General features: G+C 62.8%; 54 protein-coding genes, 1 tRNA gene and 1 pseudogene (1 of these 56 running past the window's edge). 28 read left to right on the top strand and 28 right to left on the bottom strand.

Features of this window, described 5'->3' with window-relative positions:
• Nucleotides 1-462, top strand: the final stretch of a protein-coding gene (locus NKJ01_RS25095; protein WP_352731904.1) for a LysR family transcriptional regulator. The gene continues 468 nt to the left of window position 1, outside the view; 462 of the gene's 930 nt are visible here — the last part of the coding sequence; the start codon falls outside the window, past its left edge; it ends in the stop codon at nucleotides 460-462.
• Between the two features lie 226 nt (nucleotides 463-688).
• Here the strand turns inward: NKJ01_RS25095 and NKJ01_RS25090 are convergent.
• Nucleotides 689-764, bottom strand: a tRNA-Ile gene (locus NKJ01_RS25090).
• Nucleotides 765-897: 133 nt separating this feature from the next.
• Here NKJ01_RS25090 and NKJ01_RS25085 point away from each other — a divergent pair.
• Nucleotides 898-1,608, top strand: coding sequence for an SIMPL domain-containing protein (locus tag NKJ01_RS25085; protein WP_352731902.1), 711 nt, complete (start codon nucleotides 898-900; stop codon nucleotides 1,606-1,608).
• A gap of 303 nt (nucleotides 1,609-1,911) precedes the next feature.
• On the opposite strand, the gene NKJ01_RS25080 is transcribed toward NKJ01_RS25085, so the two are convergent.
• Nucleotides 1,912-2,292, bottom strand: a complete 381-nt coding sequence (locus tag NKJ01_RS25080) for a hypothetical protein (RefSeq protein WP_352607940.1) — start codon at nucleotides 2,290-2,292, stop codon at nucleotides 1,912-1,914.
• A 278-nt stretch (nucleotides 2,293-2,570) separates the two neighbouring features.
• Nucleotides 2,571-3,017 (bottom strand): YcgN family cysteine cluster protein, encoded by a 447-nt coding sequence (locus NKJ01_RS25075; RefSeq protein WP_023761812.1) that lies wholly within the window; start codon nucleotides 3,015-3,017, stop codon nucleotides 2,571-2,573.
• Nucleotides 3,018-3,213: 196 nt separating this feature from the next.
• Between NKJ01_RS25075 and NKJ01_RS36495 the strand changes: the two genes are divergently transcribed.
• Complete coding sequence (locus NKJ01_RS36495; protein ID WP_502905910.1) at nucleotides 3,214-5,430, top strand: OmpA family protein; 2,217 nt, start codon at nucleotides 3,214-3,216, stop codon at nucleotides 5,428-5,430.
• Nucleotides 5,431-5,910: 480 nt separating this feature from the next.
• On the opposite strand, the gene NKJ01_RS25060 is transcribed toward NKJ01_RS36495, so the two are convergent.
• The gene (locus NKJ01_RS25060) at nucleotides 5,911-6,777 is read right to left on the bottom strand and encodes an SDR family oxidoreductase (protein WP_352731895.1); all 867 of its coding nucleotides are present in this window, start codon (nucleotides 6,775-6,777) and stop codon (nucleotides 5,911-5,913) included.
• Between the two features lie 167 nt (nucleotides 6,778-6,944).
• On the opposite strand from NKJ01_RS25060, the gene NKJ01_RS25055 reads away from it, so the two are divergent.
• Complete coding sequence (locus tag NKJ01_RS25055; RefSeq protein WP_352607932.1) at nucleotides 6,945-7,211, top strand: type II toxin-antitoxin system VapB family antitoxin; 267 nt, start codon at nucleotides 6,945-6,947, stop codon at nucleotides 7,209-7,211.
• Complete coding sequence (locus NKJ01_RS25050) at nucleotides 7,208-7,594, top strand: type II toxin-antitoxin system VapC family toxin (protein WP_352607930.1); 387 nt, start codon at nucleotides 7,208-7,210, stop codon at nucleotides 7,592-7,594. The genes NKJ01_RS25055 and NKJ01_RS25050 overlap by 4 nt, the downstream gene beginning before the upstream one ends.
• A 7-nt stretch (nucleotides 7,595-7,601) precedes the next feature.
• Here NKJ01_RS25050 and NKJ01_RS25045 read toward each other — a convergent pair whose 3' ends face one another.
• Nucleotides 7,602-8,237, bottom strand: coding sequence for a helix-turn-helix transcriptional regulator (locus NKJ01_RS25045; RefSeq protein ID WP_352731891.1), 636 nt, complete (start codon nucleotides 8,235-8,237; stop codon nucleotides 7,602-7,604).
• A gap of 8 nt (nucleotides 8,238-8,245) precedes the next feature.
• Nucleotides 8,246-9,118: a S1C family serine protease gene (locus NKJ01_RS25040; RefSeq protein ID WP_352731888.1), complete on the bottom strand. Its 873-nt coding sequence runs from the start codon at nucleotides 9,116-9,118 to the stop codon at nucleotides 8,246-8,248.
• Between the two features lie 226 nt (nucleotides 9,119-9,344).
• Between NKJ01_RS25040 and NKJ01_RS25035 the strand changes: the two genes are divergently transcribed.
• Nucleotides 9,345-10,310, top strand: a complete 966-nt coding sequence (locus NKJ01_RS25035; RefSeq protein WP_352731886.1) for a S1C family serine protease — start codon at nucleotides 9,345-9,347, stop codon at nucleotides 10,308-10,310.
• 9 nt (nucleotides 10,311-10,319) lie between these two features.
• On the opposite strand, the gene NKJ01_RS25030 is transcribed toward NKJ01_RS25035, so the two are convergent.
• Nucleotides 10,320-10,745 carry a VOC family protein gene (locus NKJ01_RS25030; RefSeq protein ID WP_023761821.1) on the bottom strand — a complete coding sequence of 142 codons (426 nt, stop codon included), beginning with the start codon at nucleotides 10,743-10,745 and terminating at the stop codon, nucleotides 10,320-10,322.
• A 66-nt stretch (nucleotides 10,746-10,811) separates the two neighbouring features.
• On the opposite strand from NKJ01_RS25030, the gene NKJ01_RS25025 reads away from it, so the two are divergent.
• Entirely contained in the window at nucleotides 10,812-11,438 is a 627-nt protein-coding gene (locus NKJ01_RS25025) for a TetR/AcrR family transcriptional regulator (protein WP_023761822.1), read from the top strand.
• On the opposite strand, the gene NKJ01_RS25020 is transcribed toward NKJ01_RS25025, so the two are convergent.
• Nucleotides 11,371-12,327: a LysR family transcriptional regulator gene (locus NKJ01_RS25020; RefSeq protein ID WP_352731883.1), complete on the bottom strand. Its 957-nt coding sequence runs from the start codon at nucleotides 12,325-12,327 to the stop codon at nucleotides 11,371-11,373. The two genes, NKJ01_RS25025 and NKJ01_RS25020, sit on opposite strands and share 68 nt — an antisense overlap.
• 112 nt (nucleotides 12,328-12,439) lie before the next feature.
• Here NKJ01_RS25020 and NKJ01_RS25015 point away from each other — a divergent pair, with 112 nt between their 5' ends.
• Nucleotides 12,440-13,075, top strand: a complete 636-nt coding sequence (locus NKJ01_RS25015) for an FMN-dependent NADH-azoreductase (RefSeq protein ID WP_352731881.1) — start codon at nucleotides 12,440-12,442, stop codon at nucleotides 13,073-13,075.
• A 58-nt stretch (nucleotides 13,076-13,133) separates the two neighbouring features.
• Here NKJ01_RS25015 and NKJ01_RS25010 read toward each other — a convergent pair whose 3' ends face one another.
• Both NKJ01_RS25010 and NKJ01_RS25005 read right to left on the bottom strand, forming a co-directional pair.
• Nucleotides 13,134-13,433, bottom strand: a complete 300-nt coding sequence (locus tag NKJ01_RS25010; RefSeq protein ID WP_352731879.1) for an AzlD family protein — start codon at nucleotides 13,431-13,433, stop codon at nucleotides 13,134-13,136.
• The gene (locus tag NKJ01_RS25005) at nucleotides 13,430-14,164 is read right to left on the bottom strand and encodes an AzlC family ABC transporter permease (protein ID WP_352731877.1); all 735 of its coding nucleotides are present in this window, start codon (nucleotides 14,162-14,164) and stop codon (nucleotides 13,430-13,432) included. Before NKJ01_RS25005 ends, NKJ01_RS25010 begins: the two co-directional genes overlap by 4 nt.
• Nucleotides 14,165-14,333: 169 nt before the next feature.
• Here NKJ01_RS25005 and NKJ01_RS25000 point away from each other — a divergent pair, with 169 nt between their 5' ends.
• On the top strand, nucleotides 14,334-14,792 hold the full coding sequence (locus NKJ01_RS25000) for an Lrp/AsnC family transcriptional regulator (RefSeq protein ID WP_224571096.1): 459 nt from the start codon (nucleotides 14,334-14,336) through the stop codon (nucleotides 14,790-14,792).
• A gap of 181 nt (nucleotides 14,793-14,973) precedes the next feature.
• Nucleotides 14,974-16,176: an MFS transporter gene (locus NKJ01_RS24995; protein ID WP_352731873.1), complete on the top strand. Its 1,203-nt coding sequence runs from the start codon at nucleotides 14,974-14,976 to the stop codon at nucleotides 16,174-16,176.
• 138 nt (nucleotides 16,177-16,314) lie between these two features.
• Here the strand turns inward: NKJ01_RS24995 and NKJ01_RS24990 are convergent, their stop codons facing one another.
• From NKJ01_RS24990 to NKJ01_RS24950, 9 genes are all read right to left on the bottom strand, one after another.
• The gene (locus NKJ01_RS24990) at nucleotides 16,315-16,755 is read right to left on the bottom strand and encodes a lipid-binding SYLF domain-containing protein (RefSeq protein WP_023761829.1); all 441 of its coding nucleotides are present in this window, start codon (nucleotides 16,753-16,755) and stop codon (nucleotides 16,315-16,317) included.
• Nucleotides 16,756-16,887: 132 nt separating this feature from the next.
• Nucleotides 16,888-17,370, bottom strand: coding sequence for a transcription elongation factor GreA (greA, locus tag NKJ01_RS24985; RefSeq protein ID WP_352731870.1), 483 nt, complete (start codon nucleotides 17,368-17,370; stop codon nucleotides 16,888-16,890).
• A 107-nt stretch (nucleotides 17,371-17,477) separates the two neighbouring features.
• Nucleotides 17,478-17,774, bottom strand: coding sequence for an HlyU family transcriptional regulator (locus tag NKJ01_RS24980; RefSeq protein WP_352731867.1), 297 nt, complete (start codon nucleotides 17,772-17,774; stop codon nucleotides 17,478-17,480).
• Between the two features lie 112 nt (nucleotides 17,775-17,886).
• Nucleotides 17,887-18,555, bottom strand: coding sequence for a PadR family transcriptional regulator (locus NKJ01_RS24975; RefSeq protein ID WP_352731864.1), 669 nt, complete (start codon nucleotides 18,553-18,555; stop codon nucleotides 17,887-17,889).
• Nucleotides 18,556-18,776: 221 nt separating this feature from the next.
• On the bottom strand, nucleotides 18,777-19,145 hold the full coding sequence (locus NKJ01_RS24970; protein ID WP_352731929.1) for a thiol-disulfide oxidoreductase DCC family protein: 369 nt from the start codon (nucleotides 19,143-19,145) through the stop codon (nucleotides 18,777-18,779).
• 134 nt (nucleotides 19,146-19,279) lie between these two features.
• Nucleotides 19,280-19,573, bottom strand: a complete 294-nt coding sequence (locus NKJ01_RS24965) for a GYD domain-containing protein (protein ID WP_023761834.1) — start codon at nucleotides 19,571-19,573, stop codon at nucleotides 19,280-19,282.
• Between the two features lie 204 nt (nucleotides 19,574-19,777).
• Entirely contained in the window at nucleotides 19,778-21,799 is a 2,022-nt protein-coding gene (rpoD, locus tag NKJ01_RS24960; protein ID WP_023761835.1) for an RNA polymerase sigma factor RpoD, read from the bottom strand.
• A 511-nt stretch (nucleotides 21,800-22,310) separates the two neighbouring features.
• On the bottom strand, nucleotides 22,311-24,245 hold the full coding sequence (dnaG, locus tag NKJ01_RS24955) for a DNA primase (RefSeq protein WP_352731860.1): 1,935 nt from the start codon (nucleotides 24,243-24,245) through the stop codon (nucleotides 22,311-22,313).
• Between the two features lie 140 nt (nucleotides 24,246-24,385).
• On the bottom strand, nucleotides 24,386-24,757 hold the full coding sequence (locus tag NKJ01_RS24950; protein ID WP_352731857.1) for an RcnB family protein: 372 nt from the start codon (nucleotides 24,755-24,757) through the stop codon (nucleotides 24,386-24,388).
• A gap of 397 nt (nucleotides 24,758-25,154) precedes the next feature.
• Between NKJ01_RS24950 and NKJ01_RS24945 the strand changes: the two genes are divergently transcribed.
• The 3 genes from NKJ01_RS24945 (at nucleotide 25,155) to NKJ01_RS24935 (ending at nucleotide 28,483) form a co-directional block, all read left to right on the top strand.
• The gene (locus NKJ01_RS24945) at nucleotides 25,155-26,819 is read left to right on the top strand and encodes a Na/Pi cotransporter family protein (RefSeq protein ID WP_023761837.1); all 1,665 of its coding nucleotides are present in this window, start codon (nucleotides 25,155-25,157) and stop codon (nucleotides 26,817-26,819) included.
• Between the two features lie 107 nt (nucleotides 26,820-26,926).
• A complete protein-coding gene (locus NKJ01_RS24940) occupies nucleotides 26,927-27,124 on the top strand; it encodes a DUF2061 domain-containing protein (RefSeq protein ID WP_352731854.1) in 198 nt (65 codons plus the stop codon).
• A gap of 174 nt (nucleotides 27,125-27,298) precedes the next feature.
• Complete coding sequence (locus tag NKJ01_RS24935) at nucleotides 27,299-28,483, top strand: MFS transporter (RefSeq protein WP_352731851.1); 1,185 nt, start codon at nucleotides 27,299-27,301, stop codon at nucleotides 28,481-28,483.
• 13 nt (nucleotides 28,484-28,496) lie between these two features.
• Here NKJ01_RS24935 and NKJ01_RS36490 read toward each other — a convergent pair.
• Nucleotides 28,497-28,679 (bottom strand): annotated as a pseudogene (locus NKJ01_RS36490) (hypothetical protein); the annotation flags it as partial.
• A gap of 176 nt (nucleotides 28,680-28,855) precedes the next feature.
• On the opposite strand from NKJ01_RS36490, the gene NKJ01_RS24930 reads away from it, so the two are divergent.
• The 3 genes from NKJ01_RS24930 to NKJ01_RS24920 all read left to right on the top strand — a co-directional run bounded on the left by NKJ01_RS24930 (nucleotide 28,856) and on the right by NKJ01_RS24920 (nucleotide 32,434).
• On the top strand, nucleotides 28,856-29,953 hold the full coding sequence (locus NKJ01_RS24930; protein WP_352731848.1) for a glycosyltransferase family 4 protein: 1,098 nt from the start codon (nucleotides 28,856-28,858) through the stop codon (nucleotides 29,951-29,953).
• A gap of 205 nt (nucleotides 29,954-30,158) precedes the next feature.
• Nucleotides 30,159-32,327 (top strand): amylo-alpha-1,6-glucosidase, encoded by a 2,169-nt coding sequence (locus tag NKJ01_RS24925; protein ID WP_352731845.1) that lies wholly within the window; start codon nucleotides 30,159-30,161, stop codon nucleotides 32,325-32,327.
• Complete coding sequence (locus NKJ01_RS24920; protein ID WP_023761843.1) at nucleotides 32,327-32,434, top strand: P1 family peptidase; 108 nt, start codon at nucleotides 32,327-32,329, stop codon at nucleotides 32,432-32,434. Before NKJ01_RS24925 ends, NKJ01_RS24920 begins: the two co-directional genes overlap by 1 nt.
• A gap of 11 nt (nucleotides 32,435-32,445) precedes the next feature.
• Here NKJ01_RS24920 and NKJ01_RS24915 read toward each other — a convergent pair whose 3' ends face one another.
• Nucleotides 32,446-34,521, bottom strand: a complete 2,076-nt coding sequence (locus tag NKJ01_RS24915) for a heavy metal translocating P-type ATPase (protein WP_352731842.1) — start codon at nucleotides 34,519-34,521, stop codon at nucleotides 32,446-32,448.
• On the opposite strand from NKJ01_RS24915, the gene NKJ01_RS24910 reads away from it, so the two are divergent.
• Nucleotides 34,520-34,930 (top strand): MerR family transcriptional regulator, encoded by a 411-nt coding sequence (locus tag NKJ01_RS24910; protein ID WP_352731839.1) that lies wholly within the window; start codon nucleotides 34,520-34,522, stop codon nucleotides 34,928-34,930. The genes NKJ01_RS24915 and NKJ01_RS24910 overlap by 2 nt on opposite strands.
• Before the next feature lie 452 nt (nucleotides 34,931-35,382).
• Here NKJ01_RS24910 and NKJ01_RS24905 read toward each other — a convergent pair whose 3' ends face one another.
• The gene (locus NKJ01_RS24905; RefSeq protein WP_352731836.1) at nucleotides 35,383-35,940 is read right to left on the bottom strand and encodes a GNAT family N-acetyltransferase; all 558 of its coding nucleotides are present in this window, start codon (nucleotides 35,938-35,940) and stop codon (nucleotides 35,383-35,385) included.
• A gap of 276 nt (nucleotides 35,941-36,216) precedes the next feature.
• A complete protein-coding gene (gene katG, locus NKJ01_RS24900; RefSeq protein ID WP_352731833.1) occupies nucleotides 36,217-38,412 on the bottom strand; it encodes a catalase/peroxidase HPI in 2,196 nt (731 codons plus the stop codon).
• Nucleotides 38,413-38,671: 259 nt separating this feature from the next.
• Here katG and NKJ01_RS24895 point away from each other — a divergent pair, with 259 nt between their 5' ends.
• The 6 genes from NKJ01_RS24895 to NKJ01_RS24870 all read left to right on the top strand — a co-directional run bounded on the left by NKJ01_RS24895 (nucleotide 38,672) and on the right by NKJ01_RS24870 (nucleotide 44,258).
• A complete protein-coding gene (locus NKJ01_RS24895; protein ID WP_352607886.1) occupies nucleotides 38,672-39,619 on the top strand; it encodes a hydrogen peroxide-inducible genes activator in 948 nt (315 codons plus the stop codon).
• Nucleotides 39,620-39,714: 95 nt separating this feature from the next.
• A complete protein-coding gene (locus NKJ01_RS24890) occupies nucleotides 39,715-40,692 on the top strand; it encodes a hypothetical protein (RefSeq protein ID WP_352731830.1) in 978 nt (325 codons plus the stop codon).
• 396 nt (nucleotides 40,693-41,088) lie between these two features.
• The gene (locus NKJ01_RS24885; RefSeq protein WP_352731827.1) at nucleotides 41,089-41,523 is read left to right on the top strand and encodes a CBS domain-containing protein; all 435 of its coding nucleotides are present in this window, start codon (nucleotides 41,089-41,091) and stop codon (nucleotides 41,521-41,523) included.
• Between the two features lie 162 nt (nucleotides 41,524-41,685).
• Nucleotides 41,686-42,555, top strand: coding sequence for a hypothetical protein (locus NKJ01_RS24880; RefSeq protein WP_352731824.1), 870 nt, complete (start codon nucleotides 41,686-41,688; stop codon nucleotides 42,553-42,555).
• A gap of 202 nt (nucleotides 42,556-42,757) precedes the next feature.
• Nucleotides 42,758-43,114, top strand: coding sequence for an SPW repeat protein (locus NKJ01_RS24875; RefSeq protein WP_352607876.1), 357 nt, complete (start codon nucleotides 42,758-42,760; stop codon nucleotides 43,112-43,114).
• Between the two features lie 226 nt (nucleotides 43,115-43,340).
• Nucleotides 43,341-44,258 (top strand): NADP-dependent oxidoreductase, encoded by a 918-nt coding sequence (locus tag NKJ01_RS24870; protein ID WP_352731821.1) that lies wholly within the window; start codon nucleotides 43,341-43,343, stop codon nucleotides 44,256-44,258.
• A 57-nt stretch (nucleotides 44,259-44,315) separates the two neighbouring features.
• Here NKJ01_RS24870 and NKJ01_RS24865 read toward each other — a convergent pair whose 3' ends face one another.
• Entirely contained in the window at nucleotides 44,316-44,609 is a 294-nt protein-coding gene (locus tag NKJ01_RS24865; protein WP_352607870.1) for a hypothetical protein, read from the bottom strand.
• A gap of 208 nt (nucleotides 44,610-44,817) precedes the next feature.
• Nucleotides 44,818-45,267 carry a GatB/YqeY domain-containing protein gene (locus NKJ01_RS24860; protein ID WP_352731818.1) on the bottom strand — a complete coding sequence of 150 codons (450 nt, stop codon included), beginning with the start codon at nucleotides 45,265-45,267 and terminating at the stop codon, nucleotides 44,818-44,820.
• Nucleotides 45,268-45,545: 278 nt separating this feature from the next.
• Between NKJ01_RS24860 and carA the strand changes: the two genes are divergently transcribed.
• Entirely contained in the window at nucleotides 45,546-46,763 is a 1,218-nt protein-coding gene (gene carA / locus NKJ01_RS24855; protein ID WP_352731815.1) for a glutamine-hydrolyzing carbamoyl-phosphate synthase small subunit, read from the top strand.
• Between the two features lie 59 nt (nucleotides 46,764-46,822).
• Here the strand turns inward: carA and NKJ01_RS24850 are convergent, their stop codons facing one another.
• Both NKJ01_RS24850 and ypfJ read right to left on the bottom strand, forming a co-directional pair.
• On the bottom strand, nucleotides 46,823-48,124 hold the full coding sequence (locus tag NKJ01_RS24850) for a TCR/Tet family MFS transporter (RefSeq protein ID WP_502905912.1): 1,302 nt from the start codon (nucleotides 48,122-48,124) through the stop codon (nucleotides 46,823-46,825).
• A gap of 119 nt (nucleotides 48,125-48,243) precedes the next feature.
• A complete protein-coding gene (ypfJ, locus tag NKJ01_RS24845) occupies nucleotides 48,244-49,158 on the bottom strand; it encodes a KPN_02809 family neutral zinc metallopeptidase (protein WP_352607861.1) in 915 nt (304 codons plus the stop codon).
• Between the two features lie 238 nt (nucleotides 49,159-49,396).
• Between ypfJ and NKJ01_RS24840 the strand changes: the two genes are divergently transcribed.
• Nucleotides 49,397-51,460: a hypothetical protein gene (locus NKJ01_RS24840; RefSeq protein ID WP_352731809.1), complete on the top strand. Its 2,064-nt coding sequence runs from the start codon at nucleotides 49,397-49,399 to the stop codon at nucleotides 51,458-51,460.
• 70 nt (nucleotides 51,461-51,530) lie between these two features.
• Here NKJ01_RS24840 and mntR read toward each other — a convergent pair whose 3' ends face one another.
• Nucleotides 51,531-51,986 carry a manganese-binding transcriptional regulator MntR gene (mntR, locus tag NKJ01_RS24835; RefSeq protein WP_023761861.1) on the bottom strand — a complete coding sequence of 152 codons (456 nt, stop codon included), beginning with the start codon at nucleotides 51,984-51,986 and terminating at the stop codon, nucleotides 51,531-51,533.
• A 236-nt stretch (nucleotides 51,987-52,222) separates the two neighbouring features.
• Between mntR and NKJ01_RS24830 the strand changes: the two genes are divergently transcribed.
• From NKJ01_RS24830 to NKJ01_RS24820, 3 genes are all read left to right on the top strand, one after another.
• Nucleotides 52,223-53,587: an Nramp family divalent metal transporter gene (locus NKJ01_RS24830; RefSeq protein ID WP_352731806.1), complete on the top strand. Its 1,365-nt coding sequence runs from the start codon at nucleotides 52,223-52,225 to the stop codon at nucleotides 53,585-53,587.
• Nucleotides 53,588-53,677: 90 nt separating this feature from the next.
• Entirely contained in the window at nucleotides 53,678-54,532 is an 855-nt protein-coding gene (locus NKJ01_RS24825; RefSeq protein WP_352731926.1) for a protein-L-isoaspartate O-methyltransferase family protein, read from the top strand.
• Nucleotides 54,533-54,642: 110 nt separating this feature from the next.
• Nucleotides 54,643-55,293: a dihydrofolate reductase family protein gene (locus tag NKJ01_RS24820; RefSeq protein ID WP_352731803.1), complete on the top strand. Its 651-nt coding sequence runs from the start codon at nucleotides 54,643-54,645 to the stop codon at nucleotides 55,291-55,293.
• Nucleotides 55,294-55,412 lie beyond the last annotated feature (119 nt).

The raw sequence follows: 55,412 nt of genomic DNA, 5'->3' as shown, positions 1-55,412 counted from the left end.
CGAGACTATCTGCTTCCCGTCGCATCGCCAGAAAATACCAAGCGTGTGTCGAGTTTGGACGCATCGGAACGTCTTGAGGGATTTCCCCTGCTCCATCTCAATTGCTACCGGACAGACCCTGTCGCCATCGGCTGGCCGGAGTGGATCAGCGCACACGGGTACAGGAAGACTGCTGCGGAACGGGGCATCCGCTATGCCCATGTCCTCCAAGCACTTGAGGCGGTATTTTCCGATGCCGGGATGCTGATCTGTGGCCTGGCTCTGGTTCAGAGCCAGTTGGAGAGCGGGATAATCTCTTTGCCGTTTGCAATATCCCAGGGGGCATGGACAGAGCATGCATATTACGCGGCTTTCCGCGAAAGCGCCGTTCGCCGGACGCAAGTTGCCGCATTCCGCTCTTGGCTCCTGGAAAAAAGCAGCGAAACAACTGGGCATCTGGAGAAACTGTTGGCGCGAGATTAATCGTTCAAGCCCGGTCTTCGGAGAGCATCCACAAATCTGATGTCCCGATGAGCCGACCCTGCCCGACAAGGCGCGGATGTCCGGTCGCCAGGCCGGCCAGGCAGGGAACGCTACGCTGGCCAGATCCACCGATCGAGAATGGGGGCCGCATCACCCGCCATTGCTTCTGACGGTAAGCCGGAAAGTTGGGGTTCTAAGCCGGAGTTCATAGTGGTGGCGGACTGAATGGTGGGCCCGGAGGGACTCGAACCCCCAACCAAGCGGTTATGAGCCGCCGGCTCTAACCATTGAGCTACAGGCCCCACGCCGGCTGGATAATGTTTTTCCTGTCGCCGCACAAGGCTTTCCCGACGGGCTTCCGCAGATCGCCCAAATCAACCCATAATCGCGCTCTACGCAACCTTTGCGAGCAGATCGCAGACCAAGGAGATTTTCATGACCAGACGCCTTTTGCCTCTCGCGCTCACCGCTGCAATCGCTTTTCCGGCGATGGCTGGAGCCACCGATTTGCCGACGCTGCCCCGCATCATCGTGTCGGGCGAAGGCGAGGCAACCGTAGCCCCCGATCTGGCGGTCCTGACGCTGAGCGTCATGCGAGAGGCCAAGACCGCGCGCGCCGCGCTCGACGCCAACAATGACGCCATGGCCGCCGTGATCGCGGCGATGAAGTCGGCCGGCATCAACGACCGCGACCTGCAGACCGCAGGCATCCAGATCAATCCGCGTTACAACTACACCAACAAGCCGGACGGCAGCCAAGAGGCCGAACTGGTCGCCTATCAGGTGACCAACACGCTTTCGGTGCGGGTGCGCGATGTCGACAAGACCGGCGAGATCCTCGACAAGGCGGTGTCGCTTGGCGTCAACCAGGGCGGCGGCATCGCCTTCACCAATGACAACCCGGCGGCAACAGTCACCGAAGCGCGCAAGAAGGCGGTCGCCAATGCGATGGCCAAGGCCAAGACGCTGGCCGGGGCCGCCGGCGTCAGCCTCGGCAAGGTGCTCGAGATCACCGACCAGAACATCGCGCCGACGCCGATGCCGATCAACGCCAAGGCCTTCGACGCCGCGGGTGCCGCGGCTCCGGTGCAGGCCGGCGAGAATTCCTACAATGTGCAGGTCACCGTCACCTTCGAACTGAAGTAAGCGGGCTCTGACGATCCATGGCTGAGGCTTGTCCAGCCACGGATCCGACCACCAGCCACCAACGCGCATGAAAAACCCCGCGGGATCGCCCCCGCGGGGTTTTTCGAGCCACACCCTTCCGGCGGAAAGGGGGCCTGTTAGTCCAGACCGACCTTCGCAGAAGGTCGTATCCCGGCTGATCCTCGCAGAGGATCATGCCGCCTGATCTTCGCAGAAGATCATGTTCTCAGGTTGATTGTCGCAGCAGGCTCATCCACGCAGAAGATCATGCTTCTATGAGTACGGATGAGTCCGGCCTCAGCCTTAGCGGTAGATAACCGGGCAACCGCGCTCGTTGGCGAACACGACCACGACGCGGTCGCCGTCCTGGCGGCCCATCACCTTCACCGTACGACGGCTGACGTCGACGATGCGGGCACGGTAGAGGCCCATGCGTTCGGCCTTGTCGAGGGCGCGGTCCGGCGAACAGCCACGATGCCAGCCGCCGCGGCGTTCATCACGCCAGTCGCCGCGGCGTTCATCATGGCGATAGCGATAGCCGTCGTCGCCGGTATAGACGCCGAAACGCGGGTCGTTGTTGTTGCCGAAGCCAAGATAGAGGCTGTCGGCATGAGCGGGAATAGCCGTCAGCGTGCCGAGACCGACCAGAGCCGAAAGGGCTGCCGTCTTGATGGTGGTGAACATTGTCTTCTCTCCTTTATTGCGGGCTTTCGCCCGTCCTCGTGAACCGATGGAGGGAGAATGCACTGGCCTGTCTGAACTCTTTGCGAACCTGACGTTCATCTCTGGTTCATGTGGCGGGAAAAAGGAAATTGCCGACCATTCGTCCCCATCCCGGTGAACGATAGGAACGCCGCCTGTTTCCGATCCAACCGATTGGCTGAGGGTCAGGCGTCCCCGGCGCGAACCCTGTGGTTCGTCGTCCCAGCGCGAGCCTCTGGCTCGTCGTCCCAGCGCGAGCCTTACGGCTCCTCGTCGAGCATGTAATCAAAATAGTCTTCCGGCTCGGCGAGATCGGTTTCGCTCGCCTTGACCCGGCCGCGCATCGACATGCCGGCTTCATGCACGGTCTCGGCGCTGCCCGACACCAGCCGGTGCCACCAGTAGAGATCGCGGCCCTCGGCCACCAGCCGGTATGCGCAAGTGCTGGGCAGCCAGCTGATGGTGCGGACATTCTGTGGCGTCAGCCCGACGCAGTCGGGGACGCGTGCCAGCCGGTTGGCGTAGTCCGAACAGCGACAGGTCTGGGCGTCGAACAGCCGGCAGCCGACGCTGGTCCAGTAAATCTCACCAGAATCCTCATCCTCAAGCTTCGACAGGCAGCATTTGCCGCAGCCGTCGCAGAGCGATTCCCACTCGGTCGGGCTCATCGCCTCCAGGGATTTGGTTTTCCAGAATGGCGTTTCCATCCCCGGCATGTGGCCCCAGCCGCCGGCAAGGTCAAGCATGGCAACGGGAGGAATGCGCCGGCGGCGGGTGAAAGACACGAAGTTGCCTTAAAAAGGGCGGCCAATCGCCCTGCGCGGCCTCTATTCACGCCAAACCGGAACCAATCGGCGCAAGATAGGTTTCGGCAAGGATGGGACCCCATAAGGAGAGTTTTCGATGAAACGCCAACCACGGATTCTGGCCGGTACCGCACTTGGCCTGCTGATGGCATCCACGCCTTTGGGCGCGTTCCCGCTTCAGGAAAGTGCCGCGTTCGGCCCTACCCAGCGCACGTCGGTCCCATTCAATTTGGCGCAAGCAGCATGCGCCGAGGGCGAATCAGCAGAAGCCTGCGCAAAGAAGCAGCAGGCGGAGCCGAAACAAAAGCCCGAGCGCAAGAGGCCCGAGCCTGAACAGCAGGCAGCGCCTGCCCAGCGCGAGCAGCCCGCCGAGGAGCAGCAGCCACGCAGGAAGAAGCGCGATCAGCAGCAGCAGATCCAGCAGGCGCCGACCGAACAGGCCGCTCCAGCCGAGGAACAGCAGCCGCGCAGAAAGAGGCGCGATCAGCAGCAGCAGATCCAGCAGGCGCCGGCCGAACAGGCCGCTCCAGCCGAGGAACAGCAGCCGCGCAGAAAGAGGCGCGATCAGCAGCAGCAGATCCAGCTGGCGCCGGCCGAACAGGCCGCTCCGGCCGAAGAACAGCAGCCGCGTAGGAAGAAGCGCGATCAGCAGCAGCAGACCCAGCAGGCGCCTGCCGAACAGGCCGCTCCGGCCGAGCAACCACAGCCGCGCAGGAAGAAGCGCGACCAGCAGCAGCAGACGGAGCAGGCGCCGGCTGAACAGCCTGCACAGCAGGCCGCCCCGGCAAACGACAACAATCCACAGCCCCTGCGCAAGAAGCACAAGCAGGACCAGCAGATCGAAGCCGCACCCGCCGAACAAGCGCCGGCCAGGAAGCAAGCGCCCGCCGGCGAGCCGGTTCCACAGGCCGAGCCGCTTCAGCCCGAGCAACAGGCGGCGCCGGCCGAGGGCAAACAGCCTCAGGAAAAGAAGAAGCGCGGCAAGAAGCCTGTCGGCGAACAGCCGGCAACGGCAGAGCAGCCGGCCACCGGAGAACAACCGTCGACGGCCGAACAACCCGCCAATGGCCGGCAGCCGGTGACTGGCAAACAGCCGGCCCTAGGTGAACAGCCGGCCCAAGGTGAAAATGCGACCCAGACTGGGGCCCCGGCCGACAAGAATGCAGCCCCCATCCTAGACAGCCAGAAGGATGTCCTGCGCAAGCGCAAGGGCAAGAATGGCCGGCAGGGAGGCGAGAATGCGAGTGAGCAGGCCAACCAGCCCACCCAGCAGAATGGTCAGCAGGCGCAGGCTCCAAAGCCTGCTCCGGTCGACCAGGGACCACCACCCACCGACGACAGGGCGGCCCAGCAGGCAATCCAGCCTGAAAAGATCGCTCCCGTGACGGAGGAAAAGGGCAAACGCGTCGAGCGCGCACCCGATGAGAACGTCCGCGACCGCCGGCGTCCGCAAGGCGTCGACGTCGTCAGGGAACTCGGCGACCGCGTCATCCTCCAGTTCAACAACCAGACGATCGTGGAAAGCAGTGACGCTCCACGTATGCATCGCGGTGCCAGGAACGTGTATTATGAGGACCTGTCGGGCGATCGCACCCGGGAAATTGTCGAGCGTGACAACGGTGTCCGGATCATCACCATCCGCAACCGCTACGGCGACATCATCCAGCGTTCGCGAATCGCTCCGGATGGGCACGAGTATGTGCTGAGCTATGTCGACGAGAGCCAGTATGAGGATGAGGGCGACTGGCGCGATCCGGGCGACGACCTGCCGCCGATGCGGCTCACCATTCCGCGCGAGGAGTACATTCTGGACTCCGAGAATGTAGAGGATCCCGACGACTACTACACCTTCCTCGAACAGCCGCCGGTGGAACGGGTGCAACGCCTCTACTCAATCGACGAGGTCAAGCGCTCGGCCCGTGTGCGCGACATCGCACGGCGCGTCGATCTCGATACGCTCAACTTCGATTTCGGTTCGGCCTCGATCTCCGACACCGAGGTGCAGAAGCTCGAGGGCGTCGCCACCGCCATGGAGAAACTGTTGAAGAAGAACCCGGCCGAGACCTTCCTGATCGAAGGCCACACCGACGCCGTGGGCACGCCGGAGGCAAACCTGGCTCTGTCCGATCGCCGCGCGGAAGCGGTGGCGCAGGCGCTGACCAACGCGTTCGGCATTCCGCCGGAAAACCTGACGACACAGGGCTATGGCGAGGAATATCTGAAGGTCAACACGGCGGGACCCAACCGCGAGAACCGACGCGTTGCGATCCGCCGTATCACCCCGCTGGTGGCGCCTGTCGCCAGCAACAATTAGGTCATGATTTCAAAGCCATGACCTGGTTTGTGGAATCGGCATGAGAAGCATCCATCCCCGGCTTCACCGGGGATGGATCAACAAGAAATGTTCCGGTATGCAACCGGGCTCATTGAATAGAAGGCGCACCTACCCCAGATTCAGGATTGGGCGTTCCCTGCCCCGTCCCGACTCCAGCGGGACGTATTGAGCCCCGCCGGACCCTCTCCGGCGGGGTTTTGTCATGCAAATCGCAAACCGGAGCGACCTGACCGAAATACGGCTCCGCAGCCCGCAGCGCCGACCGGAACTAGGCGGAGCTCGCTCAGCCCACGGACACGCCATCACGGATCAGCTGACAGCTCGTCAATCGACGCGCTTGTGGCTCCGCGCTTCTGAGTTCTGAAAACTGCTCTAACTCTTTGTTTTTGATGCAACTCCCAAGGAAAGCGCTATGCGCTTTTCCCGGGAAAGCCGTTTCACACTTTTCCTGGAATTGCTCTAATAGATCCCTCTTATCTCCGTGCTCGAATTAGCAAACACCTCGTCCGGCACAAAAAAGTCGCCGGCCAGAGGTCCCGTCGCATCTGGTGAATAGGCCGAGAAGTCGCTGACGCCCTCGGCGCGCAGCACCTCTTCGTCGATGTAGAAATTGCCCGTGGTCTGGCGCGCCGGCCGCATGAAGATGGCATGCGCGGCATCGGCCATGATGTCGGGCAAACGGCTCATCGCCGCCACTGTCGCGCCGCCGAGCAGATTGCGCACCGCCGCCGTGTCGATGGTCGAGATCGGCCACAGCGAATTGACCGCAATGCCGTCCCTGGCGAATTCGGCGCTCATCCCCAGCGTGCACATCGACATGCCGAACTTGGCCATCGTGTAGGCGACGTGGTTCTTGAACCATTTGGCCTTCATGTCGAGCGGCGGCGCCAGATTCAGGATATGAGGATTGCTGGCTAACTTCAGGTGTGGAATGCACATTTTGGACACGAGGAAGGTGCCGCGCGTGTTGATCTGATGCATCAGGTCATAGCGTTTCATGTCGGTTTCCAACGTGCCGGTGAGCTGGATGGCGCTGGCATTGTTGACGCAGATGTCGATGCCGCCGAACTTTTCGACGGTTCTGGCGACCGCGTCGGCAACCTGCGCCTCTTCACGGATATCGCACAGCACAGGCAGCGCCTTGCCTCCGGCCCGCTCGATCTCTTCAGCCGCCGTGTAGATCGTGCCCGGCAGCTTGGGATGCGGCTCGGCGGTCTTGGCGGCGATCGTCACATTGGCGCCGTCACGCGCGGCACGCAGCGCGATCGCCAGCCCGATGCCACGCGACCCGCCGGAGATGAACAGCGTCCTTCCCTTGAGCGACATTTTTCCTCCGCCTGCGTATTTTTCCTTGCGCAATCCTTGCCTGTGGCGGTCACGGATACAAGAGCTTGCGGCGGCATGCCATGGTGACGCTGCGGCCTACGGTCCAAACCTATTGGAATTGCTGAGCGTTCGATGTATATATTCTATACAGATAGGTAGAATATAGCATGGCACTGTCGATTAAGAACATGGAAGTCGAGCAAATGGCGCGCGAACTCGCTCGCCGCCGCCGCGTGTCGGTGACCGAGGCCATCCGCCAGAGTCTCGAGCGCGAAGTTGCGCGCGAGCGATTGGTGCCGCGCGATGAAACCAGCGACCTGTTTCAGCGGTTGATGGCTATCTCCGACAGTGCCGGAAAAATCCCCAAACGCGAAAATGCGATGACCGACGACGAAATCCTCGGTTACGACGAGTTCGGGATCCCGACGAAATGATCATCGATTCCTCGGCCCTGGTTGCTATCCTGCGAGCCGAGCCTGGTTACGAGCGTTTCGTGTTGGCGATCGCACAGGCCAAAAGGCGGCTGTTGGCGGCGCCAACGTTTCTTGAAACGACGATGGTGCTCGCCGGCGGCAGGCAGGATGAAATCCTTGATCGCCTAGACGACTTCCTGCGCACCGCCTCGATCGAGACCGTTGCCTTTACCGCCGACCATGCCGCGGTCGCACGCCAGGCCTTCCTGCGCTACGGCAAGGGCCGGCATCCGGCCGCGCTGAATTTTGGCGACTGCATCGCCTACGCCACGGCGCGTCTCGAAGCCATGCCGCTGCTGTTCAAGGGTGATGATTTCCGGCTAACCGACATCGAAGCGGTGTGATGTACAATTAGACCAGCACCAGCCCCTGCCGCATCGCGATGGCGATGGCATCTGTGCGGTTGGCGGCGCCAAGCTTGATCAGGATCGCGGCGACATGAAACTTCGCCGTGTGCACGGAGATGTTCAGCCGTCGTGCGATAACTTTGTTGGGCGCTCCCTCGGCCAGCAGCGCCAATACTTCCGCCTCGCGCGGCGACAGTGTTGGGCGGATCGCATGCTCGTCGGAGGCTTCATCCTCGAACGGCTCGCCGTCGCCCGGATGGAAGTCCTCAAGGCGCCCGCTTCTGCCGTCGCCCGATACGCGATAGCCGGCTGCAGCCAGTCGCGCCGCGGCAGCGATCAACAAATCGTCCGCGTCCACAGGCATGACGGCCAATATTTCGCCAGCGGGTCGCCCGCCATTGGCGCGTCCCGACAGCAGCACCCGTGGCGCGGACACCGGCACGGCGTCGCCGCTCCTGTCGTCGACTATGGCGACATCGGCTTTGCCATCACCGGCCACGACCGGCAGCAGGTCTTCGCTCGCGGCAAGCGAGGCAGCCAGGCGCTCGGCGCGCGACGCGTCACCAAGCGCAATCAGCACCACCAGCCGCCGCGAGACGGCACCGTCAGTCATGATCCGGTCGCTGGTGAGCGTGTCCATCACTCCTCTCAGGAAAGCGGCTTTTCGCCGACTGTCAGCGCGACATCGCGCTGTTCGCCGCCGCGTACGACGCCGAGCGTCACCGAAGCGCCGGCGCTGTCGGGCCCGAGCCTGCGGATCAGGTCGCGCGGACCATGCACGGCCTCGCCGTTCCACGCTACGATGATATCGCCAAGAGAGAGGCCGGCAGCCTTGGCCGGGCCATCCTCGTCGAGGCTCATCACCATCGCGCCATGCGCGTCGCGGTCGCGCACCGGATGCAGGCCGGCGCCCAGATAGCCACGCGCGACATGGCCCTTTTCGCGCAGCGTCGCGACCGCTCGCTCGATCGTCTCGTAAGGCATCACCAGCGCACGGTGACGCGGTCCGAACAAGAGCATGCCGATCAGTGCGCCCTTGGCGTCGAGCACCGGGCCACCCTCGAAGCGGCCGCCGGCACCGACCGCAAGATTGATGCGCCGGTCGATGCTGCCGCCGCGCATCGAGCGCCAGGCCGGACCGACCTCGCCGACCGAGCCCGACACGGCCAGAGCGGAACCGTCACTGTTGCCGATGGCGATGGCGACATTGCCGGGCCGAACCGCACCGGCCTTGGCCAAGGGCGCTGCGTTGACGGCAGCAGCCGGCTTCAGCAGGGCAACGCCGGTCGAAGGATCGCGGCCGACGAGCTCGGCCTTCACCGTCTCACCCGAGGCCAACACCAGCTCGATCTCCTCGCCTGCCTCGACAGCCTCTTCGGCGGTGACGAAGTAGCCGTCACGCCAGTGGAAGGCGCTTGCCGTCCGATGCTGATGCGTGGCGAAACTTGCCGTTGCCGGTGCCGCCTTGGCGGCGAGATCGGCGATGGCTTCCGAAAACGCACTCAGATTGAAATCGCTCATATTGGCCTCCTGGGTTTTCTCATGCCCCAGATATCGCTCGACAGCGCGCCCGAAGGTACTCGCCTGACGGCTAGTTGGCGGTTTGACTGGCCATCTGGTCAGGTCGCGGCCGGTCCAGCCGCTCCGCACATATAGTGCGTGTCGCCCAAAAGTGCTCAGCGGTTTTGGGACAACGGCACGCGCAGGAAAAAATCGTCCTTGCGCCCGACAACATGGAACCCCGCCGATGGCCCTCCTCGCCCCGAAATTCGAAACTGACGACAGATTAGCCGACGGCACGCTGCTCGACGCCTATTCGACGACGGTTGCCGACGCGGTCGACCGCATCGGCCCTGCCGTCTGCCGCATCGAGCGCATCAGCGGTCAGAGCGGCCATGGCTCGGGCTTCGTCATCGCGCAGGACGGGCTGGTCGTCACCAATTTTCACGTCGTGGGCGACGCAAGAACGGTGCGCGTCTCGATGCCGGACGGCGCCTCGCGAGAAGGCCACGTGCTCGGCCGCGACCCGGACACCGACATCGCGCTGGTGCGCGCCGACGGCAGCTTTGCCGATATCGCGCCGCTGGGTGATTCCAAACGGCTGCGGCGCGGCCAGATCGCCATTGCCATCGGCAACCCCCTGGGCTTCGAATGGACCGTCACCTCCGGCGTTGTCTCGGCGCTGGGGCGTTCGATGCGCGCCTCCACCGGCCGGCTGATCGACGATGTCATCCAGACCGATGCGGCGCTAAACCCCGGCAATTCCGGCGGACCGCTGGTTTCGTCGGTCGGCGAGGTCATCGGCGTCAACACCGCCATGATCCATGGCGCGCAAGGCATCGCCTTCGCGGTCGCTTCCAACACCGCCAACTTCGTCATTTCGGAGATCATTCGCTTCGGCCGCGTGCGCCGCGCCTTCATCGGCGTCTCGGCCGACACCACCAGTCTGCCACGCCGCGCCGCGCTTCTGTCGCAAGTGTCGAGCAAGACGGCGGTCCGGCTGCGCAGCGTCGAGAAGAACGGCCCGGCGGCAAAAGCGGGCTTCAAGGAAGGCGACATCATCGCCGCCATCGATGGCCGCCCGGTCACCGGGGTCGACGATTTGGTGCGTATGCTCGACGCCGATCGCATCGGCCGCGAAACGCTGTGCACCGTCGTGCGCCGCACCGGCGTCAGCCAGGTGACGGTGACGCCGGTGGCAAGGGCTGGCTAGGGCTGACGCTCAGGCTCCCGCCGCCCCTTCCGCATATTGCGCCAGAAATTCCTCGCTCGGCGCAATCGGCTTGATGACGTCGATCAGCACGCCATTGGGATCCCTGGTGATGAAGTGGCGCTGGCCGAAGGGTTCGTCGCGCAGAGAGCGCAGGATCGGCAGGCCGGCGGCAAGGATCCGCTCATAGACCGCGTCCGGGTCGCGGACCTCGAAATTGATCAACAGGCCCGATGTGCGGCCCCGCCCCTCCTCAGGGATCGTCTCGTGGTCGCCTTGGACAATGCCGAGATTGACACGTTTGCTCTCCACCGATTGCAGATGCACGTACCAGCCGCTTTCAAACAGCGGCTGGAAGCCGAAATGCTCGACATAAAAAGCCGTTGTGCCGGCGACGTCGCCGGTCATCAGCACCGGATAATAGCTCGTGGTCTTCATCTTTCCTTCTCCCGTCTATTAACATACAGTCTGCATGTAGATTGAATTAACATACAGGCTGCATGTATGCAACAGGACTCCGCACGTCGCTCCAACCGCGACCGCACCGAGGCGACGCGCGCCGATCTGATCGCCGCTGCGCGAAAGTTGTTCACCGAAAAATCCTATGCAGAGACCGGCACGCCCGAGATTGTCGCCGCCGCCGGCGTCACGCGCGGCGCGCTCTATCACCATTTCGCCGACAAGCAGGCGCTGTTTGCCGCCGTGGTCGAGCAGGAGGCGGCAGCTGTCGCCGAGGAGATCGAGCACGCCTCGCCGCCCTCGCTCAATGCGCGCGACGCGCTGATTGCCGGTTCGTGTGCCTATCTCGCCGCCATGCGTGCGCCCGGCCGCACACGGCTGCTGTTGCTCGATGGGCCGGCCGTGCTTGGCCGCGCCGCCATGGACGAGATCGACAACCGTCACGGCAACCGCTCGCTGCGCGAAGGTCTGGTTGCGGCAATGCGGGCGCAGACGATGACGAGATTGCCGGCGGAGGCACTGACGGCGCTCTTTGCCGCTGCCTTCGACCGCGCCGCGCTCGCCATCGAGGCCGGCGAATCAGCGCAGGATTATCACGCCGTGCTCATAGCGCTGATCGATGGGCTGTCTCCGGCCCGTCTTCAGGCACCTCGCCCGGCTCGAACTCGTTGAAGCAGCCGAGTTGGCGCTTGAACTGATCGATCAGCCAGGCCGCTGCCGGCTTCGGGCTGCGATCGTTGCGGTGCATGGCAAACAAGGGAGAACTCACCTCCCTGAAGGACTCAAGATCGATTTCGACCAGCCGGCCGCTCGCCAGATCGTCGGCGATCAGCCAGCGCGGCAGCCCGCCCCAGCCCAACCCCTCGCGCATCAGCGTATGCTTGGTGCGCATGTCCGTCAGCCGCCAGGTGCGGTAGGCGTAGACGCCAAAGTCACGTCCCTTGGTGCGCTCCGACTGGTCGGTGACGACCAGCTGGGTGTGTTCGCGCGCATCCTCGATCGCCACCGGTTTTGGCAGCAAGGCCAGCGGGTGGGTGGGCGCGGCTGCCAGAACGATCGACATGAAGCCGATACGCACAAGATGCACGTCGACCTCGCCCAGCAGGCCGCCAATGCCAAGGTCGGCCTGGCCGCTGACGACGTGATCGGGGATCAAGCCAAGCGTACCAATGTGCACGCGTAACATCACCGTCGGAAACTGCGCCTCGAATGCCTTCAGCACTCGAACCAGCACCGGTGAGGGCAGCGCCGCGTCGACCGACAGCGCAATTTCAGCCTCAAGCCCCTGGTGATGGCTGTCGACGCGCGAGCGCATGCGCTGCAGCACGCCGATCATACGACGCGCATCCTCCAGCATCGCCCGGCCGATCTCGGTCAGCTGCGGCTCGCGCGTCCCCTCGCGCTCGAACAGTTTCAACCCAAGCTGCGCCTCAAGATTGGCGATGCCGTAGCTGATGACGGATTGCGATCGGTTGAGCTTACGGCCGGCCGCCGAGAAGCTGCCGGTATCAGCGACTGTCACAAAGATCTGAAGTTGGTCGAGGGTTGGGTTGGGCTGCATTCTCTATATCTAACTTATGGATGGATCGTATAGAAAATATACCAGTTTATCGAATGGGTCGATAGCCCCATATCTGGCGGGACAAATCATTCCAACCGCTGGAGAGCCCAAAATGTCCATTCTTCTCGTCACTTCGAGCCCGCGCGGCGCCGCCTCGCATTCGACTCGCATCGCTACCGAATTCGCTGAAAAGCTCGTCGCCGCCGATCCGTCGAACACGCTTGTCGTGCGCGACCTCGTGGCCAATCCGCTCCCCCATATCGACGCCGACTACGCCAGCGGCATCTATACGCCAGCCGAAGCCCGCAGTGAGCGTCAGGCCGAGGTGGTCGGCGTCTCCGATGTCGTGCTGGACGAGCTGTTCGCAGCGGATACGGTGATCCTCGCCACCGGCTTCATCAATTTCAACATCTCCTCGACGCTGAAGTCCTGGGTTGATCACATCGCCCGCTCCGGCAAGAGCTTTGCTTATGGCGAGAACGGCCCCAAGGGCCTCGTCACCGGCAAGAAGGTCTATATCGTGCTGGCTTCCGGCGGCATCTATTCGGAAGGTGCTGCCGTGCAGTTCGATCACGCCATTCCCTACCTGCGCGGCGTGCTCGGCTTCCTCGGCATGACCGATGTCGACGTCATTCGCATCGAAGGCGTCAGCATGGGGCCTGACGCGGTGGCATCGGCGCTCGCCAAGGCGACCGCAAAGGTCGACGCCGTGGTGGCCGCCACCCGGGATGTCGCGGCGGCAGCGTAAGTCACACCGATCATCTGGATTGAAAAAGGCAGGCGCGCCGCGCCTGCCTTTTTTCGTTCTAGCCAATCAGATGCCGCAACAGCCCCGCCGAAGCGACCCCGATCAGAACGGTCGGCAGCATGGACAGCCGCGTCGCCGCGATCAAAGTGATCGCCAGCGCCAGAAGGTCGGCCGGATTCCGCGACACGAAGGCAGGCGCGATCACCGAGATCAGCACGCAACCGGGCGCTGCCTCCATCACCGCCGTGGCACGCGCACTGAGCGTGCGGTTGCGCAGCAAGACATAGCCGCCGATCCGCGTCAGGTAGGTAACGCCGGCCATCAGCACGATGGTAAGCACGGTCGTTGCGTCGATCATACATCACCGGCCATCAGCCAGGCCGCGACCAGCCCCGACACCGCACCGGCGGCGACATACCAGGCGCCCGGGATGAAGAGATAGAACAGCGCCGCGATAACGAGGCTGACCAGCCAGGGCCGCGCGGCCGCCACGCCCGTCCACATGCCGCGCATCAGCACCAGGAAGACGGCCGGGAACGCCATGTCGAAACCGTAGGTCCCGACGTCGCCGAGCATCGGGCCGAGCAAGGCACCCAGCGTGGTGAAGGCCACCCAGGTGAGATACATCGCCAATGCCGCGCCCATGTAGTAGCGCGGGCTGAAGGCCGGCGTGATGCCGGCAGCCCTGCGCTGCCTGGCGTCGGCGAGCCCGAGTGCCCAACTCTCGTCGCACATCAAGAACAGCGCCGGAAAGACCTTGCGCCTGGGCAGGGAGCGCAGGAACGGCGCCAGCGCCGCCCCCATCAGCAAATGACGGCTGTTGACGAGGAAGGTGATGGCGACGATGAGCACGATGTGCGGCGGCGACGTCCACAACTGGATCGCCGCGAATTCCGAACCCCCGGCAAAATTCAGCCCCGTCATTGCCGACAGTTCGACAACGCTCAAGCCTCTCTGCGCGGCCTGGGCGCCAAGCAGCAGCGCGTAGGGGATGGTGCCGAACAGGACCGGCGCGCATGACGCCACGCCGCGCCGGAATTCGGATCCGGAGCCATCGCCCGCCGTCTCGACTGCCTGTGTAATGCTCATGGCTCTCCATCGACTGGCCTTGCGGCCGCCGCTTCCCTGCGTTTGAAATCAACTGATGTCGCGGCAAACATATCGATATCGGCCCGCAATTTGGTTGCAAAGATTGTTGTGTTTCACGGAATTTTGGCATTTGGTATCACAAATCGCCGTATAAATGGAATCAAACACCATGAAACTTGACGAGATCGACAAACGGATCCTGCGGGCACTGCAACGCGACGGCCGCATGGCCAACAACGATCTGGCCAATGAGGTCGGGCTTTCGCCCTCGCCTTGCCTGCGGCGCGTGAAGCTGCTGGAGGAAGCCGGTATCATCGACCGCTATGTCGCAGTGCTCAACCCGGCCAGCATCGGCAAGGGCCTGACCTTCTTCACCCGGATCTGGCTGAAGGCACAGGACGAGGACACGATCGAGCATTTCGCCACCGAAGTCGCCAAGCTGCCTCAGGTGATGGAGTGCTATCTGATGCTCGGCGACTGCGATGCCATGGTGCGCGTGGTGGCGGCCGGCATCGATGACTACCGCCGCTTCCAGTCGGAGCATCTGAGCCGCATCAAGGGCGTGCAGAACGTCAAGACGGACGTTCCCAGCCAGACGATCAAATACACGTCGGAACTGCCGATCTGACGCAGGTCACCCAAAGTGCGAAACGGTTTCAGGATAATGACGTGCGTCCAAAAAGGACCACCGAAAACAGCGCCTTTCAGACTGGATAAAAAATGCAACCGGATTGTAGGATCGGCCTCGATGCCAGCGTCCTTCGGATGCAAGCAGCGCGCAGCGCTGCCCTCTGGCATGGGAGATTTGAATGAGCCTTTCCTATCGTTGGGTCATCGTCGCCGCTGGCGCGCTGATGTCCTGTGTCGCCATCGGAACAATGTTTTCGCTGGCGATCTTCCTTGAGCCGATGGCGATCGACACCAACTGGTCGCGCGCCGGCATTTCGAGCGCCATGACGCTCAACTTCCTGGTGATGGGCCTTGGCGGCTTCGCCTGGGGCGCCCTGTCGGACCGTTTTGGGGCCCGCATCGTCGTGACGATCGGGGCGGTACTGCTCGGGCTGGCGCTGGTGCTGGCCAGCCGCGCCGGCTCGCTCCTCACCTTCCAGATCACCTATGGCGTGCTGGTCGGCCTCGCCGCCAGCGCCTTCTTTGCGCCGATGATCGCATTGACCACCGGCTGGTTCGACACCAACCGCAGCCTTGCGGTCTCGCTGGTCTCGGCCGGCATGGGCGTGGCGCCGATGACGATCTCGCCCTTCGCCCGCTGGCTGATCTCGGCCTATGACTGGCGCACTGCCATGTTCGACATCGGCATCACGGCTTGGGTGCTGCTGTTGCCGGCCGTGCTGCTGGTTCGTCAGCCGCCGAAGCCAGCCGTCGCTGACACTGGTTCCGCACCGGCTGCCGATGGTGCCGGCCTGTCGGTCGGCCAGGCGCTGCGCTCGCCGCAATTCATCGTGCTGGGGCTGACCTTCTTCGCCTGCTGCGCCGCGCATTCCGGGCCGATCTTCCACATGGTCAGCTATGCCATGCTATGCGGCGTCGCCCCAATGGCGGCCGTTTCGATCTACAGTGTCGAGGGCCTTGCCGGCCTCGGCGGGCGGCTTTTCTACGGCGTGCTTGCCGATCGCCTGGGCGTCAAGCCGGTGCTGATCGCGGGCCTCGCGATCCAGGCGATCGTCATCGCCGCCTATCTCTCGATCAGCCGGCTCGAGCAGTTCTATATGCTGGCCGTCATCTTCGGCGCCACCTATGGCGGCGTCATGCCGCTCTACGCGGTGCTGGCGCGCGAATATTTCGGCCAGCACATCCTCGGCACCGTGTTCGGCGCCGCCACCATGCTGTCCAGCCTCGGCATGGCGCTCGGACCTCTGGCCGGCGGCATGGTGTTCGATGCCTACGCCAACTATTCCTGGCTGTTCGTCGGCTCGGCCCTCGTCGGGCTTGGTGCAGTCGGCATCGCCATCGCCTTCCCGCCGCTGCCGCGCAGGCAGTTGCAGGCGGCTTAGTCTTCGGCCGGATCGAGTTCCGACCGGACAGGCCAGGCGCGCCATGAGCCTGGCCTGTCCGGTGCGATTGCAGGCGTCTGAGCCGGAAGGCACGCGGCGCCGCCGCAGCAAGGTCCATTTTAAGGACTGACGAACCTCTTACTTCACCGTGATGGACATACCGCTGAGATCGGCGTTGACCTGCAGGCCTACCTGCTTGCCAGACAGTTCGAGCTGGGCGCCCTTGTCATTGGTCATGACGATCACCTGAGCCCCTTTGCCGAGCGTGCCGCCACCGCCCGCCGCCCCGTATACGCCTGTCACATCCCGGGCGCGCCTGATATGGCGCACGGTGCCTTGGAAATACGTCTTGGAGACCCCGAAGGCGAGGCCGCCCGAGACGCCGGCGACCGAGATGGGGTAGCGACGACCATGGAAGGTCAGCGTGCCCTCGCCTCCGGATCCACCCACGAAGAAGGCCGCCTTGTAGACGGCAAAGCGGATCGTGCCGCTGTCGGCATGCGCGGCGCCGGAAACGCTGACTGCCCCTGCCGCGATGACGGCAACCGCGAGTGAACGAATTCTGGACGAAATCATGATAGGAACTCCTCAAGGTGGCCGCTTGCCCAACGGCTGGGCTCGTCAGCGTTTTGTCGAAGTTACAATTGAACAGTCTCACCCGTCATTGGTTCCAGGCACTCGCACTGGTCGTGCGCCATACCCGATGCCCAACTAGGAAATGGACAGGATCTCAAGTTCGCGCGGCCCCAGTTGGACAAAGTCGCCAACGGTTTTGCCGGTCAGCGCGATGCCAACCGGAGAACCATGCGAAATCGAAGCTTGAGACGGGTTTGCCTCATCCTCGCCGACGATGCGGAAGGTCTGGATGCGGCCATCATCACGCTTGAAAGTGACCGTGTGCCCGAAGGCGATCACCTCATTGGACGTGGGCACCGACATAAGTTGAGCTGTACGGACGCGCTCGGCATAATAGCGCATATCTCGAACCGGAACCGCCGACTGCCGTCGCCTCTCAGTGACATCCTCCAGCATGCTGGCGGCCTCGAGAGCCTGCTGAGCGCCAGCCAATTCATCCTGCAGCATCTTGAGGCCCGCCTCCGTAACGAGGTTGATCCGATCGGAGACAGGCCGAGCCGGCAGGATCGTTTCCGATGCTGCCTCAGCACTTTCCTCCTTGGCGAATGCTACGCTCAATTGTCGAGACTCTCTGCTTGCCGCCTACTGCCGTCATTTGAGAAACTGCTGGCGAATTACCGCTTCCTGCGGAGGGCCGACGTTTGTCGCCACGACCAATCCCGGCCCTATCCGAAAATCCGCTCGCCCTGCTCGTCGACCAATTGAATGCCCTTCTTGATCGAGATGTCGACGGCATCGTCGAGCCCGGCGAAGCGGTCGGCGCGGATGAATTTGTGTTCCTTCATCACACCGTCGACCTCCTTGGAGACGACGCCGCAGGTCTGGTACTGGCCGTCCGCCTTGTAGGGCGTGGCGCTGATCAGAAAACCCTTGTGCTCGACCTGCTTGGCTGGTGCCGCGTTTTTTGGCTCCGCCGCTTCATTGCCGCCACCACCGCCGAAAAGACGCTTCAGAAAAGACATCGGGCTTCCTCCAACAGCATTCATCCCACACATGTAGCGTGGCGCGGGATGAATTTCACTATCGGTCCTTGGCCCAGCGGGCAAGGGCTGCGTCCGGCCGTGCCGGGAGACCTTACTTGTGCGACAGCGCTTCCAGTGCCTCGGCTGCAGCTTCGAGGATGGCGATCGCCTCGGCCTGCTTGTCGGCCGGGGCATCGACGAAGTCGCCGAGAGCCGCGCGCAGCCGGTGGCGCACGGCACGGAACTCGTCGCGTGCTTCCGAACGGCCACCACGACCGCCACGACGGCCAGCCTCTTCGCTCTCGTCGTTCCAGCCGAACCAGTCGCGCGCCTTGGCCATCTTGCGGCCGAAACGCTCGAGATGGTCGAGCACGCTGTCGATCATCTCGCGGTTGTCGGCAAGATGCGCCTGGCCCGCCTCGGTGATCGAGAACACCTTCTTGTTGCCGTCGGCGGCGGAGACGGCGTAGCCGGCCTCTTCCAGGAAGGTCAGGGTCGGGTAGACCACACCCGGGCTCGGGCTGTAGATGCCGCTGGTGCGTTCCTCCAGCGCCTTGATAATGTCGTAGCCGTGACGCGGCGCCTCGGCCAGCAGCGACAGCGTGATCAGTTTGAGGTCGCCGTCGGCCAGCATTCGTCCGGCACGGAATATGTCGCCCGGCCCGCCGCGTCCACCGCCACGACCACCGTGCCCGAACGGGCCGAACCCTCCGCCACGTCCGCCGAATTTGCCGGCCATGTGCATGAACATGCGCTCGCCGAAATGATTGTGCTTGTGCATTGATTGCTCCATGAGTTGTATCATACGATATATCTTAATTAGGCGCATGCTGTGGGCGAGTCAAGATATATCTTACGATGTATCTGACTGCGTTGCCAGCGATTTGATGTCGATGGAACAAAACACAACAGGGTGTTGAGTGCTCGACGAGGTGACGCGCGAAATTGTTGGCTGCCCCGCCGGTGGTCTTTGCGAACGCAATGCTGCCCGCGAAGCAAGGATTACCAGCGACCCTTGCGCCGGTTCCAGGCATAGAGCAGGTCGGCGAACCGATCATATGCAAAGCGTGTCAGCGGCAAAACGAGGGGATTGCCGAACAAAGTCGCCAGCCAGCCCTCGCCCGGCGTGACCTTCCACACGGCGATCGCCACATCGGCCCCGACCAGCAGTTGGCCACCAGCGTCGGTGGCGTGCAGCCGGCGGCGGATATCCTCGAGGGACGCGCCGTATGCGGCAAGCGCTGCCGGTTCAAAATTGATGTCGCGGAATTCGATCCGTCCGGCCTTGACCGCTTCGATCAGCCGCCGCTTCTGCCTGCTGATGCCGGCATCGCAAACCGGGCAGCGCGTGTTGTACCAGACGGTCAGCATAGTCTCGGCATTTGTTTGGTAACGCAACCTGAAGGACCACAAACGATCGGGCGCCGTCAAGACGTCGCTCGATCAGTTGCGTGCGAACGAGACTACCCTCGGACCAGCCGGTTCCGGCCCTTTCACCACAGAGCCTATCCGAGCGAGGTGATGATCTCGCGGTAGGCTAATTCGGGAAAGGCCTTCAGCGTCCGCGTCCTGACATTGCCGGCCGCCGCCAGCATCAACGAGAAACGCGCCAGGACCGCATCGTCAGGGGCTTCGACCACCGCCACCATGTCGTATTCGCCCATGGTCAGGTAGAACGCCTTGAACGATCCACCCATGTCTCCCAGCTGCTTCCTGGCGGCGTCGAGCCGCTTCGGCGAATCGCGAACGTTTCTGGCGCCCTGCTCGGTCCAGTTCATCAGCACGATGTAACTTGTCATGGCACACCTCCCTCCGGGGCCACGGAGCACGGCGGCTTCGCCGGGGCGGGCATCCGGGTTGTCGCCCAAAAAATGCATCCGACACCGAATTATCCTCCCGAAGGGTGCGAGCCGCAAGAGCACGCGCCCCTGTTGTCGGTAGCACGCGCCCTGTACGAAAAAGGGCGCCAGTGGCGCCCTTGAACTCTTTGATCTCGGCAGGTCTTAGCTGTCCAGGAAGCTGCGCAGCTTGCGGCTGCGGCTCGGGTGCTTGAGCTTGCGTAGTGCCTTGGCCTCGATCTGGCGGATGCGCTCGCGCGTGACCGAGAACTGCTGGCCGACTTCTTCCAGCGTATGGTCGGTGTTCATGCCGATGCCGAAGCGCATGCGGAGCACACGTTCCTCGCGCGGCGTCAGCGAGGCCAGCACGCGCGTGGTGGTTTCGCGCAGATTGGCCTGGATCGCGGCGTCGATCGGCAGGATCGCCATCTTGTCCTCGATGAAATCGCCCAGATGCGAATCCTCCTCGTCGCCGACCGGCGTTTCGAGCGAGATCGGCTCCTTGGCGATCTTCAGCACCTTGCGCACTTTTTCGAGCGGCATGGCGAGCTTTTCGGCCAGTTCTTCCGGCGTCGGCTCGCGACCGATTTCGTGCAGCATCTGACGCGAGGTGCGCACGATCTTGTTGATCGTCTCGATCATGTGCACCGGGATGCGGATGGTGCGTGCCTGATCGGCGATCGAACGGGTGATCGCCTGCCTGATCCACCATGTCGCGTAGGTCGAGAACTTGTAGCCGCGGCGGTATTCGAATTTGTCGACCGCCTTCATCAGGCCGATATTGCCTTCCTGGATCAGGTCGAGGAACTGCAGGCCGCGATTGGTGTATTTCTTGGCGATGGAGATGACGAGGCGCAGATTGGCCTCGACCATTTCCTTCTTGGCGATCGCGGCTTCGCGCTCGCCCTTCTGCACCTGGTTGACGATCTTGCGGAATTCCAGGATCGAGATCGCCGTTTCGGTGGCGAGGTTCTGGATCTCGGCGCGCAGGTCCCTGATCGCGTCCTTCTCGTTCTTGGTGAATTCCTTCCAGCCGCGCGAGGTCAGGTTGCCGATCGCGCGCGTCCAGTTCGGGTCGAGCTCGGAACCCTGATATTCCTTCAGGAACTCCTCGCGGCGCACGCCGTAGCTTTCGGCGAGCCTGAGCAGCTTGCCTTCGTTCTGCACCAGGCGCTTGTTGATGTCGTAGAGCTGCTCGACCAACGCCTCGATGCGCGCCGTGTTGAGCGACAGCGACTTCACCGCCTTGATCAGCTGGTCCTTCAGCTCTTTCAGCCGGCGGTCCTGGCTGGGCGACAGCGTGCCGGCGGCGGCCAGACGGTTCTCGACCTGCTGGTCCTGCAGCTTGCGCAGCTTCTTATAGGTGTCGGCGATGACGTCGAGCGTCTCCATCACCTGCGGGCGCAGTTCCGCTTCCATGGCCGCCAGCGAAAGGCTCGCTTCGTCCTCGTCTTCCTCGTCGTCATCGACCAGCCCGCGCGTATCGGCGGCGACATTGGTGACGTCGTCTTCCTCGTCGCGCGAACGGCGCGGCTTGTCCTCGACCTTGGCTTCCTCGATGCGCTCGACCACCGGCGCCTGCTTGGCTTCGGGTCCGGCATAGGTGGCTTCGAGATCGATGATCTCGCGCAACAGGATCTTGGATTCGTTGAGCTCGTCGCGCCAGATGATGATGGCCTGGAAGGTCAGCGGGCTTTCGCACAGGCCCGCGATCATCGTCTCGCGGCCGGCCTCGATGCGCTTGGCGATGGCGATTTCGCCCTCGCGCGACAGCAACTCGACCGAGCCCATCTCGCGCAGATACATGCGCACCGGATCGTCAGTGCGGTCGGTCGGTTCTTTCTTCGTCGTGGTGGCGGCAACGGCCGTGCCGGTCTGCTCGGCCAGCTCGTTGGCGTCTTCCTCGGCATCGGCCGCGGTGTCGGCGGCCTCGGGCTCCTCACCCTGCTCGTCGTCCTCGACCACGTTGATGCCCATGTCGGACAGCATCGCCATCGTGTCCTCGATCTGCTCGGAGGTTACTTCCTCGGAGGGCAGCACCGAATTCAGCTCGTCCATGGTGACATAGCCGCGCTTCTTGGCGGCCTTGATCATCTTCTTGACAGCATCATCGGAAAGGTCGAGCAGAGGGCCATCGGTGGCGCCTTCGCGTTCGGTTTCGACCTCTTCCTTTTCCTTTGTCGCCATAGTCTTTTTCTTCTCCTAGCGGCCGAACATCAAAGCCGCGTAAGCTGTCGGACCAGTCAAATCGGATGCGCTCGCTTATGAACGCGCTTCACCGGGCCAGTAACTGCATCAACTCGTCGTTTGGTGCATGTCGTTGTCCCCAAAACCGGTTTCCTTTTGGGCGACACGCATTAAGTCCAGATTAACCCTGGTATCTGTGGCAGGCAGGCTGCCTGTCCAGTGACCAGTACCCTCACATCGCTTATTTCCCGTCGACGCGGGTTTGGGTTAACGTTTCGAATCGTCCTGATTCCGTCATTCTGCCAGAAGGTCAAGCGCCTCTCGCATGATTCGCCTTAATAAAGCGAATCAATTACCCGACTTAGCCCGCCGCGCACCATTTGGACGCGCAACGCCTCACTGTCATTCTCTTGCGAGGCCCGTTCCGCTCCTTGGATCGGAAAGGCCTTGTCATTCTTGGTGGAAGCATGATCTTCTCCGAAAACCGGTTCCCGCTTTTCGGGATCATGCCTTAAGCCCGCCCGGCCCTGCCCGAGGACACACCGAATCCTTCGATCAGCGCTTCCGTTGCCTGTACATCCTGAAATTGCGCCTGAATTTCGATCAGGTGCCGGTAATTTTCGTCTGTGGGATCAGTAGCGAGCGCCGCTTCCGCCTGTTTCAGCTCCTTATGTAAGGTGCGCGCGCTGCGCTGCAAGTGCAGTGCCTGGCTGAAAGCGTCGCGGGCATCGTCAAGGGCGGCGGTCTCCAATGCCGGCCATTGCCGCATTCGCCGGATCAGGCCGACGGCACGCTCCCAGATCTCGGCGCAGCCGGCGCGTTCGATCGTCGCTATAACGGCCTGACGGTCATTCGCCATATCATGCGCCATTGCATCGAGGATCGCGCCATGCAGCCGCCTCAGGTCCGAGTTGCCAAGATCGAGAAACTCGATATGGGCGAAATTCTCGTCGATCAGCGCCGGATGGTTGACCAATGCGACGATGATCGTCGCCTCGCGCACCGACATCCCCTCGCTGCCGCGCTTGACCAGTGCCGACTGGCCAAGGCTTTCGGTGATGGCGATGCGGCCGCCACCGCTCTTGGCGAACTGACCGCCGGGCGCGGCGGCCTTGCCCTGGCCCGGTCGTCCATCCTGGCGCCCTTGCCTAGTGCTGCGCTGGGAGCCGAAAAAGCTCAGCACGCGTTCGCGCATCTCCTGCTGATAATGGTAGCGCAGACTTTCGTCGCGGATGCGGCTGGTCAGCTCGCGCAGCGTCTTCTCGAGTTCGGCCCGCCGCTCCGGCGTGTCGAAGACGCCGCCCGCCGTCTCACGCATCCACAACAGATCGACCAGCGGTCGCGCCTCGGCCAGCACTATGCGGAACGCATCCGGTCCGTCGGCCCTGACCAAATCGTCGGGATCCTTGCCTTCCGGCAGCAGCGCGAAGCGCGCCGAGCGCCCGGCCTGCACCGATGGCAGCGCCATGTCGGCGGCTCGCCAAGCTGCCTTGAGCCCGGCCTTGTCGCCGTCGAAACACAGCATCGGCTCCGGCGCCATGCGCCAAAGCAGCTCAAGCTGATTTTCGGTGAGCGCGGTGCCGAGCGGCGCCACGACATTCTCGAAGCCGGCCTGCGCCAGTGCGATCACGTCCATATAGCCTTCGACTGCGATCACCGTGCCGCCCTTGGCGAGCGCCTTGCGGGCGCGGGCGAAATTATAGAGCACGTTGCCCTTGTGGAAGAGCTCGGTATCGGGCGAGTTCATGTATTTGGCCAGCGCATCCGGCTGCAGCGCGCGCCCGCCGAAAGCGATGATCTTGCCGCGCGAATCCGGGATCGGGAACATGATGCGGTCGCGGAACCAGTCATAGGAAACCGGGATGTCGTCGCCGTGGCGCACCAATCCGCAGGCCTCGATATCGGCCTTGGGAATGCCCTTGGCGGCGAGATGCTCCTTCAGCGCATTGCGGCTGTCGGGTGCGAAACCGAGCCGGAACGATTGCTGTGTCGCCGGTGTCAGGCCGCGATCGCGCAGATAGGCACGGGCTTTTGCGCCTTCCGGCCCCTGCAGCCGCTCCTGGAAGAAGGTGGTCGCCATCTCCATGACATCGGTCAGGCTGGCGCGCTCCTTTTCGCGCCGCTCCTCCTGCGCATCGCGAACCGGCATCGGCACACCGGCCATGTCGGCGATCTTTTCGACCGCTTCGGGAAAGCTCATCCCGTCGAGTTCGGTGAGGAACTTGAAATGATCGCCCGACACCGAGCAGCCGAAACAATGGTAGCGGCCCTTCTTGTCCTCGCAGTGGAAGGACGGGCTTTTCTCGCCATGGAACGGGCAGCAGGCCCAATAGTCGCCGCGCGGCGCGTTGGTCTTCTTCCTGTCCCACGCGACCCGCTGGCCGATAAGCTGGGAAATCGGCACGCGGTCGCGTATCTCGTCGAGGAAAGCGGGTGGAAAGCGCATCGGGGAACTCGTTTCCCCACCATATAATCATGCCCGCGAAATCCGACGACCCCTAATGCGGGCCGTACCCGGTTTCCACAGGGCAAAAAGAAAGGCGGCCGTTGCTGGCCGCCCCCTTTCGCTGCCCGGTAAGCTGCCGGTTACTGCGCGGCAAGCGCGCCGAAGACGACGCCGGAGAGGATGCCGACCAGCACGTAGTCGTTGCCGACGCGGATCCATTCCTGACCGCGACCGGGACGATGCAGGCCGTACCGGCCATAATCGCGGATCGGTTGGTGACGCTTCCAGCTGGAATATTTCTGGCCATTGCGCCAATGGCTGCGCTTCACGACGACCTTCTTCTTCACCACGACGCGCTTACGCACGTCGACATGCTTGCCGGGCTTCTGCCAGTCGACTTGGCTGTAGTTCGACTGCGGCGCGACCGGCGCATTCAGCGACGCGGCCTGGCCGGTGAATGGCGTGGCGGCCAGCATCGAGAAAGCGAGGGCCGAAAGGATAATGCGTTTCATGAGAAGTCTCCTTGGTTTTCGACATCAGAGGAATGGCGGGACATCGATGAACCGAAACTGAACGCCTGCATTACAATTGTGTAATGAATTCATCTATTTATCCGAGAGAGTTGGACGTCATCGCAAAATTAAGAGCCCAAACGCGCGGCAAACCTGGCCGATCCGCCGCCCCACAGCGGCTTGGCAATGCAACCATTTGCGCCTCAATCCATTTTCCGACACCGCCTGTCGCGGCCTGTCGCGCGGCAACGGCCATTAAAATCGACAATATTTTATTATCCGGCTAAAATATTCGAGTATTATCGGCGACTGCCATGAACATGATTCGTAACCCCGCTTTTCATCCCGCCCGCCACGCTGGCCGCGTCGCGCGCCCTGTTCGCATGCGTGCGGCAAGATGAGCGGCTCCGTCGTTCTTCTGCATCTGGCCGGCGCCGTGGCGCTGATGCTGTTTGCCACCCGCATGGTCAAGACCGGCGTCGAGCGCGCCTATGGCGACGTGCTGCGCCATCGTCTGCGCGCCACCATGCGCAATCCGGTCATGGCGGTGCTGGCCGGCACCGGCCTCGCCATCGCGTTGCAGAGCTCCACCGCCGTCACGCTTCTGGTCGGCTCCTTCGCCGGCTCCGGCATCGTCTCGGGCGCCGCGGGCCAGCTTGCCGTGCGCGGCGCCGAGATCGGCTCGGCGCTGGTGGTCAAGCTGCTGACCTTCGATCTCACCCTGCTGGTGCCGCTCTGCCTGATCACCGGCACGGTGATGTTCATGGCTACCGAGCGCCGCGATTGGCGCCAGTCCGGCCGCATCCTGGTCGGCATCGGTCTTCTGATCCTGTCGCTGGAAATGATCGGCCAGGCATCGGAGCCGTTGCGCAACAGCCAGCTCCTGCCGGTCATCATCAACTACTTCTCGACTGATTCCATCACCGCCTACCTGTTGGCGGCGCTGATCACCTGGCTGTTCCAGTCGAGCATCGCGGCGGTTCTGTTGATGGCGACGCTCGCCGGCCGCGGCCTGATCACGCCGGAACTCGGCGTCGTCCTCATCCTCGGCGTCAATCTCGGCTCCTCGATCATCGCGCCGATGCTGACCCGCTCGTCGAGCCCCGAAGTGCGCGTCGTGCCGGTCGGCAATCTCCTGATGCGCGGGCTTGGCTCGCTGGTCATGCTGATCCTGGTCATGATCTTCAGGCCGCACTTCGCCTTTCTCGGTTCGACGGCCGCGGACCAGATCGTCAACGCCCACATCCTGTTCAATGTGCTGATCCTGCTCGCCGGGCTGCCGCTGGCCGGCTTCGTCTATCGCGCTTCCGAAAAGATCGTAGCGCTTGGCATCAAGCCCGTACCGGCCGCCTCGCTCGATGTCGTCGAGCTATCCGCGCTTAACGAGAGCGCGCTCGACGTGCCAAGCCAGGCGCTGGCCAATGCCACGCGCGAAGTGGTGCGGGTCTGCGAGACAGTCGAGATCATGTTGAAGCGCATCATCGAACTTTATGAAAGTACCGACGCCGACAAGATCAAGGCGCTGGCTGCACTCGACGACCGCGTCGACAGAAAGCACGCCGCGATCAAGCTCTATCTGGCCAAGCTTACCAGGAATTCGTTGACCGAGGACGAGGCCTTGCGGTGCCAGGAGCTGATCGGCGCCTGCGTCAAGCTGGAGCAGGTCGGCGATATCATCGTGCGCAACATGCTGGTGCATGTGAAGAAGAAGTTCGAGCGCGGACTGGAATTCACCGACGAAGGCTGGAGCGAGTTGTTCGCCTTCCACAGCTCGGTGCTCGCCAATGCACGGCTAGCCTTCAACGTCCTGGTTTCGCGCGACCCCGAGACAGCCCGCCAGCTGGTGCTGGAAAAGGACCGGCTGCGCGATCGCGAGAAGGAAACCAGCGCCAGTCATTTCGTACGGCTGCGCGACGGCACCGCCAAAAGCGTCGAGACCAGTTCGATCCATCTCGACACCATCCGCGACCTGAAGCAGATCAACTCGCTGCTGGCCTCGATGGCCTATCCGGTGCTCGAAGAGCGCGGCCTGCTCACCGGGTCGCGGCTGAAGGCGAGCTGATCCACGACACCATCAGGTGCCGTACGCGCTTCTGCGGCAAAATACCTTTGCTCTGTTTCCTCCAGTCGGGATAAGGGTTCATTAGCCCAGCCTTTCGGAGGAAATCGATGGATACCCATTCACGCAGTTTTGCCAAGGCGCTCTCCTGGCGCGCGACCGGCACCATCGACACGATGATCATTTCGCTGGTCGTGACAGGAAGCGTCAAGCTCGCCGCGACAATCGGCCTGACCGAGGTCGCCACCAAATCCCTGCTCTACTATGCCCATGAACGCGCCTGGCTGAGAATTCCCTACGGGCGCTAGACCGTAGCATAGCGGCGTTCGCGCGACCGACCCGGCGCGCCCTCACCGGCTGTCACGCCAGCAGGTTGCGTTGGGTCTCGATCAACAAAACCTAAACCGGCGCCAACAATTTCTGAATTGTCCGCGACGCCCGTCCGTGGTTTGACGCCTGCAATCGAGGATCCAATTCCGGCCATGTCGCTTCCGCTCATCGCCCTGTTCATCGCCGCCTTTGCCTTCGGCACCACTGAATTCGTGATTGCCGGAGTGCTGCCGCAAGTGGCGCAAGGGCTCGGCGTTTCGGTTCCCTCCGCCGGTTATCTCGTCTCCGGCTATGCCTGTGGCATCGCCGTCGGCGGCCCGCTGCTGGCGCTCGCCACCAAGTCGCTATCGCGCAAGAACTTGCTGCTTGGCCTCGCAGTCGCCTTCACCATCGGCCAGGCCGCCTGCGCGCTGGCGCCCGACTTCACCTCGATGCTGCTGTTGCGCATTGCCGTCGCGGTCGCGCACGGCGCCTATTTCGGCGTCGCCATGGTCGTCGCCGTCGGTCTTGTGCGCGAGGATCAACGCGGCATGGCGGTTGCCGTCATCCTGTCCGGCCTTACTGTCTCCAACGTCATCGGCGTGCCCGCCGGCACCGCGATAGGCAACATCTGGGGCTGGCGCGCCACCTTCTGGGTGATGTGCGCGCTGGGCGTGGCGGCAACGCTTGCCATGGCAGCGCTGCTGCCGCGCACCACCGGATCGTCGGCGAGGCCCGCCGGCTTTGCCCGCGAGGTTCGCGTGCTGGCCCGCCAGCAGGTCTGGACCTCGCTGATCCTGATGTTGATGCTGATGATCGGCCAGTTCGGCCTGTTCACCTACATCACTCCGACACTGCTGGAGGTCACCGGGCTCGACGAGGGCTGGGTGCCGTGGGTGCTGCTGCTCAATGGCGTCGGCGCCACGCTAGGCGTTTTCCTCGGCGGCAAGCTATCCGACTGGAAGCTGATGCCGTCGTTGATCTCGATGCTAGCCCTGCAGGCGGCGACGCTAGCCGTCATCTATGTCGTCAGCCCCTATCCCCTCCCGATGGTCATCGCGATCGTCGTCTGGGGCGGCCTCAACTTCGCCATCGGCACACCGATCCAGACCCGCATCCTGGCCTGGACGGCGGACGCCTCGAACCTCGCTTCGTCGCTCATTCCGTCCGGCTTCAATGTCGGCATCGCGCTTGCCGCGTCGCTGGGCGCCGCCACGCTCAATGCCGGATTTGGCTATCGCAGCCTGCCGCTGCTCGGCGCCGTCGCCATGCTGTTCGCCGTCGCGGTGGCGCTCGCCTCTTATGTCTGGGAAGGACGCAGCAAAGCCACGCCGCCGCTGACGGCCCCAGCGGAGTAGAGCTCGAACAAAGCCCTGATCCGCGCCAGATCGCCGCCCACAGGCCGCCGGCGATGACCAGGAACACCGCCTTCAGCCCCAGCGCCAGGGTGATATTCTGTCCGATATCGGCCATCATCGCACGCGACAGTTTTGCTATGCGCACGAGGTCCATGCCCTGGCCATGCAGGATCGCCGCATCCGCCGTTTCGACGGCGGCTCGCGCCGAGATGGGCGTCCCTTGTCGTTGTTCGGGGCGGCGTCGCGACGAAGCAATTGTTCCCCGGAACAAATCAGCAATCCGAAAGTTGGCGGTGATGTGAATAGGTGAAGGATGGTCGTGCCATCGCCGGTTGGTTTGAAGGCTGACTTCCGCTTTCAGGTATTCCGCAGATGAAGATAGCCCAGATCGCACCTCTGATCGAGTCGGTACCACCGAGGCTTTATGGAGGGACTGAGCGTATCGTTTCCTATTTGACGGAAGAGCTGGTTCGACAGGGCCACGAAGTGACGTTGTTCGCCAGCGGCGATTCAAGCACTTCGGCCGAACTGGTCGCGTGTTGCAATGCTGCACTTCGGCTGAACCCTAGCGCCCAGAACCATGTTCCGTATCACGTCATGATGCTTGAAAAGGTTCGCAGACGGGCGAATGAATTCGATGTGCTGCATTTTCACGTCGATGTTCTCCACTTTCCAATGATCCGTGAGTTCGCGCGGCGAACCGTTACCACCCTACATGGCCGGCTCGACCTTCCGGACCTGGCGCAACTTTACGCGATGTTCGACGACCTTCCACTGGTCTCGATTTCCAATGACCAGCGCCGGCCCATGCCACCGGTCGATTGGCTCGGAACAGTTTATCACGGCCTGCCGCCTGACATTCTCCCCTTCCGGCCGAAAGCCTCGGGTTATCTGGCCTTCCTTGGCCGAATCTCACCGGAAAAGGGGCCGGAAGCCGCGATAGAAATCGCAGCGCGCGCCGGGATGCCGCTGAAGATCGCAGCCAAAATCGACGCGGTGGACCAATCATTTTGGAGTGAGAAGGTCGAACCCAAGGTGCTTCGACATTCCAACGTCGAGTTCGTTGGCGAGATCGATGAACGGCAGAAGGCAGAATTTCTGGGCGGAGCGACAGCGCTGCTGTTTCCGATCGACTGGCCCGAACCGTTCGGCCTTGTCACCATCGAGGCAATGGCCTGCGGCACCCCGGTGATAGCCTTCAACCGCGGCGCCGTTCCAGAGGTCATCGACGATGGAGTGTCCGGACTGATCGTGGAAGATGTTGGCGAAGCTGTTGAGGCCGTCCGGCGGATAGGCGATCTCGATCGTGCACGGGTGCGGGAAATTTTCGAAAAGCGGTTCACGGTTGGACGCATGTGCTGCGACTACATGGCGGTCTACCGCTTGCTCGCGGGCACCAGGCGACTTGCACCTGGCCCCCAAAATGTCTGCGCTGCGGCTGCGATGGTCGTGGCCGAGCCGGCCGCCTAGAACCGATGGTTCGAGCCGCGTTTGATCGGGCCGAAAGAGCGAAAGTTGCCAATCATTCGCCAAGAATTCGAACCACGCTATCCGCGACCGCACGCCCGAGTACGGGACTGATGCGAATATTATTGATGAGGGAGGTTCGGCGCAAGCGAGTGGGAGCATGTGCGCGCCTCTGCCGCCCAAGTCTCTTCTGAACAGGAGGGCTGACATGACCATTGAAGTCGAAGACCGAAAGCTCGATCCAGCTGTGGCTCTCCCGGCACTGGACGAATCGGCGCCGCGCGAGCCGCACAGGCAATTTGCTCTGAAGCATGAGGACTGCTTCATTGTCACCGACAGCTATGGTGACATTCGCGGCACTGGCGACGGGCTTTTCCGCGACGATACGCGTGTGCTGTCGCGCTTCCGTCTGTTCATTGGCGGCCGTATGCCCTCGCTGCTCGGCGCCTCGCTGTCGCAGGACAACATTCTATTCAACGCCAATCTCACCAATCTGGCCACCATCGGGCCAAACGGCAGCGAAACGCTGCCAGGCGTCGTGCACATCAATCGGACCCGGTTCATCTGGCAGGACCGCATGTTCGAGCGGATCACGTTCTCGAACTACGCCAGGCGCGAGGTGCTGCTGCCGGTCCGTTTCGACTTTGACGCCGATTTCCGTGACATGTTCGAGGTGCGCGGCACTACCCGAAGCCGCCGTGGTCGTGCGCATGATGCGTTGGTCGGCGAGAACAGCGTCACGTTCCGATACGAAGGCCTCGACAATGTATCGCGCCAATCTGTCATCGCGTTTTCGATGAGGCCCGATCAAGTGCATCCCAATCACGCCGAGTTCCGCATTCTGGTGGCAAGGCGCGACAGAAGAGAGCTGTATCTGGAGGTCGGTCACAGCGAAGAAGCCCCATCCAGTGATCGTTTCCGAGCGGCCGCGGCACGGGCGCGGTTTGCCATGCGCTCAAAGCGTCGACAGGGCGCCACCGTATTCAGTTCCGGCCGCGTGTTTAATGACTGGCTCACGCGCACGCGCGCCGACATCGCGTTGCTGACCACTGATCTGGAAACTGGGCCATATCCGTACGCGGGGATTCCCTGGTTCTCGACCGCCTTTGGCCGCGACGGCGTCATTTCCGCCTTGCAGATGTTGTGGCTGAACCCTGAGCTCGCTCGCGGCGTCCTGGCGTTCCTTGCCCGCTATCAGTCGACAGAAACGTCGATATTTGACGATGCCGAGCCCGGCAAGATCATGCATGAAACGCGCAAGGGGGAAATGGCTGTACTGCGCGAACTGCCGTTCGGCCGCTACTATGGTGGCGTCGACACCACTCCGCTCTATGTCTACCTGGCTTGCTCCTACGCCGATCGCACGGGCGATCACGAATTCGTCGATCGCATGTGGGATTCCCTGTGTGCGGCGATCGCGTGGATGGAGGAGGTCGGAGCTCGCAACGGAGAGGGCTTCGTGACCTACAACAGGGGGGCGGATACGGGGCTTTTCAACCAAGGCTGGAAGGACAGCGCCGACGCGATCTTCCATGCCGATGGCACGATACCCAAGGGACCAATCGCATTGGTAGAGGTGCAAGGCTATGTCTTTGCGGCCTACCAAGGCATGGCTGCACTGGCGGCAAAGCGCGGCGACGACGCCAAGGCCGCACGCTGGAGCGCCATGGCAGAAAGGATCCGCAGCGCGGTGGAGACGCGGTTTTGGATGCCGGAGAGCAACTTCTACGCCTTGGCAATAGACGGAGAAGGCAAGCAATGCGCCGTGCGTGCCTCCAACGCGGGTCACCTGCTTTATGTCGGACTGCCGTCAGCGGAACGGGCGCAGTCGATTGCCGCGCAGCTGCTGTCAGCTCACCTCCACAGCGGTTGGGGCGTTCGCACCCTGGCCGACGACGAGCTTCCATTCAACCCGATGTCTTATCACAACGGTTCGATCTGGCCACATGACACGGCGATCTGCGCCGCTGGGCTCGCCCGCTACCAGGAGCGGACAAGCGTTGTAAAGCTGATGAGCAGTATGTTTGAGGCGGCGGTCCGTTTCAACATGCGGCTGCCGGAACTATTCTGCGGCTTTACCCGCGCGATCGGCGACGCGCCGATAGCCTATCCCGTAGCCTGTCTGCCACAGGCATGGTCGGCCGGATCCGCCTTTATGTTGCTGCAGGCCTGCCTGGGGATTCGAGTCGACGGTTGGAAACACGAGATCAATGTCCAGCAGCCCCGGTTGCCGATAGGCATCGACAACATCGTGATCCGACACTTAGCGGTCGGTGAGGCGAAGGTCGACCTTACGTTTCAGCGCATCGGCGACCACATGGTCTGCTATCTCGATGAGCGGCACGAGGGCCTCGTGCCGCTGGTGGTGCACTCTTAGTGGTCGGATCGCACAATGCGATCAGTGATGTGCCCGATGTGCGTGTTCGCCAATGCACGCTGCTCAACGGCGACATCAACACCGGCGTCACCGCGATCCTCCGGTAAGACTGTCGACCTCACCCGCGCCAGCGCAGCAGGCGCATGGCGTTGGCGGTGACCAGCACGGTGGCGCCGGTATCGGCCAGGATCGCCGGCCACAGGCCGGTGATGCCGGCGATGGTGGTGACCAGGAACACCGCCTTCAGGCCCAGTGCCACCCCGATGTTCTGGCCGATATTGGCCATCACCGCCCGCGACAGTTTTACCATGCGCACGACGTCCATGACCCGGCCATGCAGGATCGCCGCGTCGGCGGTTTCTAGCGCCACATCGGTGCCGCCACCCATGGCGATGCCGATGTTGGCGGCGGCGAGCGCCGGCGCGTCGTTGATGCCGTCGCCGACCTTGGCCACCTTGAGCCCTTCGCGCTGCAACTCGCCGACGATGCGCTGCTTGTCCTGCGGCAGCAGCTCCGCCCGCGCCTCGATGCCGAGCGAAGCGGCGATGGCTTCGGCGGTGCGGCGGTTGTCGCCAGTCAGCATCACCGCCCGGATGCCCTCGGCCTTCAGTGCCGCAATACCCGACGCCGCATCCGGTCTCGGCTCATCGCGCATGGCGATCAACCCCGCCACCACGCCATCGGCAACAAGCACCGACAACGTCTTGCCTTGGCCGTTGAACCTGTCGACGGCAAGGCGCTGCGCTTTGGTCATCACGGCGCGTTCGCTCGCCGCGTGACCGGAGCCCAGGAAGACAGCTACGCCGCCGACGCTGCCCTCGACGCCCTTGCCGGAAATCGCCTTCGCCGCCAGCGCCGGCGGCACCGGCGCCTTGTCGGTCTTGGCCCTCTCCAGGATCGCCATCGCCAACGGATGGCTGGAGCCCTGCTCCAGTGCTGCCGCCAATGCCAGCACGGTGCATTCGTCGCGCCCATAGGCCGCGATGTCGGTGACGACTGGTTTGCCGGCCGTCAGCGTGCCTGTCTTGTCGAAGGCGACCGCCGTAATGCCGCGAAACCCTTCCAGCACGGCACCGCCCTTCATCAACAGGCCACGCCGCGCGCCGGTCGCAAGACCTGCGGCGATCGCCGCCGGCGTCGAGATGACCAGCGCGCAGGGGCAGCCGATCAGCAGGATCGCCAGGCCCTTGTATATCCACTCGTTCCAGTCGCTGCCGGCAAGCAGCGGCGGCAGCAGCGCCACCAGCGCGCCGACGGCCAGCACCGCTGGCGTATAATAACGCGAGAAACGATCGATGAAGCGCTCGGTGGGCGCCTTGGCCTCCTGCGCTTTTTCCACCAGCCGCACGACGCGGGCGATGGTGTTGTCCGACGCGGCTGCCGTCACCCGCACCTTGAGCACGCCGTCTGTGCTGATCGTGCCGGCGAAGACGACTTCCGCGACACCCCTGCGCTTCGGCGTGCTCTCGCCGGTCACCGGCGCCTCGTCGATATCGCTCGCCCCTTGGACGATCTCGCCATCGGCGGGAATACGGTCGCCCGGCCGCACCACGATGACGTCGCCGATCACAAGGTCTTCAGCGGGAATCTCCGATGTGCCGCCTGCGCGCTCGACCAGTGCTGTCTTCGGCACCAGATCGGCAAGTCGCTGAATGCTCGCCCGCGCGCGGCCGGCGGCGACACCTTCCAGGAGTTCGCCGATCAGGAACAGCACCACCACGGTGGCGGCTTCTTCCGTAGCGCCGATCATCACGGCGCCTGTCGCCGCGATGGTCATCAGCGTCTCGATCGAGAACGGCGTGCCGGCCAGTCCCGCCATCAGCGCACGCCGCGCGACCGGCACCAAGCCGACCAGCAGCGCGGCCAGGAACACCCAGCGCTCGGCCGCCGGAAACAGATAGCCGATGCAATAGGCAGCAAGAAGCGCTGCCGCATAAGCCAGCGTCAGCACTGCCCGGCGGGAACGCCACCACGCCTGCCCCGGCTCGCCACCCATGTATGAAGCGATGGCCTGCTTGCTGGCCGGCTCGCCATGATCGTGGCCTTCGTGGTCATGATCAGCATGGTCATACGCTTTGACTGCTGAAGCGTGCCCATCGATCCTGGCTTCGGCCTTTTTGATGCCATACCCAAGCCGCGCAACCTGCCGCAGCACCTTGTCTTCCGGCAGTGCGCCACCGTGACTGACCGTCATGCTGGCGCCGGTCACTGAAACCGAGACAGTCAAGGTACCGACCATCCGCTACTACGAGCAGATGGGCCTGGTAGCCGCACCCGAGCGCTCTGAAGGCAACCAGCGCCGCTATTCCAGGCAGGAGCTGGAACGGCTGGCCTTCATCCGCCACGCCCGCGACCTCGGCTTCGCCGTCGAGGATATCCGCTCGCTGATCGAACTGAGCGGCCACCCCGAGCAGCCCTGCGGCCACGCCGACAAGATCGCCCAGGAACAATTGATCTCGGTGCGGGACAAGATCGCCCAGTTGAAGCGGCTGGAGGCCGAACTCGAACGCATCGCCACCTGCTGCAATGGCAAGACGGTCGGCGACTGTTACGTTATCCGCGCGCTGTCCGACCACGCGCTGTGCACTGACGAGCATGGGTGAGGCGGAGCAAGGAGCGGCGCGGCGCAGCCGCATGGGTTCCGCAACGCTGTGACCTCAGAGAGCCGCGGCCTTGCGGAACCACCGAGCATAATTCTGCATTGGCTTTTCGCGGACATGCTAACGTCAGAGTGGTTGATCCAGTACAATCACTGTCGGCAAAATGTATAAAATCGGAGGCCAACCACGCAATGGACAACTTGCTTCATTTTCTTGGGGACATATTAGGCAATGCGATATCGGGCAACCCCTCGAAGTCGAGGCTGATGCGGTGGGTCGAACGCATTTTCATAGCTCTCGTGGTGATGCTCATCGCCTTGGTATTATATCGGATTTACTCGAAGTGATGGCCGCTATTGGCGCGTCCGGGCGAACTCCGATGACGGCCGCATGCGCAGACCTACAAATACTAATGCTGCAGGATTAACCGCCCCTCCGGCCGCGTCGCCCCCACCCTACAACTCGATCCGGAATCGCAACCTTTCCACCCCGCCATAGGCGGCGTCTTCGAAGAAGCGCTCGACCAGCCTGCCGCCATTGGCAAGGATCACCCTGTGCGAGGCTGGATTGCCTGGTTTGGCGGTGATCTCGACATAGGGCAAGCCGACCGCCCTCGCCTCGTCCAGCATCAGCCGCAGCGCGTCGGTGGCGTAACCGCGCCGCCGCTTCCACGGCACCACCGCATAGCCGATATGGCCAAGCACATGTGGCGGCAGTTCTGCCGTGCCCTGCTGCCAGCGGAAGCCGATCGAGCCCGATGCCTCGCCGTCCCAGATCCAGCGGCGGAAGCCCGGCAGGCGCGGCACTTGCTTGCCGTCGGGCAAGGTGATCGGACCGCCCCTGGCCTGTGGATCGTCAAGGTCGGCGAGAAAGGCCACCGGATCTTTTTCGATTGCCGCAAGCTGCTCACGCGTCGCTTCCATCAGCCGCACATTGTCCGGCGACCAGCCACGCTCGAGCGCCGCCTTGTAGGACGGCAAATGTTCAAGCGCGGGTTTGACGATTTCGATCATGGTGCACCAGCGGAGACGCTATGCAGACAAGATAACAGCATTGCCCGGCAAGGCACGGTCCACCAAGGGACAGTCTCTTGCGACAGGGCCGCGTTCCCATCGCTGGAAACGCGGCCCTGATCCTGGTCGTGGGAGGATTGGCGCTCCGGCAAGGCCGGATCGCCACTAGAGCATTTTGCAGCCAAGCGGAATCGCTTGGCGTTGCAGAAATGCGGCTAAAACAACAGTTAGAGCGGGATGCCAGGTTCAATTCAAATGCATCCCGCTCTAGCGATCTCAGGCTATGTCGAAGCGGTCGGCGTTCATCACCTTGGTCCATGCCGCCACGAAATCCCTGGCGAATTTCTGCCCGGCGTCCGCGGAGCCATAGACCTCGGCAAGTGCACGCAATTGTGCGTGCGAACCGAAGATCAGGTCTGCGCGCGTGCCGGTCCACTTGACCGCCTTGGTCTTACGGTCGCGCGCTTCGTAGACTTCGTCGGAGCCGGCGGCCGGATCCCAGACCGTGTTCATGCTGAGCAGGTTGACGAAGAAGTCATTGGTCAGCGTCCCCGGCCGGTCGGTGAACACGCCATGCTTCGACTTGGCCGTGTTGGCGCCAAGCACCCGCAAGCCGCCGACCAGCACCGTCATCTCCGGCGCCGTCAGCGACAGCAATTGCGCCCGATCGACCAGCATGGCTTCGGTCGACATCGGCTGCTTGCCCCTGGCATAGTTGCGGAAGCCATCGATTTTCGGCTCGAGCGGCGCAAAGGAATGAACATCCGTCTGTTCCTGAGAGGCGTCCATGCGGCCTGGCGTGAAGGGCACCTTCACCTCATGACCCCCATCCTTCGCGGCTTTTTCGACCGCGGCGACGCCGCCGAGCACGATGAGGTCGGCAAGCGAGACTTTCTTGCCGCCGGTCTGTGCCGCGTTGAACTCGTTCTGGATGCCTTCAAGCCTGGCAAGCACCTTCGACAGTTCGGCCGGCTGGTTGACCTCCCAGTCCTTCTGCGGCGCGAGCCGGATGCGGGCACCGTTGGCGCCGCCGCGCTTGTCCGAATTGCGGAACGTCGAGGCCGACGCCCAGGCGGTCGAGACCAACTCGGAAACCGACAGGCCCGATGCCAGGATCTTCGACTTCAGGGATGCGATATCCTGCTCGCTGACCAATTCGTGGTCGACTGCCGGGATCGGATCCTGCCAGATCAGCACCTCCTTCGGCACGAGCGGGCCGAGATAGCGAGCGACCGGGCCCATGTCGCGGTGGGTCAGCTTGTACCAGGCGCGGGCAAACGCGTCGGCAAACTGGTCTGGATGCTCGTGGAAACGCCGCGAGATCTTTTCATAGGCAGGATCCACCCTCAGCGCGAGATCCGTGGTCAGCATGGAAGGCGCGCGGCGCTTTGACGGATCATGCGCATCCGGCACGGTGCCGGCACCAGCGCCGCCCTTCGGCGTCCACTGGTGAGCGCCCGCCGGGCTTTTCGTCAGCTCCCATTCGTAGTTGAACAGATTGTCGAAGAAGTTGTTGCTCCACTTGGTCGGCGTCGTGGTCCAGGTCACCTCGAGACCGGAGGTGATCGCGTCCCCGGCAATGCCGGTGGCGTACTTGCTCGACCAGCCGAGGCCCTGCGCTTCGATGCCGGCGCCTTCCGGTTCGGCCCCCACCAACGAGGCATCGCCGGCGCCGTGCGTCTTGCCGAAGGTGTGACCGCCGGCGATCAGCGCTACGGTCTCTTCGTCGTTCATCGCCATGCGGCTGAAGGTTTCGCGGATGTCACGTGCCGAGGCCAGCGGATCAGGTTTGCCGTTCGGCCCTTCCGGATTGACGTAGATCAGGCCCATCTGGACGGCGCCGAGATTGCCTTGGAGTTCGCGGTCGCCGGAGTAGCGCTCGTCGTCGAGCCACTTGGTTTCCGAACCCCAATCCACGTCCTGCTCGGGCTCCCAGACGTCGGCGCGGCCACCGGCGAAGCCGAAGGTCTTGAAGCCCATCGATTCGAGCGCGACATTGCCAGCGAGGATCAACAGGTCGGCCCAGGAGATCTTCCGGCCATATTTCTGCTTGACCGGCCACAGCAGCCGACGCGCCTTGTCGAGATTGGCATTGTCCGGCCAGCTGTTGAGCGGCGCGAAACGCTGCTGGCCGGCGCCGGCGCCGCCACGGCCGTCGCCGATGCGATACGTGCCGGCACTGTGCCAGGCCATGCGGATGAACAGCGGTCCGTAGTGGCCGAAATCGGCGGGCCACCATTCCTGCGAATCCGTCATCACATGGTGCAGATCCTTGATCACCGCATCGAGATCGAGCGACTTGAATTCCTCGGCATAGTCGAACTCCTCGCCCATCGGATCCGAAAGGTTCGATTGCTGGTGCAGAACGCCGAGGTCAAGTTGGTTTGGCCACCAGTCACGGTTGCTCCTGCGGGAGGACCCATGCGCAACCGGGCATTTGCCCTTGCTGTTGTCGTCTGTGTTGGCGTCCATGTTTTTCTCCGATCGTGGCTGTGTTGAGCTGTTTCAACGGCTGCGTGAGCAAGGACACTGGATGCCCCTGGAGGTGGTCCGTTTCATGGCAGGCGCGATGACCTGTCCCCGATACGCGACCGAATATCTTGGATGTCCATCGCTGCGAGCGCCTGGACCAGATGGTCCCGGCTGCTCCTGATCTTCCTCGCAGTTCCTATAGCAAAGTCGCGTGATTAATTTAAGTTGGATTTCCTGATTGCAGCGATAATATTACGCTATGACAAACCTGACGCTGAAGCAGCTGCGTTATTTCGAAGCGCTGGCCAGACACAACCATTTCGGACGCGCGGCGGATGCCTGCGCCATCTCCCAGCCCGCCATCTCGGTGCAGATCAAGGAATTGGAGGAAACGCTGGGCACGGAGCTTTTTGAACGAGGTCCGCGACAGGTCCGGCTGACCAATTTCGGCGAGGAGTTTGCCTTGCGCGTCCGCGACATCCTGCGCTCGGTAGATGAACTGACGGATCTGGCCCGCGCCTCGCGCGACCGGCTCGTGGGCCGGCTGCGCATCGGCGTGATCCCGACGATCGCGCCCTACCTTCTGCCTGCCATCATCGGCAACCTTTCCCGCATGCATGACGGCCTCGAAATCCACGTGCGCGAGACGCAGACGCAGAAGCTGATCCAGGAACTGGCCGACGGCCGGCTCGACGCGGCCATCGTCGCGCTGCCGGTTTCGGAAGCGTCGCTGACCGAAATCGTGCTGTTTGCCGAGAACTTCGTGCTGGTCCGGCCCGGCGAGGACGAGGGAAAGCCGGTGCCCAATCGCGAAATGCTGCGCGAGATGCGGCTGCTTTTGCTGGAGGAGGGCCATTGTTTCCGCGATCAGGCGCTGTCGTTCTGCAATATGCATTCGGCACGGCCAAGGGAGTTGCTGGACGGCAGCTCGCTGTCGACCTTGGTGCAAATGGTCGGCGCCGGCGTCGGCGTCACCTTGATCCCGGAAATGGCCGTGCCGGTGGAGACACGCTCGGCATCGGTTTCCATCGCCCACTTCGCCAGTCCTCAGCCGTCGCGGACCATCGGCATGATCTGGCGCAAGACAAGCCCGATCGCCAAACAGCTGCTGCTGATCTCCGAAGTGGTTCGCCAGTCGTCCGATGCGCTGCGCGCGCAGTACGATCCGGCATCGGTTGAGCAGGCTGAAACTACCTCAACGCGCTAAACAAGATGTGTTTCGCCGATTGATGCGGGACCATTTATGATCGATTCTCGGCGGCGCAAGGAATCGCAAAGCGCTTCGATAGGAGAATTGATCCGGTGCGGTTAAGATCTGTCTATCTGGGTGTCGTCGCCAGCCTTCTTGTCATTGTCATCGCAGCGGCGGTGTCGGCCCGATCCTTTGCCGCACCATCTGACGTTCCGGCCTGGCTACAGGCCCATGTCGGCGACAGCGACGGGCAGATCTCACAAGTGGTACTGGAACGGGCGCGCGGGCTCTACCTCAAGAAGGTGGCGCAAGGTGCGGTCAAAAACCCCTGCTACTTCGCCATGGACGCGACACGCCCCAGCGATCTGGGCGATGGCAAGCCTGGACACCGCTATTACGTCATTTGCGAAGCCGGCCAGTCGTTCCGCGCGATTTCGTCGGGCCATGGCAGCGGCCGGAATTTGAAAGGCGTCGTCGACTTCGCCAACGGCAGACGCTGCGCGAAGAACTTCGGCAATGCGATGGATTCATCATTGACCGCCGGCGGCGCCTACATGACCAGCGAGGCGAAAACCTCCTTCAAGGGCTACTACCGCATCGGCGCGAAACAGGACGCGGTTTTCCAGCGCACCTTCATACAGTTCGACGGCGAGGGCGAAGCCGCGAACGCCAGGCAACGGGTGATCGGCGGCCACGCTGCCCAGGTACTGCACGGCATGTGCCTGCGCAAAAATCCCAAAAGCTCGCACGCCGACCATGATGGCTACGTGCCGTTCGGCAAGCTGGTGGACTACGCAAGCGGCCGCAGCAATGGCTGTACCAGCTGGTCGCCGGCGGATGCCCAGCAGATCATCCCAATGGTCAAGGACAACCCGACGACGCTCTACATCTACCCTGAATCACACGACATCGCCGCAGTAGCGTCCAGCCGTTCGCAGTCGGGCGCTTACTGGAACGCGTCCTGCCTGAAGGAAATAGGCACTCCGAAATTCTGGCCGAGAAAGACCCTCGAGCCGATCATCGCTCAGTACAGCAAGGATCACCCGGCACCGCCGCCACAACCGGTGCCGATTTGCAAAGGGCCATGAAGTTCGCTCCCTGCAGACTTCACTCGACGATGCCGAGGCTCAGCATAGCAAACCGAGCACGGCCTGCATGAACTCGGCTGGATACTCCAGCCAGCAAGCGACCTCCACGACACCGGCGTGATTGCCGCGGCTGCCTCGGTCGTGAATGGATCATGCCGCAATGTCGGCAGCCGGTGCTTGTCCTGCGCCTACATAACGCTCTTCAGGGTTCGGCGATTTTGCCGCGCATGGCGCATTCTCCTTCGACCGCCGCCGGCGGCAGTTCGCGCATGAAAATGGGTACCAAAAGGTGCCGGCAGGCTATTTGCGCGTGCAGACCGAAACCGTGGAACGTTTTCCAATGGCGCTCATTCAAGCATCAGCTGGCGCGGGGCCGCAGAACGTGAGGAGGTTACGATGAGAATTGCCGATTATATGACGAAAGACGTCCAGATCGCCAATCCGGAACAAACCATACGCGAGGCCGCTCGAACCATGGGCCGTCTCGACGCCGGCGTCATGCCGGTGGGTGAGAACGACCGGCTTGTCGGCATGATAACGGACCGGGATATCGCGATCCGCGGCATCGCCCAAGGCAAAGGACCCGATGCCAAAATTCGCGAGGTGATGACCCCTGACGTCGAATATTGTTTCGGTGACGAAGACGCAGACGACGTCCTTCACAGAATGGGTGAGCTTCAAGTAAGGCGCCTGCCGGTGTTGAACCGCGACAAGCGGCTGATCGGCATTGTTTCGCTGGGCGACCTCGCCATGAATGGCGAATCGGCAGAAGCGGGTGAGGCATTGAGCGGCATCTCGCGGCATGGCGGACAGCATTCGCAGATGCATTGAGGCCAGCCTGACAAGGGCGGCGTTGGCTGCGGGCACCAGATTGCGATAGCCGGCCCAAACAGAGGCGGATGTCGCTTCGTATGCCGCAACCGCATGGTCAGTCCGTTCGGGTTGGTGCCAATGTTGCATGACGTCGACTATGTACTGCGAAAACTTGATTGGATGCGCGCCGACGGCATCTGGCCTAACGGCTTGCGGTATCTCTGGACTGATGCGTTCGGGGTCGTGCTCTACGTCTCACTCTACACGGAAACAGGCGAGACGCGCTGGTTGGATGAGGCTGAGCGGCTGGTGGCCGATGTAGAGCGCGTGCTCGGTCGTCGGCGCGGATTGAGGATCGGGGAAGCGGCTGATCGTGACGGTCAATACTTCCACTACCTGGCGATGTGGCTGTTTGCCTTGGCGCGTCTCGGCGATCTGAAACCGCGATACCGCGCGCGCGGTGTCGCACTGGCGCGTGACATTCACCCGGCTTTTGTGATCCCCGGCCGCGGTGTGATCTGGAAGATGCAGGAGGACTTGAGCAGTCCTTATCCCGGCTATGGCCTCGGCAGCATGGACGCTTATGATGGCTATGTCTCCTACCGGATTCTTGATGAAGACGAGCTGGCGCCCGAAATCGCGCAGATGCGTGACCTGATCGAGCACGATTGGCAAACGCTCGATATCGAACAGGATCTCGGTCTCGGCATGATGCTGTGGCTCGCCCACTTCTTCCCTGCGGAGCCATGGGCCGAGGTCCAGACGAGGCGATCGCTTAGAACCCTGGAAACGATGTGGGTCGACCCGCCAGGTTATTTCAGCCGCGCGCCGTGGCTGCGCGATACCAAGTTCGCTTTCACCAATTTCGGCGTGTCACTGGGGCTTCAGGCCAGCGACGTCTGGCCCGAGCGTGTCGGCACGTTGAACGCCTTCTTCGAGGACTGGCGCTCTGGTGACGAATATGATCGAGAGGCAATCACATGGGTGATGGCCTGCACCTCGCACCTTCCCGCTGCGTTTGTATCTCGCGGGCCAATCAAGAGTTGCTGAATGCTCCCAGCCGAGGAAAAAAATGCCCGCCACCACGCTCAGCCGGTGGTGCTCCAGATTTGTTGATTGGAACCAATGGCCTGCAACACAGTTACAGTGCCAGCAAGTCCGGTTGTAGCCTTGCCTCCATGTGGACCGGCGGTTTCAAGGCCAGCCGACTGAGCTTCGGAAGCGTGGAAAGCACGCTTGATGGAGAAAAATCATGAACCAGTGGTCAAACGCCAAGCTTTGTGACGTGGCAAATCTAATCCTCGGAGCAGTTCTCTTTTTCTCTCCCTGGATATTCGCCTTCGCGGCGGGGACGCAGTCCCAGAACGCCATGGGCAGCGGCATCGTGATTTTCTTGCTTTCGGTTGCCGCCCTCTCCGCCTTTGCTATCTGGGAAGAGTGGTTGAACCTCGTTGTGGGTCTTTGGGTAATCGTGTCTCCCTGGGTGCTTGGATTCCAGGCAAGCACGGCCATGAGCGTGCATGTGGTAATCGGCGTTCTGGTCGCGGTCCTTGCTGCGATCGAGCTGTGGATGATGTACCAGAACCCTCCAACGCAATCTACGGCCTAGCAGGACTGGCGTCGCTGCGGCAGCGAGTGTGATGAAGCCGATTTGGCGGTCGGACCAAGATGCCTCTGACCGCCAGGCCGACGGCCTGCCCGTTCGAATGGCAGCCGCCAAATCCGGCGCTCTGTTCATCGCCGATGAACGCCCTCGGACGCCATAGCAACCGGAGCCGCACAGCGGCTAACGGTGACACTGTCGCCAACTGCCAGCGAAGAGGAGATATGTCGACATGAAAGCAGTCCGCATCCATGCTTTTGGCGGACCTGAGGTTCTTTCGATCGATCAAGTCCCCTTTCCTCAGCCCGTTGACGACGAGGTTGTGCTCAGGGTTCGCGCGGCGAGCGTCAATCCGGTCGATTACAAGACCCGCGAGGGTTCGGCGGGTCAGGCATTGCCCGTCACATTGGGGCGTGACGTGTCCGGCGTGGTGGAAACGTGCGGTACGCGGGCTCATACGTTGAAGAAGGGCGACCCGCTATTTGCCATGCTTGGTCATGATCGGGGCGGCGATGCCGAATATGTCGTGGTCAAGGCGACGGAGGCGGCTGCGAAGCCGGAACGTCTAAGCCACGTCGAAGCCGCTGCGGTGCCGCTTGCGGGCATCACTGCTTGGCAGGGCCTGTTTGAGCATGGCGGCCTCAAATCCGGGCAAAGGGTTCTCATCCATGGCGGAGCCGGCGGCGTTGGCCATCTGGCGATCCAACTGGCCAAGGCCGCCGGCGCGTTCGTCGCCACAACCGTCTCCGCCCAAGACTTCGTTTTTGTCCATGAGCTAGGTGCAGATCAGGCGGTCGACTACAAGGATCAGCGTTTCGAAGAAATTGTCGATGCGGTCGACCTGGTGTTCGACCTCGTCGCGGGCGACACCCAGGACCGCTCCTGGGACGTTCTCAAGCCAGGTGGGACGCTCGTTTCCACTCTTTCTCAACCCTCGCAGGAAAAGGCACATTTGCGTCGGGCACGTGGCGTCTCCTATATGGCCGAGCCGAATGCGGCGCACCTCGCGCAGATCGGCCGTCTCATCGACGCCGGCAAGGTCACCCCGTTCGTGCAAGCCGTCTATCCGCTTGGAGAGGTCGCCAAGGCGGAGGAACGGCTGAAAAACGAACATGTGCGCGGCAAGATCGTGCTTGAGGTGTCCGCCTAAGCTTCCTGCCAAGTGGCCCGGTTCGGCCGAGCGCTCACTTGCTGAATTGGGTTCCCGTTACCGCCCGCTCTTCGGAGCCTTGGCATCCTTTGAACGACGCTCGGCGACCGCCGGACTGGCGCTGGACGCCCTTTGTGTCGCGGCACTCGGCGCGGCTCGCCTCGGCGGGTTTTGTCCCTCCGACTGGCGGGTTCGGTCTTCCACTTCGCCCATCCGGCGGGTGAGCCCCATGCCGCCGGCAGGCTTCTTGTTGCCGGCCGCGTCCTGGGAGAATTCATCGGAAGCGTCGGCACCGGTCTTTGCCGGATACTTCGTCGCGCCGGTTTCATAGCGGGTTTCGTTCTCAGTCATGACATCTCTCCAGTTGCATGACGGATAAACATCTCGCCGGTATCCGAGTTCCAAATTTCAGGACTTGGACTCGCCAGGTGGGGGCCCCGCATCTGGCGTGGCAGGTCTGAAGCAGCGTTTTTATGGCTTCCACATGCGGCGTGGACTATTGGATTCTAACGCTGCCTGTGGAGACGTCGGTCATGCTTTTCCGGCGACGAGACGAGCACTACTGCAACAGTGCCTTGACGATGCCGCTCGCCTTGCCGAAATCCATCTGGCCGGCATATTTCTGCTTCAGCGCAGCGATCACCTTGCCCATGTCCTTCTGGCTGGCCGCACCCGTCGCCGCGATCGCCTCGCGCGCCGCAGCCTGGATGGCGGCATCGTCAAGCTGCGTCGGCAGGAACGCGCGGATGATCTCCATCTCGCCGCGCTCCTGCGCGGCCAGTTCCGGCCGCTTGCCGTCATCGAATGCCTTGGCCGATTCCTCGCGCTGCTTCACCATCTTGGCCAGGATCTGTAGGATCTCCTCGTCGCTGGCCGGCTCCTTGCCCGAGCCGCGATTGGCGATATCGCGGTCGTGAATGGCGGCTTGAATCAGCCGCAATGTCGGCAGCCGTTGCTTGTCCTGCGCCTTCATCGCGCTCTTCAGGGATTCGGCGATTTTGCCGCGCATGGTGCATTCTCCTTCGATCGGCGCGGACAATAGCGCCGGGTGCGAGCCAACGCAAACCCTGAAATGCCAAGGCAAGCCTCTGATATTGCTAGATGAAATAAATCGGAGCTGCATTTCGCATGATCATTGACCGCCCTGCCCCCTTCCCCTATGTACTGGGCCTTGCATGAACTGAAGCTTGACTGCGTGGAAGCTGCGAAATCGCCGCTTGGCGCCGTTTGCTGCGCGGATGGCCCACCGGGCCCATGGAAGCGCGCAGCCCCGATAGGAGTGCCGCCATGGCCGATATGACCGCCGCCTTGACGCCCGCCTGGGCAACAGAAAAGCCGACCGCCCTTCTGGTGCTGGCCGACGGCACCGTCATCGAGGGTCGCGGGTTGGGCGCCACCGGTTCCGCCGTCGCCGAAGTCTGCTTCAACACAGCACTCACCGGCTACCAGGAAATCCTCACAGACCCGTCCTATGCCGGCCAGATCGTCACCTTCACATTCCCGCATGTCGGCAACATCGGCACAAATGACGAGGACATCGAGGACCTCAACCCGGTCGCCCGCGCCGGCGCCGTCGGCGCCGTGTTCAAGGCCGATGTCACCAACCCGTCCAACTACCGCGCCGGCACCGGTCTCGACCAGTGGCTGAAGAAGCGCGGCATCGTCGCCCTGTCGGGCATCGACACCCGCGCGCTGACCGCGCTGATCCGCGAAAAGGGCATGCCCAACGCCGTCATCGCGCATGCGCCCGATGGCGTGTTCGACCTCGACGACCTGAAGCGCCGCGCCGCGGCATGGTCCGGCCTGATCGGGCTCGATCTCGCCAAGGAGGTCACGTCAGGCCAGTCGTCGGCCTGGCGCGAGACGCCATGGGTGTGGAACGAAGGCTTTGGCGAACTGACCGAGCCTTCGATGCACGTCGTTGCCATCGACTACGGCGTCAAGCGCAACATCTTGCGCCTGCTCGCCGGCCTCGGCGCCAGGGTCACAGTGGTGCCAGCCAAGACCGGCGCCGAAGAAATCCTCGCCATGCAGCCGGACGGCATTTTTCTCTCCAACGGTCCCGGCGACCCGGAGGCCACCGGCGACTATGCCGTCCCGGTCATCCAGGACCTGTTGAAGACCGACATTCCGGTGTTCGGCATCTGCCTTGGCCACCAGATGCTGGCGCTGGCGCTGGGCGGCAAGACCGCCAAGATGCACCAGGGCCATCACGGCGCCAACCATCCGGTCAAGGACCACACCACCGGCAAGGTCGAGATCGTCTCGATGAACCACGGCTTTGCCGTCGATGCCGACTCGCTGCCATCAGGCGTCGAGGAAACCCACGTCTCGCTGTTCGACGGCTCGAACTGCGGCATCACGCTGACCGGCCGGCCGGTGTTCTCGGTCCAGCATCACCCCGAAGCCTCGCCCGGCCCGCAGGATTCGCACTATCTGTTCCGCCGCTTCGTCAACCTGATTCGCGAAAAGCGCGGCGAGGAATTGCTGGCCGAGCGGGCCTGACTCGACCCGACAGCGCTGCCCCCAACGCCCTGCCGGGCACTTCTTTCTGAGACGGGGCCTCATATCTGTGCTCCATCTTCGGCGACGCCGGTAGTGACACTTGTGCGCGCCACCGGCCTCGCAACTTTCGTGACGAAGACGATGAGCGCCAGCGCCAGGAAGCACGCGCCGACCAGATAGGGCGCGCCGCCGAAGGTCACGGGAGCGCTCGGCCCGGTGAACCAGGAAAAGATCGCCGTATAGAGCAGTGGCGTGACGATCGAGGTGATCGAGAAGATCGAGGTCATCGCACCCTGCAGTTCGCCCTGCGCCGAAGGCGGCACCTTGGCGGCGGCGAGGCTCCTCAGCGGTGGATCGGCCAGCGCTTCCAGACAGCCGAAGACGATCACCGCATAGATCATCCAGCCTTGCGACGCGAACGCGTAGCCGAAGGCGCTGAGTGCCGTAAAGGCAAGACCGATGACCGCCGTCCTCCACTCGCCAAGCCGGGGGATCACCCGCGGCAGCACCGTCGCCATGACGATCGCGCCGCACAGGCCGAAGGCGCCGAGCGAGAAGCCGATCTGCTGCTCGCTCCAGCCATAACGGTAATTGGAAACGAACGACCAGACCGCCGGATACATCATGTGCCCGAGCGTCATCAGGAAGAAAACAAGTCCGATCCAGCCAATGCCCTTGTATTGGCGCATCTGGACGAGCGTGCCGACCGGATTGGCGCGCTTCCACTCGAAGCGGCGGCGATGCTTGTCGTCGAGTGTTTCCGGCAACAGGAACAGCGCGATCAGGAAATTCACCAAGGCGAGCCCGGCAGCGAAATAGAACGGCACGCGCGGCCCGAACGTGCCGAGCAACCCGCCCAGGACCGGCCCGATGACGAAGCCAACGCCAAAGGCGATGCCGAGCAGGCCGAAATTCTTCGCCCGGTTCTCGTCGTTCGAAATGTCGGCGATGAAGGCGGATGTCGTCGAATAGCTGGCGCCCGAAATGCCGGCCAGCACACGGCCGATGAACAGCATCGGGTAGGACCAGGCCACCGCGCAGATCAAATTGTCGACGGAAAAGGTCAGCACCGAGGCAAGCAGGATCGGCCGCCGCCCGAACCGGTCACTTAACCCGCCCATGATTGGCGCGAAGAAGAACTGCATGGCCGCATAGACGAAGAATAGCCAGCCGCCTTCGATCGCCGCTCCGCTGATACTGACCCCGGTCAATTCCCTGAGATAGGCCGGCAGCACCGGCATGATCATGCCGAAACCGATGATGTCGAGCAGCAGTGTGGTGAAGACGAGCGCAAGGCCCCGTCTGGCGGTTTTGGGGTCGATCATGGCGGGTCCGGCTCCTGTGGTCGCCCTGGGGCGCAGGCGGACGCACCTTATAGGCGAGTCCGCCGTAAGGAACAATGCGGGAACGGATCGGATTCTTTCATCCTGACAGCCCCTGACGGCGCCTTGGCGTCAGGTCAGCGCCCGGAAGCGGCTGTTCAAATTGGCCCGCTCAGCGTGTTGCAGTCCGAAAGCTTGCCGCTCTTGTAGCCGCGCGCCAGCCAGGTCTGCCGCTGCTGCGAGGTGCCGTGGTTGAAGCTTTCCGGCACGACATAGCCTTGCATCTTCTTCTGCAGCGTGTCGTCGCCGATCTGCTTGGCGGCGTTCAGCGCGCTTTCGATGTCTCCCTGCTCCAATATGCCTTTCTGGTCGGTGTAATGCGCCCACACGCCGGCAAAGCAGTCGGCCTGAAGCTCGATGCGCACCGACATCTGGTTGGCCTCGACCTCGCCCATGCTTTGCCGCATCTGGTTGAACTTGGACATGATGCCGGTTAGGTTCTGCACGTGATGGCCGATCTCATGCGCGATCACATAGGCGCGGGCGAATTCGCCCGAGGCGCCGAATTGCTGATCGAGCTCCTGGAAGAAGGTCATGTCGAGATAGACCTTGTGGTCGCCGGGGCAATAGAACGGTCCGGCCGCCGCGGAAGCAAAGCCGCAGGCCGAGCGGACCTGGCCGCTGAACAGCACCAGCTTCGGATCCTCGTAGGTCAGGCCCTGCGATTTGAAGATGCCGGTCCAGGTGTCCTCGGTCTCGGCCAGCACCGTCGCCACGAACTGCTTCATCTCGTCACTGGCGGGCGCACCCGCGCCGCTGCCCTGGCCACCGCCGCTGTTGTCGGTGATCTGGCCACCGCCGCCGTCGCCACCGCCCAGGATCGTCGATGGATCGAAGCCGAAATACCATCCGGCCAGCACCACCAGGATGACGAGGAAGATGCTGCCGCCGCCGCCGGCGCGACCGCCGATCGGAATGCGGAACTGGCCGGGGCTGCCGCTGCCGAGCCCGCCGCCACTGTCGCTGCGGTCGTCCTCGACATTGTCACTCTGACGACGGCCCTTCCAGAGCATGGCAACTCCTCGCTGCAAACTTCCCCCGTTGCCCGGTAAAGCCGGCTCAACCGAACAACAACTATCCCAACGGTTGCGGCAAGTCACAGCATTTTTCGACGACCTCAAGGCCACATAGGACCGCCTGCGGCTACAACATCAGGCCCAAAGACGCTCTCCTGTTGGGCCGCTTTCGCCGGTTTCCCTGAAGCCGTGCGCGATATAGAATTCTCCGGTTCTCTATGGAAGCGAGGGGCGCTTGCGGACGATCGGCCAATTCCTGCTGTCAATGACGGCACTGATCTGTTTTGGCATTGGGTCCGCCCGCGCCGTCACGCTCGATTCCAGCGTCGCCGTCACCGATCCCGCCACCCTGCAGGCGCTCGAACGCGGCGGCCTGTCGATCAGCCGCCTGCTCGGACCCGCACTCGGCCTCACCCGCGAGGTCGACAATCGCGGCCTGTTTTCGGTGCCGGCGCTGGCCACGGTGCGCGACACCGTCAAGCTTGAGATCGCCAACGAACCGAAGACCAGCCCCGACCCTTATGTTGCTGATATGGCGAAGTCGAAGGACACCAGCCAGAAATTCAATCCAAAATACATCGACGACGACGGCTCGACGCTCGACCTGACCGGCGTCGTCAACCGCATGGATCGCGGCTATCTCGGCCACACCGAATGCGGCGAGATCCGGCTGATCTACCGCTTCCACTATTCGGTCGCGGAAAAGCCAGCCAAGGGAAAGGCGGGCCAGCGCATTTCCTCGCGCCTGCCGCTGACCATGAGCCTGGTCTTCAACGCCAAGCCCCATCAAGCACAAGCCCGCGCCTCGAAGGACTTGCCAAGCGCCATTGATGTGTCCTGCGCCGATGTCGCCCAGCGCTGGTTGGCTGCCGGGAAACAGAACCTGCCGCCCGATCAGCTTGCCGCCTGGCTGCGCTCCGACGCGGGACCGCTGTCGGGTGCCATGCTGAATTCCTCGCAGATCATGCGGCTGGAACTCAACATGCAGGTGCTTCGGCTGTCGGCCTCGACGCGGCGCGATTTCGGCGGCCATGCCGAATATCTGCTGAAGATCTTCAAATGGGATCCGGCCAGCTCGACATTTTACGAATCGAAGATGGAGAACCAGATCGATCGGACCACGGTGCTGGCCGACAAGCCGTCCTTCGCCAAATGGCTGCTCACCGACCGCAACATCTACGACCTCGATCATGGCCGGCTGGTCATCGACGAAAAATTCCTGGCCAAGAGCGCCGTTTCCGTCGCACCCGGTGGCCTCAGCCGGTCGCAGAACAACATCGCCTACGGGCTGGTCGACGACGCCGACGTCGACAAGGCGTTGAAGGACTATGTCGCCAAGGGCAACACGCTCGCCTCCATCAGGTCTGTGGCCGGTTTCGAATTGCGCCTCAACGAGATGAGCTGCACCGGCTGCCACCAGACGCATGGCATTGCCGGGTTCCACTACACCGGCGCCGATCCGGCCAGCGAGCCGCGCCGCAACGCCGTCTTCGTGCCGGGCTCGGCCGTCTTCTTCGCCGATCTGCCGCGCCGCCGCGCTATCGTCGAGCAGTTCGCCGCCGGCGGTCACCCGGACTTTACGCGCGGCTTCGCCGCCCGTCCGGACCAGAAATATGCGGAGGCGCTGAAGGGCACCGACCTCTACAATGGGTGGGGCTCGATCTGCTATCGCGGCGAGGACCCAAGCTTCAAGGACTGGACCTGCGGCTCGGGCCTGCGCTGCGCCGGCGTCCATGAAAGCCATCCAGGCTTCGGCACCTGCGTCAGCGAGGCCGGCACCGCGGTCGGTGATCCCGTCGAGTTCGGCGAGATCAAGATGTCGACCTGGGGCAACGACCAGTATTGCCGCCTGTCGCCAGCCACCGCCAAGGCCTGCGCCATCGATCCGGCTCGTGACAAGAAGCCAGCGGTCAAGCTCGCCGGCTACGGTGCGGCGCGCCAGCGCTACGACAATCCCGAACAGAAGACCGGTGGCTTTCCCGGCGGCATGCTGCGCAAGGCGAGCTGCGACAAGCTGCCCGACGAGGCGACCTGTGGCCGGCTCGCCAAGACCGGTTTCAACGACTGCGTCGCCTCGGGCAAGGACCACAAATTCTGCACCAGCGAATTCACCAAGACCGCCGGCCTGCGCGCCTGCGACAAGGCGCATCCCTGCCGCGAGGACTATATCTGCACATCAGGCTATGACGATCTGGCACAAGCGAAAGCCGGCAAGGGCACCTGCATTCCGCCCTATTTCATCTTCCAGTTCCGCGTCGATGGCCACCCGCGCAGTTGGGTGCAGGATGTCAGGGAGTGAGTTTGCCGAAGGCGACTTGAAGGGTCCGGTTCGGTTCCGGCGGCTCGGGAAATCCGGCGGCGGGTGCGGTTCAGCGCGCCGCCGTCATCGCCTTGCGAAACGCTTCCAGCGTCTCGGCGCTGACATGGTGCTCGATGCCTTCTGCGTCGATGCGCGCGGTTTCCGCACTGACACCGAGCGAGCGCAAAAAAGCTTCCACCGTTTGGTGGCGGATGCGGCTTTCCTCCGCGACCTTGCGGCCGGCATCGGTCAGGAACACGCCGCGATAGGGCTTTCTCGACACCAGCCCGTCGGCGCACAACCTGGTCAGCATCTTGGCCACCGTCGGCTGGGCAACGCCAAGCCGTGCGGCGATATCGACCTGGCGCGCCTCGTTGCCGTCCTCGATCAGGTCTGCGATCAGCTCGACATAATCCTCGACCAGCGCACTGCGGCGCGCTTCGCGCGTCTGCCGGAAGCCTTCCGAATGAACGTCGGCGTCAGGCAGCGGCTTTTCGCGCGGGACCGATCTGTTCTTCAGCGCCAATACGCGCTCCTCCCGAGGCTTTTGCTGTCCATGCATCCATAGCACGGGCTCTGATTCTTCTGGCCGTTTATTTGCATTCCGCCACCGCTGCAACCAGCGTCTCCAATTGCCCCTTTTCGCGCGCCGAGGGCCACCATTTAAAAAGCACGAACAATGAAATATAGCATATTGCATAATGTTGAGCCATGGCATAGCTTTAGGGCAACATCGCCCAGTTTCGCGGAAAGCCCTCGTTCATGTCCGACGTCGAAGCCACAGTTCCCCGTTCCTCATGGCGCTTCGCCAGGCCCGAGGAGGACGAACAGCCCAGCCTGCGCGAGGTCAATTCTTCGATCGCCGTGCCGGGTTCGGGCGTCTGGTTCCGGCGCCTGGCCGCCTTCATGGGCCCGGGCTATATGGTCTCGGTCGGCTACATGGATCCGGGCAACTGGGCGACCGACCTCGCCGGCGGAGCGCAGTTCGGCTACACGCTGCTGTTCGTCATCATGCTGTCCAACCTTATGGCGATCCTGCTGCAGGCGCTGGCAGCACGGCTCGGCATCGCCACCGGCCGTGACCTCGCCCAGGCCTGCCGCGCCTATTATCCCCGTCCGGTCAATTTCGTGCTGTGGATCGCCTGTGAACTGGCCATCATCGCTTGTGACCTGGCCGAGGTCATCGGCACCGCGATCGCGCTGCAGCTTCTGTTCGGCATTCCGCTGATCGGCGGCGCCATGCTGACGGCGCTCGATGCCTTCCTCGTGCTTCTCTTGATGAACAAGGGCTTCCGCTATCTCGAAGCCTTCGTCATCGCGCTGCTGATCATCATCTTCGGCTGCTTTGCCATCCAGATCTTCGCCGCCGCCCCGCCGGCCGGCTCGATCCTGCATGCGATGTTCGTGCCGTCGTCGGCAATCGTCACCAATCCGGCGATGCTTTACATCGCCATCGGCATTATCGGCGCCACCGTCATGCCGCACAACCTCTATCTGCACTCCTCGATCGTGCAGACCCGCGCCTATGAACGCACCGACAAGGGCAAGCGCGACGCCATCAAATGGGCAACGACGGACTCGACTATCGCCCTGATGCTGGCCTTGTTCGTCAACGCCTCGATCCTGATCGTGTCTGCGGTCGCTTTCCATAACACTGGTCACCATGACGTCGCCGAGATCAGCCAAGCCTTCGAGTTGTTGTCGCCGCTGCTCGGCCTCGGCATAGCCTCGATCCTGTTTGCGGTGGCGCTGTTGGCTTCCGGCCTCAACTCGACGGTGACGGCGACGCTGGCTGGCCAGATCGTCATGGAAGGCTTCCTGCGCCTACGCATTCCCAACTGGGCGCGCCGTCTTTTGACGCGCGGGCTCGCCATCGTCCCGGTGGTGGTCGTCACCGCGCTCTATGGCGAAAAGGGCACCGGCCAGCTGCTGGTGTTCAGCCAGGTGATCCTGTCGATGCAGTTGCCCTTCGCGGTCATCCCGCTGGTGCAGTTCGTCTCCGACAAGAAGAAGATGGGCAACCTCGCCATCCCGCGCGGGGTCGCTGCTCTTGCCTGGGTGGTAGCCGCGATCATCCTGGTGCTCAATTTCAAGCTGCTCTACGAGACAATGTTCGGGGTCGGCTGAACTCAGCCCCGCCGGGAAATCGAACTGCCCCTCCGCGCAGAGGGGAGCTTCCACGACAATTCGACGATCCGCGCTATGTTCTCCGGCATCATGCCCCGGATCGAAGACATCAGGAAGTTCTACGCGCGGCTGATGGCCGCCAATGCCGGCTCGCCCGACCCGCGCCTGGAGGCGGTTTTCGCCGAGGTGCCGCGCGAGGCGTTCCTCGGTGCCGGGCCGTGGACGATCATCGCCGGCAACGGCCAAATCACCACTCCGAGCGCCGATCCGGCGCACATCTACCAGAATGTTCTGGTAGCGCTCGATGCCGACAAGGGCATCAACAATGGCGAGCCGTTCCTGCACGCCATGTGGATCGGGAAGCTTGCGCCGAAACCCGGCGAAGCCGTTACTCATATCGGCGCCGGCACCGGCTACTACACCGCTGTGCTGGCCAGGCTGGTTTCACCAGGCGGCACCGCCACCGCTTTCGAACTCGACGAAAAGCTGGCCGATCTCGCGCGGAAAAATCTCGAAACCTATGGCAATGCAAGGGTCGTCCATGGCGACGCGGTGACGATGCCCTTGCCGCCATCCGACATCATCTATGTCAATGCCGGCGTGGCCGCACCGCCGCCCGGATGGCTGAAGGCGCTACGGCCAGGCGGCCGCATGATCTTTCCCTGGCGCCCGGCCGAGCGTGTCCCTCTGGCGGTGATGGTGACCCGCACCGAAAAGGGCTTCGCTTGCGATCCGTTCATGCGCTCGTGGTTCATTCCCTGTGTCGGCGCCTCGGTTGCGGACCCTGCGGCGACGATCCCGACGCGCGAGCAGGCCGCACGCAGCCGCTCGATCTGGCTGGTGGAAGATAAGGCGCCCGACCGCACGGCCACCGCAGTCTTCGGCGATGTCTGGTTCTCATCGAAAAATCTCAATGGCGGCCGGCGCACCAGGCCTCGCAAATGACGGTGGTTCGCCAAAATTTCATATGTCCTGTCGGACCGGCGATCGGTCGCCCGTCCTTGAGTTGAAGTCCGGCCACGACGGCGTGGAGCGAAGAAAACGGGAGCATTGAAATGAGAAAGATCATCGCTGCGACATTCGTCAGCCTCGACGGCGTCATGCAGGCACCTGGCGGTCCGGAAGAGGATCCTGTCGGCGGCTTCAAGTTCGGCGGCTGGACGTTCCATTACTTTGACGAGGTGGCGGGCGCGGCAATGGATGAACTCTTCTCCAAACCCTTCGCCCTGCTGCTTGGCCGCAGAACATACGACATCTTCGCCGCGTACTGGCCATATCAGAAAGATTCTATCGCGGATGCCTTCAACCCCGCGACCAAATATGTGGCGACGCATCGGCCTGACACCCTCACCTGGCAGAACGCGCAATCGCTTGGGCCGGATATCGTCGCGACGTTGCGCCGCCTCAAGCAGGAGGATGGACCTGACCTGCTCATCCAGGGATCGGGCAATCTGATCCAGACCTTGCTCGCCAACGGGCTGATCGACGAGATCCGGCTGATGACATTCCCGCTGTTGCTGGGCAAGGGCAAGCGGCTGTTCGGCGACGACGCGATGCCGGCCGCCTTCAGGCTTGCCAAGTCGCAGGTCTCCAGCACCGGCGTGATCATGGCGACCTACGAGCGATCAGGCGAAATCAAGGTCGGCTCCTTTGTCACGGGAAAGCCATCCGACGCCGAACTCGAGCGGCGCAAGAACTGGAAGTAGAATTGCAGGACCTGGGTTCCTCTCCCCCATGACATGCAGGGCTGTCCGGGGAAAGTTTTGAGTGAATCGAAATGCCGCATGTGCATGCCCCGTAAAACGGGGTTTGTCCGTCTTCTCTC

The sequence above is a fragment of the Mesorhizobium sp. M0276 genome (genome assembly GCF_040321755.1).
Taxonomy (GTDB): domain Bacteria; phylum Pseudomonadota; class Alphaproteobacteria; order Rhizobiales; family Rhizobiaceae; genus Mesorhizobium.
This window is presented reverse-complemented; position numbering and strand designations above follow the sequence as displayed.

Excerpts from the sequence above, each read along its gene's own strand:
- NKJ01_RS25040 (WP_352731888.1), bottom strand. The coding sequence starts at position 9,118 with ATGAGCGATTTCAATCTGAGTGCGTTTTCGGAAGCCATCGCCGATCTC.
- NKJ01_RS24915 (WP_352731842.1), bottom strand. The coding sequence starts at position 34,521 with ATGACGGTCAGTCACGGTGGCGCACTGCCGGAAGACAAGGTGCTGCGG.
- NKJ01_RS24995 (WP_352731873.1), top strand. The coding sequence starts at position 14,974 with ATGAGCCTTTCCTATCGTTGGGTCATCGTCGCCGCTGGCGCGCTGATG.
- NKJ01_RS25020 (WP_352731883.1), bottom strand. The coding sequence starts at position 12,327 with ATGCAGCCCAACCCAACCCTCGACCAACTTCAGATCTTTGTGACAGTC.
- NKJ01_RS24880 (WP_352731824.1), top strand. The coding sequence starts at position 41,686 with ATGCGCGCCGACGGCATCTGGCCTAACGGCTTGCGGTATCTCTGGACT.
- NKJ01_RS24875 (WP_352607876.1), top strand. The coding sequence starts at position 42,758 with ATGAACCAGTGGTCAAACGCCAAGCTTTGTGACGTGGCAAATCTAATC.
- NKJ01_RS24910 (WP_352731839.1), top strand. The coding sequence starts at position 34,520 with ATGCTGGCGCCGGTCACTGAAACCGAGACAGTCAAGGTACCGACCATC.
- katG (WP_352731833.1), bottom strand. The coding sequence starts at position 38,412 with ATGGACGCCAACACAGACGACAACAGCAAGGGCAAATGCCCGGTTGCG.
- NKJ01_RS24905 (WP_352731836.1), bottom strand. The coding sequence starts at position 35,940 with ATGATCGAAATCGTCAAACCCGCGCTTGAACATTTGCCGTCCTACAAG.
- NKJ01_RS24830 (WP_352731806.1), top strand. The coding sequence starts at position 52,223 with ATGTCCGACGTCGAAGCCACAGTTCCCCGTTCCTCATGGCGCTTCGCC.
- NKJ01_RS24970 (WP_352731929.1), bottom strand. The coding sequence starts at position 19,145 with ATGCTGACCGTCTGGTACAACACGCGCTGCCCGGTTTGCGATGCCGGC.
- NKJ01_RS24945 (WP_023761837.1), top strand. The coding sequence starts at position 25,155 with ATGAGCGGCTCCGTCGTTCTTCTGCATCTGGCCGGCGCCGTGGCGCTG.
- carA (WP_352731815.1), top strand. The coding sequence starts at position 45,546 with ATGGCCGATATGACCGCCGCCTTGACGCCCGCCTGGGCAACAGAAAAG.
- NKJ01_RS25005 (WP_352731877.1), bottom strand. The coding sequence starts at position 14,164 with ATGAGCATTACACAGGCAGTCGAGACGGCGGGCGATGGCTCCGGATCC.
- NKJ01_RS24950 (WP_352731857.1), bottom strand. The coding sequence starts at position 24,757 with ATGAAACGCATTATCCTTTCGGCCCTCGCTTTCTCGATGCTGGCCGCC.
- NKJ01_RS25000 (WP_224571096.1), top strand. The coding sequence starts at position 14,334 with ATGAAACTTGACGAGATCGACAAACGGATCCTGCGGGCACTGCAACGC.
- NKJ01_RS25075 (WP_023761812.1), bottom strand. The coding sequence starts at position 3,017 with ATGGAAACGCCATTCTGGAAAACCAAATCCCTGGAGGCGATGAGCCCG.
- NKJ01_RS25015 (WP_352731881.1), top strand. The coding sequence starts at position 12,440 with ATGTCCATTCTTCTCGTCACTTCGAGCCCGCGCGGCGCCGCCTCGCAT.
- NKJ01_RS24885 (WP_352731827.1), top strand. The coding sequence starts at position 41,089 with ATGAGAATTGCCGATTATATGACGAAAGACGTCCAGATCGCCAATCCG.
- NKJ01_RS24865 (WP_352607870.1), bottom strand. The coding sequence starts at position 44,609 with ATGACTGAGAACGAAACCCGCTATGAAACCGGCGCGACGAAGTATCCG.
- NKJ01_RS25035 (WP_352731886.1), top strand. The coding sequence starts at position 9,345 with ATGGCCCTCCTCGCCCCGAAATTCGAAACTGACGACAGATTAGCCGAC.
- NKJ01_RS24935 (WP_352731851.1), top strand. The coding sequence starts at position 27,299 with ATGTCGCTTCCGCTCATCGCCCTGTTCATCGCCGCCTTTGCCTTCGGC.
- NKJ01_RS25060 (WP_352731895.1), bottom strand. The coding sequence starts at position 6,777 with ATGTCGCTCAAGGGAAGGACGCTGTTCATCTCCGGCGGGTCGCGTGGC.
- NKJ01_RS25050 (WP_352607930.1), top strand. The coding sequence starts at position 7,208 with ATGATCATCGATTCCTCGGCCCTGGTTGCTATCCTGCGAGCCGAGCCT.
- NKJ01_RS24965 (WP_023761834.1), bottom strand. The coding sequence starts at position 19,573 with ATGACAAGTTACATCGTGCTGATGAACTGGACCGAGCAGGGCGCCAGA.
- NKJ01_RS25045 (WP_352731891.1), bottom strand. The coding sequence starts at position 8,237 with ATGGACACGCTCACCAGCGACCGGATCATGACTGACGGTGCCGTCTCG.
- NKJ01_RS24925 (WP_352731845.1), top strand. The coding sequence starts at position 30,159 with ATGACCATTGAAGTCGAAGACCGAAAGCTCGATCCAGCTGTGGCTCTC.
- NKJ01_RS24820 (WP_352731803.1), top strand. The coding sequence starts at position 54,643 with ATGAGAAAGATCATCGCTGCGACATTCGTCAGCCTCGACGGCGTCATG.
- NKJ01_RS24895 (WP_352607886.1), top strand. The coding sequence starts at position 38,672 with ATGACAAACCTGACGCTGAAGCAGCTGCGTTATTTCGAAGCGCTGGCC.
- NKJ01_RS24975 (WP_352731864.1), bottom strand. The coding sequence starts at position 18,555 with ATGCACAAGCACAATCATTTCGGCGAGCGCATGTTCATGCACATGGCC.
- NKJ01_RS24870 (WP_352731821.1), top strand. The coding sequence starts at position 43,341 with ATGAAAGCAGTCCGCATCCATGCTTTTGGCGGACCTGAGGTTCTTTCG.
- rpoD (WP_023761835.1), bottom strand. The coding sequence starts at position 21,799 with ATGGCGACAAAGGAAAAGGAAGAGGTCGAAACCGAACGCGAAGGCGCC.
- ypfJ (WP_352607861.1), bottom strand. The coding sequence starts at position 49,158 with ATGCTCTGGAAGGGCCGTCGTCAGAGTGACAATGTCGAGGACGACCGC.
- NKJ01_RS24930 (WP_352731848.1), top strand. The coding sequence starts at position 28,856 with ATGAAGATAGCCCAGATCGCACCTCTGATCGAGTCGGTACCACCGAGG.
- NKJ01_RS24980 (WP_352731867.1), bottom strand. The coding sequence starts at position 17,774 with ATGTCTTTTCTGAAGCGTCTTTTCGGCGGTGGTGGCGGCAATGAAGCG.
- NKJ01_RS25010 (WP_352731879.1), bottom strand. The coding sequence starts at position 13,433 with ATGATCGACGCAACGACCGTGCTTACCATCGTGCTGATGGCCGGCGTT.
- NKJ01_RS25055 (WP_352607932.1), top strand. The coding sequence starts at position 6,945 with ATGGCACTGTCGATTAAGAACATGGAAGTCGAGCAAATGGCGCGCGAA.
- NKJ01_RS24940 (WP_352731854.1), top strand. The coding sequence starts at position 26,927 with ATGGATACCCATTCACGCAGTTTTGCCAAGGCGCTCTCCTGGCGCGCG.
- NKJ01_RS25080 (WP_352607940.1), bottom strand. The coding sequence starts at position 2,292 with ATGTTCACCACCATCAAGACGGCAGCCCTTTCGGCTCTGGTCGGTCTC.
- NKJ01_RS25025 (WP_023761822.1), top strand. The coding sequence starts at position 10,812 with ATGCAACAGGACTCCGCACGTCGCTCCAACCGCGACCGCACCGAGGCG.
- NKJ01_RS25085 (WP_352731902.1), top strand. The coding sequence starts at position 898 with ATGACCAGACGCCTTTTGCCTCTCGCGCTCACCGCTGCAATCGCTTTT.
- NKJ01_RS24825 (WP_352731926.1), top strand. The coding sequence starts at position 53,678 with ATGCCCCGGATCGAAGACATCAGGAAGTTCTACGCGCGGCTGATGGCC.
- NKJ01_RS25030 (WP_023761821.1), bottom strand. The coding sequence starts at position 10,745 with ATGAAGACCACGAGCTATTATCCGGTGCTGATGACCGGCGACGTCGCC.
- NKJ01_RS36495 (WP_502905910.1), top strand. The coding sequence starts at position 3,214 with ATGAAACGCCAACCACGGATTCTGGCCGGTACCGCACTTGGCCTGCTG.
- dnaG (WP_352731860.1), bottom strand. The coding sequence starts at position 24,245 with ATGCGCTTTCCACCCGCTTTCCTCGACGAGATACGCGACCGCGTGCCG.
- NKJ01_RS24860 (WP_352731818.1), bottom strand. The coding sequence starts at position 45,267 with ATGCGCGGCAAAATCGCCGAATCCCTGAAGAGCGCGATGAAGGCGCAG.